We start from the raw sequence: 57,161 nt of genomic DNA on the forward strand, positions 1-57,161 counted from the left end.
TCGTTTCGATCTGAGCGCGTTCGATGATGAGTGGCGGCGACAGTGCGATGATGTCGCCGGTCACGCGGATCAGCAGCCCCTTCTGGAAGCAATCGACGAAGACGTCGTAAGCACGCGTGCCGGGCGCGCCGTCGCGTGGGGCGAGCTCGATCGCGCCGACGAGGCCGAGATTGCGGATGTCGACCACATGCGGCAGTCCCTTCAGCGAATGCAGCGCATTTTCCCAATCGCTCGCCAGCTCGCTGGCACGTGTCAACAGGCCTTCCTCCTCGTAGACTTCCATCGTTGCAAGACCAGCGGCGCAGGCGACCGGATGCCCCGAATAGGTATAGCCATGGAAGAGCTCGATCTGGTTTTCCGGGCCGGTCATGAGGCCATCATAGACCTTGCGGCTGGCGAAGACCGCACCCATTGGGATGGTACCGTTGGTGATGCCCTTGGCCGTCGTCACGAGGTCGGGAACGACACCGAAATAGTCTGTTGCGAAGGGCGTGCCCAGGCGGCCGAAGCCGGTGATCACTTCATCGAAGATCAACAGGATGCCGTGTTTGTCGGCGATCGCCCGCAGCCGCTCGAGATAGCCCTTCGGCGGCAGAATGACGCCTGCGGAACCGGACATCGGCTCGACGATAACGGCGGCGATGGTTTCCGCGCCGTGCAGCGCCACCAGCCGCTCGAGATCCTCCGCAAGCTCGATGCCATGCGCCGGCAATCCCTTGCTGAAGGCGTTGCGCTCGACATCAAGCGTGTGGCGCATGTGGTCGGCCGGGATCTGCGGGAAAACGCGGCGGTTGTTGACAAGGCCGCCGACGGAAATGCCGCCGAAGCCGACACCATGATAGCCCTTTTCGCGGCCGATGATGCGGGTGCGGGTGCCCTGCCCGATCGCACGCTGATAGGCGATGGCGATCTTGAGCGCGGTATCGACGGATTCGGAGCCAGAGCCGGTGAAGAATATGCGGTCGAGCCCGGCCTTCGGGCCGCCTGGCGCGTGTGCGGCAAGCTTTGCGGCGAAGTCGAAGGCGATCGGGTGTCCCATCTGGAAGGTGGGGGCGAAATCCATCGTCGAAAGCTGACGCTCGACTGCCTGGGTGATCTTCTTCCGGCCGTGGCCGGCGTTCACGCACCAGAGGCCGGCCGTGCCATCCAGCACCTTGTTGCCGTCAACGTCGGTGTAATACATGCCATCGGCCGCAGCCAGCAGCCGAGGCGACGCCTTGAACTGGCGATTTGCCGTGAACGGCATCCAGAAATTGTCGAGAACCGGGGTGTTGGTGTGGGTGATCTTGTCCATCGTCGCCTCCGTTGCGCTGCCACTGACATCATTGATTTTCCTGCGCCGAACAAGTCCTTTTCTGTGCTGATTTAAGCTATTGATATTACTGATGCGATGTGTAGAGTTTTCAATATTTCGAACACCTGAAACGCGGGATCACAATGTCCGTCGATATCGGCAATCGGCTTCGCCATTTGCGTCTGGCGCGCAGCCTTTCGCAGCGCGAGCTTGCCAAACGCGCCGGCGTGACCAATTCGACGATTTCGCTGATCGAATCGAATTCGGCCAATCCGTCGGTCGGTGCACTCAAACGGATTCTCGACGGCATCCCGATCGGCCTTGCCGAATTCTTCGCTTTCGAGCCGGAGGCGCCAAAGAAAGCCTTCTATGCAGCCGAGGAACTGGTCGAGATCGGCAAGGGTCCGATTTCCTATCGACAGATCGGCGAGAACCTGTTCGGTCGCAGCCTTCAGATCCTGAAGGAGTGCTATCAGCCGGGAGCCGATACCGGCAAGGTGCTGCTTGTGCATGAAGGAGAAGAAGGCGGCATCGTTTTGTCCGGTCGCCTCGAAGTTACCGTCGACGACGAACGGCGCATTCTCGGACCTGGAGACGCCTACTATTTCGAAAGCCGCCGCCCGCATCGTTTCCGCTGCGTCGGCCCGGTTCCTTGCGAGGTCATCAGCGCCTGCACGCCACCAAGCTTCTGATTACTTTTGAGCTATTCGCCTTAGTCCTAAGGATTTCGACGGAAGTAGATGCTGGCAATGCTCATCACGCAAACGCATAGCGGCGAAGCCGCGGGTTATGTCCTTAAGCTCGCTCAGATTGGCCGGCGGGAGAAAAGCCGGCTTCGCTCAGGATTTGCTGCCCACGCGCCGACAGTAGAAAATCCCTTAAATGTCTCGTTTCCATGTCCGCATCTCTGCGAATTACCACGCCATATTCGATGAGCGGCTGAAATTCGCCGGGAATCTCGACGACGCTGAACGATGGATCCTGCTCCAGCAGGCGCGCGTTCGAATAGTAGCTCATCATGAGATCGACCTCCCCGTCGGTTATCAGATAACCGGCACCCTTCCCCGGTGGCGCCGGCGGCGAATTGCGGCCGCCGACCAACTGGCGCGCCTGGGATTTCATGCTCTCGCCCTTCCCCGGATAGCGGGCTTCGGCGAGATCAAACACCTCGAAGGCATAGTCGCCGCCCGGATCGTCGCCCGGCGTCGATGTGCCGATCCTCACGGCGGGGGCGGACAGAACTGAGAGAAAATTCTCTGTTGTCAGGCCAAGATCGGCCCGGGCAAGCACGCACAGCCGGTTTCGGGCGAAGCATATGGGATCTTCCGTCAAACCGGCGGCAGCAAGGCGCTGCGGATGTGCCATATTGGCGGAAGCGAAAAGATCGAATCTTGCGCCCGCCTCGATCTGCTCGCGCAACAATCCTGCCGGTCCGAGCGTCAGCGAAACGGCAATGCCGGTTTCCTGACCAAAAACTCCGATGATCGCCGGGAAAGCATGGCGCAGACTGCCGGCGGACAGGACATGAACTGCATCATTCACGGGCGATTTCCTTTCCTATTCCTTTGCCTGAACAGCGGTACGAAAGCCGTTTCCATGAGTTCGCCACTTCCGAGCACCGTCGAACGGACCGGAACACCATAGAGCGCTTCAAGGTTGGCCTCGGTCATCACGTCGTCGGTGGAGCCGAAGACCGCCTTCGCCTGATCGAGCATGAGCAGGACTTTGTCGGCAACGGCCACGGCGTGGTTTGGCTGATGCGTCGTGAAGGCAACGGCCAACCCCTCGCGATCGGCGAGCATGGCGAGCAACGAAAGCACCACGTCCTGGTTCTTGAGATCAAGCGCCGAAGCTGGTTCGTCAAGCAGCAATACTGCGTTCTCACCGGCGAGCGCCCGGGCTATCAGCACGAGTTGACGCTCGCCGCCGGAGAGCGCCTCGATATTGCACCGCGCATAGTCGGCCATGCCGGTGGCATCCAGTGCCACCATCGCCTTCTCGACATCGGCCTTGCGCGGCGTCTGGAAGAGGCCGATGTGGCGAGCGCGGCCCATCAGCACCACATCCAGCACCGAATAGGGAAATGAGCCGGAAAATTCCTGCGGCACGAAACCGGTCCGCTCGTTCCGCTGAATGCGGCCTGACGTCGGCTTTTGAAGCCCGGCCAGCACGCGCAGCAAGGTCGATTTGCCGCGACCGTTCGGCCCCAGGATAGTAACGATCTCCCCAGCGCTCAGCTCAAAGTCGAGATCGCGAAATTGCCAGCGCTCGCCGTCGTAGGACTGGCTCGCCCCAATTATTTGCAGCCTGACCGGATCAGAAGCCACGCGCGCCTCTCTGGGTCTGCCACAACACAAGAGCGAAGACGGGCGTACCGATCAGCGCCGTGAGAATCCCGAGCGGAATTTCCGAACCTGTCGCGGTCCGCGCAACGGTGTCAATGATCAACAGATAAAGCCCGCCGATCAGCAGAGAAGCCGGCATCATCACACGATGATCCGGGCCAACAAGCATGCGCGCCATATGCGGCACGACAAGCCCGACCCAGCCGATGATGCCGCTGACGGCAACCTGCGCCGCGACGATGCAGGAGACGAGTATCAGGATCAGCCAGCGCAGCGGCTCGACATTAACGCCGAGCGCACGGGCATCCTCGTCGCCGATCGACAGCAAGTTGACGCGCCAGCGCAGACCCAGCAACAGCAGGCCACAAATCACGACCGGACCGATAACCAGCGAGAATTTCTCCCAGTTGGCCGTAGCAAAGCTGCCGAGCAGCCAGAAGACCATGGCCGGCAGCTTATCCTCGGTGTCGGCGAGATATTGGACAAGACTTACCAGCGCCCCGAAGAAGCCGCTGACGACGACGCCTGCAAGCACCAGCGCCAGGATGTTGCGGCGGGCGACGATGCCGTTCAACGCATAGACGATGATGAGAGCGGACAGCCCGAAGGCAAAGGCTGAGCCGAGCAGGCCATAACGCGAGAAACTTAATAGGATGGCAAGCGTGCCACCGAAAGCGGCCCCGGAGGAAACGCCGACGACCTGCGGCCCGACCAGAGGATTCCGGAACACCCCCTGCAGCGTCGCCCCAGACAGAGCGAGGCCCGCGCCCGTCAACAGCGCCAGCAGGATGCGCGGCATGCGCACCGTGAAGACGACATTGGCCTCAGTCGCCGTTACGGGCACTGCAGGTGCCGAGATCGGCGACCAGAGAATTTCGACGACCCGCAGGAATGGAATGTCGTAACGCCCGATCCCGAGCGAGACGACCGCAGCGACCGAAAGCAGGACCGCCAACACAGCGATAACAGCCTGTAGCGCCCGCCGCGGGAAAGCGCCGGCGCTCATTGCGCCGCGCGATAATCGGTGCGGTAGAATTCCTTGTAGTAGGCATCCGCTTCCTTCTGCATGTCGATATCCTTGAAGCGCTCGGGATAAAGCTCCCTCGCCATCCAGAGTTCGCCGAGCGCCATGGCCTCCGGCATCGGATAGCCCCATGCCTTGGCATATTCCGGCATCAAATAGATACGGCCATTCTTGACGGCATCGATGGTCTGCCAGGAGGCAGCCTTCTTGATGTCACCAACGACGGCGGGATAGCGCTCCTGAACGAAGATGACGGCCGGATCCCATTTCAGCACGTCTTCCATCGTCACCTGCTTGAAGCCGCTGATCGAATTGGCCACGTTGCGGGCACCGGCGCGCTCCATCATCAGGCCGGTATATTTACCGCGGCCGTAAGTCGTAAGGTCGGGATTGGCCATATAGACCGGCACGCGCTTGTCTTCCGAAATATCGGCAAGGCGGTCGGCAACGAGCTTGCGGGTCTTCTTGGTGACCGCAATCATCTCCTCGCCCTTGTCCTTGCGACCGAGAACATCGGCGATGAGCCGCACGCCGGTCGCAAAGCCGGAATCGATCGCAGCCGGCTCATCCTTGACAGAGGGATTGAGCTTGACGGCTTCTTCCGGCGGGACATCAAGAAGCGAGATCGCCACGACGGGAAGGCCGGCATCCTCGATCTGCTTCACCATATCGGCTGGTGCATAATTGGTCACGAAGACCACGTCCGGCTTCAATTTCAAGAGCTCTTCGATATTGACCTTCGTCAGGCCGCCCGGCATCGGCAGATTGGGCAGTTGCGGCGCCAGCCGTACATAATTGGCGCCCAGCTGCTTCTTCCATTCGTCGAGAACGCCGACCACCTTGTCCATCGCATCGAGCTGAACCGCGATATTGAGCGTCTGATGCTGCAGGATGACGATCCGGTTGACTGTGTCCGGAATATGCACCTGACGGCCGATCTGGTCGGTGACGATACGGTCGGCCCAGGCGGGAGCGGAAAACAGCAAGCTAGCGAAAAGGAGGGAAATTTTCGCAATGAAAAGCAGATGGCGACGGCGCATGGAATTCTCCTGAAAGGGTGCCAATCGCTATCATTATATTTCTGCGTATACAACGGTCCTGTCGCGCAGAAGTACACTCTCGCTCCGACGGTACATCGGGGGCGAAGCCTCAGAAATATTTCAACTTTCTGAAATAGCGCAGCATGCCACTCTCGGAACGACAAAGGCGCGAGGTGAACCCCGCGCCTTATTGGAAGTCGTTGAAATTCAGCGGCAAATCACCGCGTTTCAAGTATCCGCATCAACCGGCCGCGATAGCTATCGAGAATGACTGCCAGCACGATGACGGCACCGATGACGATCGGCTTGATGTTGTCGTCAGCACCGAGCAGCTGCAGCCCCGTGGACAGCACCTGCAGAATGCAGGCACCCACCAGCGTGCCGACGATCGATCCCTTGCCGCCCGAAAGGCTGGTTCCGCCGATAATGACTGCGGCGATGGCATTCAGTTCATAGCCGATACCAGCGACAGGGCTGCCGACATTGAGGCGCAGCAGATAGACCATGGCTGCAATGCCCGCCGTCAGCCCGGAAATCGTGAAGACCGCGATCTTGATCTTTTTTGGCTCGTGCCCCGACAGTCGGACCGCCTCCTCATTGGTGCCGACCGCGAAGACGAAGCGGCCGAACACCGTGTAGCGCAGCACAAACCAACCGATGAGGACGACGACGACCGCAATCAAGAAGATCGATGGGAGTATATCCCAGAAGATCAGGTTGCCGAAATCGACGAAAGGCTGCGGCAGGCCGGTGATGGTCGAATTGTCGCTGACAACACGCGCAAGACCGCTTGCAACGTTCAGCATGCCGAGCGTGACGATGAAGGACGGAAGCTTCCACTTCTCGCACACCCAGCCATTGATCGCGCCAAGGACGGCGCCCGTGCCCATGGAGGCGAGCGACGCCAGAATGATCGCCTGCCATGGAGAAAGCCTGGGATCGACCATGATCGTCGCGCCGATAACAGTGCAAAGGGCAAGCAGCGAGCCGACGGAGAGATCGATGCCGCCGACGAGGATGACGAAGGTCATCCCCGAGGCAAGCACGGTGTTGATGGCGATCTGTACGAAGATCTTCAGAAAATTCTCCGGAGTCGCGAAATATGGCGCGGTGGCCGAGAAGAATATCAGGATCAGAACGAGGGCGATCGTAACGCCCGCCTCCTTCATCGAGATTCGAATGAGCTTGTCCCAGAAGCTGCTCTCTTTCGCCTCGGTCGTTTGTTCAATGTTGCCGGACACGACTGTACTCCTTGTAAGCGAGTGAGAGGATCCTGCTCTCTTCGAATTGGTCCCGAGCTATTTCTCCGGCGATCTTGCCGTCCGACAGAACGATGATGCGGTGGCATATGCCGATGAGTTCCGGCAGGTCTGAAGAGACGACCAGAACGCCCTTCCCTTCGGCGGCGAATTTCCACAGAAGATCGTAGATTTCGGCCTTTGCCCCCACATCGATGCCGCGGGTCGGCTCATCGAAAATCAGCACCTTCGGGCCGCGGAACAGCCATTTGGCAATGACCACCTTTTGCTGATTACCACCGGAAAACGTCCTGACTATCTGATGAATGGAGGGCGTTTTTATTCGCAACTCCCGTACAAGACGCTGCGAATAATCATCCTCTATCTCTCGACTGATCAGACCGTTACGGGAGACCTTGCCGAGATCGGTTATCGTGGTGTTTTCGGCGCAGCTCATGTCGAGCATCAGGCCCTGCATCTTGCGATCTTCTGTCGCCAGGCACAGCCCGGCGGCAACCGCGTCCTTCGGAGAGCCGATCTCGACCCGTTCGCCATTGATGCGAATTTCCCCGGCAGCCTTCGTATCGGCACCGAATATGGCGCGAACCGCTTCCGTCCGGCCGCTGCCGACCAGGCCGGCAATGCCGACGATTTCGCCTTTGGCGACGGAAAATGACAGCTCCGGGCTGTTGCGCGTGACCTTCAGGCCGGAAACCCCGAGCGCTTCGCCGGATAGGACGCTGTCACCGCGAAACGCACCATGATCCGAGAGTGTCCGCCCGACCATCAGTTCGACGATTTGCGGGATGCCCAACCCTGCAAGCGGCCGCGTGATGACATGCTGGCCATCGCGAAGGACAGTCACATCGTCACCGACTTCGAAGATCTCTTCCAGCCTGTGGGAGATGTAGAGCGTCGTGACGCCACGCGCTTTCAGCCGCTTCAGAATTTCGAAGAGGCGATCGACTTCCTTGGAGGTCAAGGTCGCCGTCGGCTCATCAAGAACGAGAAGTTTGCTTTCGTAGCAGAGCGCCTTGGCGATCTCGAGCAGCTGAAGCTGCGCAACGCTCAAGCGGCTCGCCAGCGTCGTCGGCGCCACATCGAGGCCAACCTCGGCCAGGAGTTCAGCCGCCCTGCCGTTCATTTCCTTGTAGTTCACCAGGCCGTATCGGCGAGGGAGATGCTCGAAGAGCAGATTTTCGGCAACCGTGAGATTGGAAAGAGGATGCAGTTCCTGATGGATGACACGAATGCCTGCCTTGAACGCCTCCAGCGGCGAGGATGGATCGTAACGCTGGCCATCAAACAGGATGTGGCCGTCGTCCGGCCTGAAAACACCCCCGAGCAAATTGATCAGGGTGGACTTTCCGGCACCGTTCTCACCAAGCAGAATATGTCCCTTGCCGCGACCGATCTGCATGGAGACATTCCTGAGCGCCACGACGCCCGGGAAGCGCTTGCCTATTCCGTCCAGCTTCAGGATGAAATTATCGTCAGTGCCTGACACGTCCACCTCATGCATGTTCTATTTCGAATGGGAGATGGTCACCCTTCCGCGCTGCGTGCACCGGGACGGTTCGGAAACGGCCTGTCCGGAGCAACGAGCAGAGGAAGCGGTCGGTAATGGATTGCGCCGGTCAGAAACCGGCGCCACCCTTGGCCTCAAAGCCGATAGTGTAGACTATTTGACGTCCTTGGTGGTGACGAGCTTGATGTCAGTCTTGACCCAGCCGCTGAATTTCTCACCGCCAAGTTCGCGAAGTCCGTACTTGATGCCCATGACAGCCATTTCCGCGCCGTACTGCTCGACGGTGGCGAGCATCTTGCCATCCTTGATCAGCGGCTTGACCGGCGGAATGTTATCGAAACCGACAACCTTGATCTTGCCGCTCTGTCCGGACGCATCCAGCGCCTTGACGACGCCGAGGGCCATGGAGTCATTGGCAGCCATAACACCCTGAATATTTTTATACTTCGTCAGGAAATTCGTCATGACGGTGTTGGCTTCTTCCGTCTCCCAATGCGCGGTCTTGCTGTCGAGAAGCTCAAGCTTGCCGCTCTTGATGGAGTCCACGAAGCCTTCCTTGCGCTCCTTGGCGTTGTCGGCCTCCGGATTGCCTTCGAGGATCACGACTTTTGCACCTGGCCCCAGATCCTTGGCAAGCGCGTCGCCTGCAAGCTTGGCGCCTTCCTTGTTGTCAGGCCCGAAGAAGGCGAGATCGATACCGGCTGCCTTCTTCGCGTCGGCATCGAGCGGCACGTCGATGTTGATGACCTTGACGCCGGCCTTCACGGCCTTTGCAAGCGGGGTGGCCATAGCCTTGGAATCGGCCGGCGCGACGACGATGATGTCGTATTTCTGCGTCACGAAATTCTCGACGGCATCGACCTGCGCGGCAAAGTCACGCTCGTCCTTCATGCCGACGGCCTTGAAGTCGAACTTGTCCTTGTTCTCAGCCGCATATTTGTCGGCGCCGGCCTTCATCTGCTTGAAGAACTCATTGGACAAGGATTTCATGATCAAGCCGACCTTGGGCTTGCCGGCAGCAAAGGCGGGCGACACGCCGCAGGACAATGCAAGCACCAACGTGCCTGCGAGACCGAGCTTCAACGCAGCGCGACGCGGCGCATTGAACAAGACGGATTCATGCTTAGTGGAATTGGACATTTCTTTCCTCCCGAACGGCTCTGGGCTCAGCTCCACCTGAGTTGTCGGCGACAATGAACCGTTTCCAACATCTATTGGGTAGCAATGCCTCCGAAAATTGTCAAGGCGCCATAAACCGGCCTAAAAACAGCATGGATTGCAATTTTTATCATATGCTGCAGTATGTACATTGAACCGTTTCCAAAGGGCATCCCGCTGTTTCCGTTGCATGAGCGCGGCGGCAGGCAAATTTAGGATGCGGCGCTTTGATGAAGGCGCTAGAGACCGCTATCTGCAAGCCCGGCTCAGACGCCTTTTGCGGCGGCTGAAGACGAAGATGAAGGACATGTGTTGCCGTTATGCCAAAGGTCGGGATTCGAGACGTTGCCAAGCTCGCCGGAGTGTCTACCGGGACCGTTTCGAGAGTCTTGAATGACCATCCCTCCGTCACGCAGGAAGTGAGAGCGCGTGTCAGCGGCATCATAAAGGACCTCGGCTATTTGCCCGATCCGTCCGCAAGAAGCATGCGCAGCAAGGTCAGCCGCCTCATAGGCATCGTCATTCCGGATCTGACCAATCCCTTCTTCTCGGAACTAGTCCAATCTGCCGAGCAGGCCGCTGCAAAGCACGGTTACAACATCATCGTCATGACGTCCTTCGATCATGCCGCAAAGGAGGCGGACCGGATCGGGCAGCTGACAAGCCGGAAGGTCGATGGCATCATCCTGGTGCCGAGCAACGATTTCCATACACTGAAGCTGCCGAAGGGACTGCCGATCGTCGTCGTCGATCGCCTGATGCCCGGATATTCCGGGATCGCTTCGGATCATCGCAGCGGGGTTAGGCTTGGCATCGACTATCTTTTGAAGCTTGGTCATCGCCGCATCGGCTTCATTTCAGGCCCTCAGCATTCCGTTCCCGCCAATGATCGCCTCAAGGGCTATCTCGACGCAATGAAGCAGGCGGGAGAAGGCGGACGATTGGCGGAGCCGCCGCTGATCGCCGAGGCGGGCTTCGACTATGAAAGCGGCCGCTCGGCCGGAAATTATCTTCTCGCGCGTGCCCGCAACGAGCGCCCGACCGCCATCTTCGCAAGCTCGGACCAGCAGGCGATCGGCTGCATGAGGGCGGCCTATGATCTGGGTATCCCAGTACCCGCGGCCCTTTCCATCCTGGGCTTCGACGGCATTCCGCTCTCCAGCATGACGATACCGCGCCTGACGACCGTGAAGCAGCCGATCCAGAAGATTGCGGCAGCAGCAGTGGAGGTTCTCTTGAATGAACAACCCGTACCGAGCGTCGATGACCCTGTGCTGTTCGCCTGCGAGTTGTCCGAAGGCGAGACGACGGCGGCGCCACAGCCCGACTAAGGTTGCGCCATTGAAATAGGGCAACCCGATCGCAATCTGGCATGTGATACTCAATCTTGAAGGCGTTTTGTCGTGACAGCAAGATCTATTCCGCGCTCACATATCCAGACAGCCCGTCTCCTGCTCCGGCCGACATCGGAAACAGACGCAAACCGGGCAGTGGAAATCCAGAGCGATTGGAATGTGGCACGCATGCTGAGCAACGCCACCTATCCTCCTGATCTAAAGGATATAGCAGACTGGTTTTCCAGCCATGGGCGAGAATGGGATGAAGGCACAGCCTATCGTTTCGCCATCGAGCGGGAAGGAAGAATGATCGGGATCGTCGATGTCGACTGCATTGTCGGTAGCGAGGGCAGCCTTGGCTATTGGCTGGAAAGATCGGCCTGGGGCAAGGGCTACGCCTTCGAGGCAGCGCAAGCGCTGATCGGCTTCGTCTTCTCGAAAGTCAGTCTTTCCAACCTGGTATCCGGTCATGCATCCGACAACCCTGCATCGGGCCGCGTGCTGACAAAGCTGGGCTTCACGCAAATTGACAGCAGAGAACTTTTCTCGCGGGCACGCCGCGAGACCATAGTCCAGTGCTGTTATACGCTTGCACGCTAGGTGCCGCGACGCGACCAGCTCTCGACTTCCGAGGTAGAGCGCAAGCCGCATCCTTGCTCAATCAGACTCTCGTTACAGCTCGATTTCGTAGACCTGTTCATGCGTCGCAACGAAAGCCTTGCCTTCGGGCGTCACCCAGCCGCGGAACATCCCCGGCGTATTGTATGGCGCAACGGCGACACCCTGAGCGTCCACCGCGATCAGCCCCGCGCCTATCTGATATAGCGCCAGATCATGGTTGATCAGCGTATCCGTCGCCGTCTCGATGTCCTGCCGCAGATAGGCGATGCGAGACGCCACCTCGTGCCCGACGACATAGCGGATGAAGAACTCGCCCTTGCCCGTGCCTGAAACCGCGCAGACGCCATCGCGTGCATAGGTGCCCGCACCGATAACCGGGCTGTCCCCCACGCGCCCGTCAGGCTTGTTGGTGTAACCGCCTGTCGAGGTCGCGGCGGCGAGATGGCCGTTCGCGTCGAGCGCTACGGCTCCGACCGTGCCGTGCTTCTCGTTCTCCGTCGCTTCCGTGCCGGCGGCAGCATGGCGCTTCATGGCTTCCAGCGCGTCAACCCGCTTCTGCGTGGTGAAATAGGATTGCGGCTCGACCTGTAGACCCTTGGCTTCGGCAAAACGGTCGGCTGCAGGGCCGGTCATGTAGACGGCACGGCCATCTTCCATCAGCGCGCGGGCAGCCTTGATCGGATTGCGGATCGCGCAAGAGGCACTGATGGCGCCGGCCTCCAGCGTTGCCCCATCCATGATCGATGCATCGAGTTCGTGCACGCCGTTCTCGTTAAGTGCGGCGCCGTGGCCGGCGTTGAAATGCGGGCTGTCTTCCATCACCACGACAGCGGTTTCGACCGCATCGATCGCGCTGGCACCGGCCTTCAGCCGCGCATAGCCCGCGCGCAGGGCGGCGGCCAGATCACGGCGCGCACCTTCCCATTCCTCCGGCGTCATGCTGTCTTCCGGCATGACACCGCAACCACCATGAATAGCCAGTGCAATTTTCGTCATTTTCCACTCCGATCCGGTGCCGGGATACCCTGCCCGTTGATCACCGCTCTCACGAATGATGCCCGACCTTGGAGATCGGACGTCGCGATTTAGTTGAAGGCGATATCGCCGATGACCCTTACTCTTACGCGGCGCGCACCGCCAGGCAGATAAGCGATTGGAATGTCCTCGACTTCGAGCGTCTTCAGGCTGGCGCGGCTGGCGCCGGAAGCAACGGCAGCGTTCTGAGCCTCCGCCTCCGCCTTGGCGAGAGCTTCGTCGCGGCTCAACCCCGAGAACACCTGGTCGACTTCGCCCGAAACCTGCGCCATCGCAGCGCCAAGCGCATTGGCAACCCCGGCATTCTCGACGCGAAGAACCTCTGAAGCACCTGCGATCTTATCGGGGATCAGGAAAGCGCCGCCGCCGACGGCGATCAGTTGCACATCCTCCGCCGAAGTCTTCATCTGGTCGAAGCTGTCTGTCACCATGTCGCGGATGCGTCCGAGGCTTGCCTTCACGAAGGCCGGGTCGAGATCGCGAACGCGATCCTTGTCTCCCATCTCGATCAGACCGGCGGCGACGGCGACGTCAGACGTCGTCAGCGTATTGCCGCCGAAGACGCGTGCCTCCGTCAGGATGCGATAGCCAACCGAACGCGGTCCGATCTTTCCCGTTTCTGGATCAATTATCGTTCCGCCGCCAAGGGCGATCGGCAGGAGATCGGGCATGCGGAACAGCGTGCGCACGCCGCCGATATGGACGATGTTATTGGCCTCGCGCGGGAAGCCGCCGACGAGGCAGCCGATGTCCGATGTCGTGCCGCCGACATCGACGACCATGGCATCGCTCAAGCCTGTCAGAAATGCCGCACCGCGCATCGAGTTCGTCGGGCCGGAGGCAAAACTGTGAACCGGATTGGCCGCGGCGACATCTGCAAGCGCTACAGTTCCGTCGTTTTGCGTCAGATAAAAGGGAGCGGCAATGCCTGCTTCGCGCAGCGCATCCGAGAACGCCTGCACCGTGGTCCTGCCGAGCGACTGCAGTGCCGCATTGAGAAGCGCGACATTTTCGCGCTCGAGCAGGCCGATCCGTCCAAGCGTGTGCGACAGCGTGATCCTTGCATCGGGGATCACCGAACGGACAATCTCAGCGGCCTTGACCTCGCATTCGGTCGTCAGCGGTGAGAAGGTTGCCGATATCGCGATCGACGTGATGCCGGCATCGCGGATCTTCATCGCGGCTTCGCGGATCTCGTCGGGGATCATCGGAACGAGCGGACTGCCATCATACTCATGGCCGCCATGGACCATGAAGATCAACGGATCCACAGCCGCGCGCAAATCGTCCGGCCAATCGCACATCGGCGGCAGGGACGCGCCGGTCGGCAGCGCAATGCGGATCGCCGCCACCCTTTCCAGCCGCGCCCGCTCGACGACGGCGTTGGTAAAATGCGTGGTGCCGATCATCACAGCGTCGATCGGCCGGCCGGATGCGCCGGCATGGCCGGCCACATGGCTCAAGGCGGCCTTCACGCCGGACATAACGTCCTGCGTCGTGGGAACCTTGATGGAAGCGATGATCTTCTCACCGTCGATCAGAACGGCATCCGTATTGGTGCCGCCAACGTCAATACCGATGCGTTTCATGCGAATACCGATCTGAAATCAATGTCATAGCCGAAAGCGCGGGGGCCGACGGCGGCGATCCCCGCCGGAGAGGTCAAGAGCTCAGGCGCGGGCAAGGCCACGACGGTCACGCGTTGGCCGTAGCGCACGGATTCCGTGCCGATCGCGCTGCCGGAGATCGTGTCGAGGAGGCAAAGAAGATCCGGCGTCATCGCCACCGGCTCGCCATCGCGGAAGGCGACCGCCCATTCATTCTGGAAGGCCAGCTCCATGCGAGCGCCCTTGTCGGCGTCGATGCCTTCGATCACGGTTCGCCCGCGCAGGAAGCCGCCGGTGGTTTCGCGCGCCACGTCTGTCACCTTGCCGCGGAACAATTGCTTTCCGCCCTCGTGGTCGAGAACCGCCTTGACCGGATCGTCATGACGTGCACGCGCCTCGATGACGGTGCGGCCGAGTTCCGTCGCCTTGGTGATGGTATAGTGAATGCCCCAGTCCTTCACCTCGCGGCCGGTGCGCGGCGCCTTGCAGGTGGCGGCTGTCGAGCCTACTTCGGTGCAGACCTTGCGCGAAATTCGCTCCATCCACTTCCAAGAGGCGGCCTTGGTGACGATGACCTCGTTGTCGCGCACGTCGACGAGAGAAAGCGGATACATCGGCAGATTGCCGATGGCGAATGAGGTCATCTGCGCTTCGGGATAGGCACGCCCCATCGCATCGGCGTTGACGACCGGCCGACCCAGCATCGCAGCGGCAAGGAAGGACGACAGCGCATTCGAGCCGCCAATCTCGACGCTCATGATCGCGCGGAACGGCTTGCCGAGATAATCCTCCATGACCTCGACGGCCCGCGCAAGATGCACGGGATCGCTCAGACGCTCCTGCCCCACCAGCGGCGCGCCCATTTTCGAGACGACGGCAACCATGTCGTCATCGTCGAGCGCCATCGGATCCATCACCTGAACGCGACGGCCTTCAGCATAGAGCCTGCGAAGGTTGAGGGTCGAGATATAGGGATTGCCACCGCCGCCGGTTCCCAGGATCCAGGCTCCCGTTGCGAGCGGCTCGATATTTTCTTCGGAAAATTCCTGAAACATGTTTCACCTTCGGCAATAGCAGTCCCGACCCCGTGCGGGGCCGGGTTTATTTCATGTGCAGGCGAAGATCAGTTCGCCTTGCAGTCCCAATGGAAATTCGAGAAGTTCAGATCCCAGCTCTGCATGGGAATGAACGCGTAGCCCTGTAGGCACTTGTTCGCCGCATAGCGCCGGTTCGGCGATACCGCCCATACGTCGGGCTGCAGCTCGGCAAGCTTTACCTGCAGCTCCTTGTAGGTCGCGTTCTGCCCCTTGATGTCGGTGGTCGCCCTCACCTTGTCGATCAGGGCATCGACCTCGGGATTCTGCAGCCATTCCATCGACATCCAGGTGCCGGAAGCCTTGGAGTGATACTGGTTGTAGAATATCGCGTCGGGCGACGGATAGTTGGGAGAAATGTTGACCTGCGTCGAAGCCGGGGTGGTTTCCGGTTTGGACGAGAGTTCGACGATGCGGTTCCAGGGCTCGGGTTTGATATCGAGCGTGATGCCGATCTGCTCGAGATTGGCCTGCATCAGCAGCGCCACTTCCGACTCGAAGGCGAGCGAGGCGACATAGCTGTTGACCAGCGTGATCTTCTGGCCCGCATATTTCGACTTGGCGAGTTCCTCCTTCGCCTTCTCGATGTCGAAGACGCCGGGCTGGACATCCTCGTTATGGGCGTCCTTGAAGACGGTCGAAAGCGGGCCGGTCATGTCAAAGCCCGGATAGATCGCCTCCTGGATGGTTTTATAATCGGTGGCATAGGCGATCGCGCGCCGCACATGCACGTCGTCGGTCGGGTAGACCTTGCTGTTCAGCTTGATGACGAAGCCGCCGGCCGTCGTCGACTGGAGCAGCTTGTAGCTCGGCATTTTGCCAATCATTTCATAGGTATCATTGCCGAGGCCATGCGAGGAGAGGCCGAGTTCGCCCTTTTCGGCAAGCGCCTTGACAGTAGCGTCGTCGCTCGTCTGGACGAAGCGCACTTCGTCGATCGGCGTTCCCTTGGTCCAGCCGAGGAAATAATCGGGATTGCGCGCGATTACCATGTCGGCGGAACGATTGTAGCTAACGAGCTTGTAAGGCCCCGAACCGGCAGAATGCTCGCCCACATAGGCTTCGCCCCATTTGTCGTCCGGCTTGGAGTTGGCTTCGATGAGCTTCTCGTTCAGCGCCATCATCAGCGGCGTTACGGCCATGAACGGCGAGAACTGGCGATCAAGCTTGACGACGACGGTCTTTTCGTCCGGTGCGGTGACGTTTTCGGGCTTCACGAGGCCGACGACGAGATTGGATGGGCCCTTGTTGATGCCGATCAGGCGCTGGATAGACCAGACGAAGTCGGAGGCTTTGACGGGCTTGCCGTCCTGGAACTTGGCATCGTCGCGAAGATGGAACGTGTAGGTCAGGCCGTCCTGGGAGATGTCCCAGGATTTTGCCAGATGGGGCACGATCTCGCCCGTGGGACTGACGGTCGTCAGAGCGTCATACATGTTCACGATGGCCATGTAGCCGGTGTAGTCGGTGACCTTCGCCGGATCGAGCGAGCTGAAAATCTGCATCGTGTTGACCGCGATCGACACCTTGTCGGTCGCCGATGCCGCGACCGAAGTCAACGGTAATGCCACGGCACTGGCAAGCAGAAGCGCCGAAAGACGCAAACTTTTGGAACCCATCTTCATTCAAGTTCTCCTCTTTAATGCGGGAACTGCCCCGCTTATGGTTAGGCTGCCCTTTGCCCCCGGGCCGGCAGCGGGGAATAGGTGATGTCCGGGTAGCCGAAGGCTGCCGGGCCGACGACATCGAGCGCACGCGCGCTGCGCAGCAGCTCGTGGCAGGGAATGGCGACAACGGCGACGCGCTGGCCGTAGCGCAGCATTTCGGTGGTGATCGGATAGCCTGTATCGACATCGAGCAGCACGATCAGGTCCGGCACGCAGACTTCGATCACGCCATCGCGGCGGAAGACCAGGAACTCGTTCTGGATCGCCACGTTCGCCGTCTGGCCGCTGCAGTCGTCGAAGCCGGCAAGCTCCATATCGCCGACGACGAAACCGCCGCGCAAATGGCGCTTCAGGTCGGTAATCTTGCCGTTGAAGACACGCCGCCCGCCTTCCAGTGCACAAACGGCGGCAATCGGATCTTCCTGCGCCTTGCGCGCGCGGATCACCGCCTCACCGAGCGCGATCGCCTTGGTGAAGCTCTTCGGGATGCCGTACTGGTGGACGTAATGGGCCTGCATCGGCGCCGTCGCCAACATCGCACCACCACCCTGCGCGACCACGCAGGCGCGCGCCATGCGCTCATGCCAGACTTCCGATACGGCATGGCTGAAGATCACCGCATTGCCATGCAGGTCGCACATGACAGAAGGCGTGGAGCTATGGCCGTAGATCGAGAAGGTCGTCATCTGCATTTCGGGGAAGGCCCGGCCCATGCCGTCGCAATCGAGGATCGGCAGGCCGCCGAGAGCCGCCGTGACGAGCGGGTTCATCGCGTTCGCGCCGCCGATCTCCTCGCAGACGATGGCATCGATTGGCGTGCGGATAAGCTCTTCCATCGCCCGTAGGCAGCGCAATCCTTCGCGCCCCTCGCGGATGCGCTCAACGCCGACAACCGGTGCGCCGATGCCGCCGATCGACATGCAAAGCGCATCCGGCTCGATGGCGTCGGTCGCGAGAACCTTCATCTCGTAGCCAGCCTTCATGGCTTCGAGGACGAGGAGCTTGCCCTGATAGGGGTTGCCGCCGCCGCCGGTGCCGAGAATGCCTGCTCCGATTTCAAGGGCATCGAGATCCTCGGGCGTCAGCCGGCGCAGAGCGGCATCATCGTATTTCTGCTTGCGCGTCTCAGGCATGATGGCCTCCCATTTCACCGACGACTTTGACGTGAATGCGCGTGGCGTTGCCTGGCAGGTAGGCAAGCGGCGTGTCCTCGCGCTCGATAACTTCAAGGGTTTCGGCAAGCGCCCCGGCGGCGATCGCCTTTTCGCGCGCTTCGGCTTCAGCCTCGGCGAGCGCGCTCTCGCGGGTGCGGCCATCGACAAGCGAAAAGACGCGATCCGTCTCGCCGCTGATCTGGGCAATGGCGGCACCCACCGCGTTTGCGACGGCAAAATTCTCGGGCATGATCACCTCGAGATCGCCGATGCGATCAGGCATCAGGATCGAGCCGCCACCGACCGCGATGACCGGCACCGGCGTCGAGGAAATGCGGCTCCGCTCGACGCAAGCCTCCAGCATGGCGTTGATCTTAGCCACTGCGGCATCAATTAGTCTCTTGTCGAGTTTGCTGACGAGCGCGCTGTCACCGATTTCGGCCTTGCCGGCTGCTACAGCAATGTCGGTTGCCGTGAGTGTCGTGCCGCCGAAGCACATGGCTTCTTGGCGCACGCGATAGCCGACCGACTTAGGTCCGACGGTGATAGCCATATCGCCGTTGACGACGAGCGAACCGCCACCCAGGCCGATCGAGAAAACGTCGGGCATGCGGAAATTCGTGCGAACTCCGCCGATGTCCACTGTCGTGGAAGCCTGACGCGGAAAGCCGTGAGAGAGAGAGCCGACGTCCGAGGTCGTGCCGCCAACATCGACGACAACGGCGTCCTTCAGCCCGGTCAGGAACGCGGCGCCGCGCATGGAATTGGTCGGACCGGAGGCAAAGGTCAGCACCGGAAAGGCGCGCACGACATCGGCTGCCATCAACGTGCCGTCGTTCTGCGTGATGTAGAACGGGCACGGGATGCCGGCCGCGACAAGTGCCTTGCCGAAGGCAGCGACCGTACGATCCGCAAGCGACAGCAGGCTCGCATTCATGATCGCGGCACTTTCGCGTGCCAAAAGTCCGTGACGGCCGATGTCCTTCGACATGACGACTGGCAAGCCCGGGCAATGCTGCTGCAGGATTTCCTTGGCTCGCAGCTCCATGGCATCGTTGATGCCGCTGAAGACGCAGGTCACGGCTGCGGCCTTCAGGCCCTTTGCCCGGATTTCGCCGGCGATGCGCACGATGGCATCCTCGTCGAGCGGCGATAGCTCACGCCCGTCGAACTCGTAACCACCTTTGACCTGATAGCCGTGATTGCCGACGATCTCGCGCAGATCATCGGGCCAGTCCACCATGGGCGGCAGGCCGGCGCCCGACGGCAGGCTCAGGCGGATGGCTGCAACCTCATCCATATGGCGGCGCTCGATCACCGCATTGGTGAAATGCGTCGTGCCGATCATCACGGCTGCAATGCGGGTACGATCGATGCCGGAGGCCTCGATGACCTTCTCCAGTGCCTCGATCACGCCCGAGGTCACATCCTCGGTCGTCGAGGCCTTGACCCCCGCCAGAACAGTCTTTCCCTCCAGGACGACAGCATCCGTATTGGTGCCGCCGACGTCAATTCCAACGCGATACACGTTAGGCTCCTCTTCGATCAGTCTGTGGTTTTGACAAGGAAGCGCGTGCGCTCTTCCTCGCTCACGGTAGGCTTCAGGCGCTCTTCTTCGTCGGTGACGACGGGGATCGCGGCGATCAGCGCGCGTGTGTAGGGGTGATTGGGTGCGGCAAAGACTTCGGGAGTCGGTCCTTCCTCGACGATCTCGCCGCGCAGCATGATGGCGATGCGCGAGCAGAAATTGCGCATCAGCGACAGGTCATGCGAGATCATCAGATAGGTGAGACCAAGTTCCTCGCGCAGCTGCAACAGCAGTTCGATCACGGTTTTCTGCACGGAGACGTCAAGCGCTGCCGTCGGCTCGTCCAGGATCAGGATCTTCGGCTCTGCGGCCAGCGCGCGGGCAATCGCCACGCGCTGCTTCTGGCCGCCCGAAAGCTCGTGCGGATATTTTGCCAGATAGGATTGCGGCAGGCGCACGAGATCCATGAGCTGCTTCATCCTTGCCTCGCGGGCCGGCCCATCCATGCCGATGGATTTCAAAGGCAGAGCAAGCGTTTGCTGAACGTTGCGCTTGGGATTAAGCGACGTGCCGGGGTTCTGGTAGACGATTTGCGTCAGCCGCTTGCCGCGGCCAGGAGCCGGCGCATCGATGGTGACGCTGCCCGACGTCGGGCGCGACAGATCCATGATGATGCGTGCGACCGACGTCTTGCCCGAGCCGGACTCGCCGGCCAGCCCGAAGATTTCGCCCTGGCGCAGGGTCAGGTTCACGTCGCGAACGGCGTGGAAACCGGGTTTCCTGCCATAGACCTTGTTCAGGCCCTCAACCTTGACGATCGGCGCGCGGTCGCTCTGCGGCAGATCGGTGACGCGCTCGCCATAAAGCGGAGGCACGGCATCAAGGAGCGCTTTGGTATAGGCCTTATGCGGATTGGTGAGGATCTCGCCGCAGGGACCTGCCTCGACGATATCGCCGTGATGCATGACCACAACCCGGTCCGCGACTTTGCGCACGACGCCGAGATTGTGGGTGATCATGAGAAGAGCCATGTTCTCCTCGACCACCAGCTGGTTGATCAGATTGAGGATCTCGTCCTGCGTCGTCACGTCGAGCGCCGTGCCTGGTTCATCGGCGATCAAGAGCTTCGGCTGATGAAGCAACGCAAGCCCGATCAGGACGCGCTGGCGCATGCCGCCCGAAAGTTCGGACGGATAGGCGTTCATCACACGCTCGGCGTCGGCAAGCTGCACGCGGCGCAAGACGGCGGCGATCCGCGTCCGACGCTCGGCCTTCGACGAGCGAACGCCGTCGCGCTTGTCTGCAAAACGCATGACGTCATCGAGATGCGTGCCGATCTTGAAGACCGGATTGAAGGAGGAGAGCGGGTCCTGCATGATGAGGGAAAAGGCCGTGCCCTTCAGCGTCTCGCGTTCCCTTCGCTGCATTTTCAGGACGTCACGCCCCGCGACGCAGATTATGCCGGAACCGATCGTGGCATTCCTCGGCAAGGTGCCGATGATCGCCTTTGCCGTTACGGACTTGCCCGATCCCGTCTCGCCGATCAGCGCGACACGCTCTCCGGCGGCAACAGTGAGGGAGACTTCACGGAGCACCTGCCGGGTGCGGCCATAAGTGGTGAACGAGACATTCAGAGCCTCGATCTTGAGAAGCGGCTCGGTCATGGCTTAGCTCTCCACATCAAACATGTCGCGCAAGCCATCACCCAGAAGATTGAAACCAAGCGTCACGTAGAAGACCGCAGCACCGGGGCAGACGACTTCCCACCAATAGCTGGGCATGAACTGGCGCCCATCGGCGACCATTGAACCGAGGTCGGGAATGGGTGGCTTCACGCCGAAGCCGAGGAAGCTGAGGGTTGCGCCGAACAGGATGACAAAAGCGGCATCCAAGGTTGTCTTGACGGAAATAACCGCAACGCAATTCGGTAGGATCTCGCGGAAGAGGATGTGCACCGGTCCGGCGCCGGCAAGGCGAGCCGCTTCGATGTAGTCTTCGGAGGCGATTGACTTGGAAACGGCATAGATCAGCCGGGCATGCCACGTCCACCACAGCAGCGTAATTGCGATCATCGCGTTCATCAGGTTCGGCTCGAGCAGGTTTGATACGGCAAGCGCCATGACCAGCGGCGGCATCGCCAGCATGACGTTGGTGAGGCCAGTGATGATCTTCTCGATCCAGCCACCGAAGTAACCGGCGATTAGACCCAGGACCGTGCCGATCGGTACGGAAATGCCGAGCACGCCGATAACCAGAAGCAGGGAGACGCGCATGCCGAAAACGGTGCGGGAAAATATATCCCGGCCGACCTTGTCAGTGCCGAACCAATGAGTGGCGTCAGGCGCAACATGCCGTGCACGGAAATCGACCACGGCGCCGACGTGCTTCGGATAGGGAGTGAGCCACGGCGCAAAGACCGCCAGCACGACGACGGAAATCAGGATCAGCGTGCCGATCACCGCAGCCGGATTGCGGCTGAAGCGATACCACATCATGTAACCCGTGCTCAGGGCGCGGTCAGAGGCATCAAGCATCTTCATATCGGCCATCAGCGTGCCTCCTTGCGGCGCTGGCGCGGGTCGATGATCGAGATCAGGACGTCCACGACCAGGTTCGCAACGATGAAAAACAGGCCGGCGACCAGCACCACGGCAGTCACGGCATTGAGGTCTTTTTGCAGGATGGCGTTCAGCCCGTAGGAGGCAAAGCCGCCCCAGGCGAACACCATCTCGATGACGAAGGCATTGCCGATCAGCGATGCGAATTCGAGCCCCATGATCGTCAGCGGCGCAATCGACGACAGCTTGAGGAGATAGCGGAAGATGATGACCCGCTCCGGCACACCGAAGCTTTGTAGGGTCAGAACATGATCCTTGCGCTGGTTCTCCAGCATTGAGGAGCGGGTGATACGGGTAATCTGCCCGATGCCGGCCATGGCGAGAGCGAACGCCGGCAGGACGAGATGCTGCAGCGCGTCGACGAATACATCCAGACGCCCAGCCAGCACGCCATCGATCAGCAGGAAGCCGGTCGGGCCAGGCTGGAAACCCAGAGAATGATCGAGGCGACCGATGATCGGCCAATTCGGCAGACAGCGCGCCGCCAGCAGCTGCAGGCTGATCGCAAACAGGAAACTCGGAATGGTGACGCCGGTCAGCGACAGGATGCGACCGATATGGTCGAGGGCTCGGTCGCGGAAATGCGCCGTTATGACCCCGAGAGGAATCGCTACCACGAACATGAAGATCACGGAGACGAGGACCAGCTCGACAGTGGCCGGCACCGTCTGCTCCAGATCGGTCGTGACCGGACGCTGCGAGACCAACGACATGCCGAGATCCCCGCGCAGCGCCTTGCCGACGTAATCGATGTATTGCACCGGAAGCGGCTTATCGAGACCCATCTGCCCGCGCAGCGCATCGACCTGTTCCTGCGTTGCCGCCGGGCCGAGAGCCATGCGCGCGGGATCTCCCGGCACCACGCGCGCCAACGCAAAAATCATGATGGAGAGCGCGATCATGACCAGCACGAAAGTGCCAAGCCGCGTCAGGATCGCGACCAACGGATGTTGCTGCATCGACGGGAGGTTCCTTGTTCGCCAGCTAACTGACAGACAACAATCCCCATCTGCAGACGATGGACAACTGGTCAAAAGTATAGTTTTTCTGCTTTATGGTATAGGTTATTTATCCATCGGAGCTTACAAAGCCACATGGATATGCCGATCCCCCGACACCGTCTTTGCCGCCGCATTGCTGACCAACGAGCCGGCGTCGTCTTTCTGCGAGCCCCTGCCGGGGCGGGAAAGACCGTGACCCTGTCGATGACCGCCGAGGCGATGGGCAAGCATGTTTGCAGCCTGCAGCAGCCGCGCATGAGCGATGTCGAGGATGGCTGGCTTTTCTGGGATATACCGATTTCGGCAAGATCGGCGCGGCTGTCCGCGCAACTGCTGGAAAGCATCGACGTGCTGGTCGTTGCCTGCCGTCCTGACCAGCGCATCAGCGGACTGGCGCGGCTCATTCTGCATCACGGCTCCGTGACGATCGATGCGGACGAATTGACCTTCTCGACGGAAGAATTGCGTGGCTTGCCTCCCGAAGAGGTGAGCCGCCTTCTCGAACACTATGCCGGCTGGCCGGCCTTCCTACCGTTGACCCACTCAGAAGCTCCGCGCCTGGCTATCGATTATTTGCGCGAGAATTTTCTCGCGCACCTCTCACCCGCGCAAACGGCCACCCTTTCGATCTGGCTCGAAGCACCGATGCCGACAACAGACCAAGACTGGACTGGGCTGCTGCCGCCCCTTCTCATCAATGAGCCGAACAGGCACGTCGAGTTGCGGCAGCTTCTCACCATCGCCGTCCGAGAGCGTCTGGCGACCTTCGAAAACACAGTGGCCGTGATTGAAGTCGCATCCGCTTTCGAAAAGGCGGGACGAGCCATTGCTGCGATGACCTTGCTTCTAGACCATGGACACGAGGCGCATGCGGCACAGATCCTCGAACGCGCCCGCGGCCTGGAGCTGATCTACAGAAACAGTCTTGACGCCTTTCGCGACATCATCATGCGCTTTTCCCACGAGATGATCGCGACCAACGAGATCGTGCTCTTTGCTCTTGCCCGCATGCTTTTGAAGCTGGGAGAGCTGCAGCGCGTCCGCCACCTCGTCGGCAAGCACCTGGGCTCGGACTATCTGGACCCGCTCAAGGTCTTGCTGCGCGGCTCGCGGTTCTCCTTTGCGGCGCGAACCTTCAGGTTGAACCTCATGATTTCAGAGGACCTGATGCCGACCGATGCCATGATCACCCGCCTCGGGGAATTCATGGCCGACTACCCGATGGGCGACCATGGCAAGTGGGCAGCCTACTACAACGCCCTGCTGGAATTCGAAATCCGCCGTCGAAACTTCCGGGAGGCGGAGGCAGCCGCCGCGCGGGCGCTGATTTATCTTGGCCACATGGGCGGTCAGCCGCTGCTCGAATTCTTCATCCATCTACATCAGGCCGTATTGCGCCTGATGAGCGGCGACGCTCTGTTTGCGCGCCGCGCCGCGCAAGAGGCACGACAGAAACTGGAACAGGTTCCGCACGCAGCCGAGGCGGAATTCCGCATGCTGCGGCTGGCGGAAGCCTGCATCGCCTATGAAGCCGGTCAGCCACGCGATCTGCTCCAATTCGTTCAAAACGAGTTCGACGGCTTCGCAGCCTCGGAAATCTGGCCGAGCCTGATGCAGTTTGCTCTTCACTATGCGTCTCAGGTACTGGGAGATCACTTTCCGATGGTGATCCGGCCAGGCTTCCTTGACGGGCTGTGGATCCATCTGTCCGAAGGCCTGCAGTTCCATGCCATGATGGAAATCCGCACCGCCATCGCCTATCAGAATGCCAATCGATGGGGCGATGCTGCTGCCACGCTTTCAGCGGTCCGCATGCGGATCGGCCGCAACTGGGTCGAAAGCGCCCATGAAGAACTGACGAGACTAATGAGGCGCGACGAGATTTCCTACGTCATGGCCTGGCTGCGCGATGCCGTCCGCCTCCCGACGCCCCGCCCCTATCTCTCCCGCCAGATCGACGCACTGATCGCCAACCCGAAGGTGACGAACCGCGAAAAGGTCGCTCTGCAACTATGGCAGAGCTATGCCGCGTACCAGCGTCGCGACAAGGCGGCAACCCGCGCCCACCTTCTGTCCGCACTCGAAGCGTCGACTCGCCTCGGATGCAACGGCGTGCTCTCCGAAGAGCGGATCTTTCTCTCGCCGCTTCTTAAAGATGAGCGCATTCGCGGCTTCATCGAGACATCTTCCGATGTTCGCGCCGCGCTCTCACTCTTTGCTGCTTCCGTAAATTCGCCGCAGGCTCGGGCGCTGCAAGGCGGACTTTCGCAGCGCGAGACGCAGATGATGCAATTGATTGCCAGCGGCATGTCCAACAAGCGCATCGCTCACACGCTCAGCATCTCCGAGGTGACCGTGAAGTTTCACCTCGGAAATCTGTTTCGCAAGCTCGGTTGCCGGCGCCGGGCCGAAGCGATCCGGGCTGCGACCGCGCTTGGCTGGCTTTGAGCGCCGAAAGAACGAGCCGGTCGTCTATGACAACGGCCCTTCGGCCGATGGCTCGCCTTGTGCACTCTTGGGCGGAACGTTGCCGTTCTGCTCGGCGCGATCGCGATGAAGCGCCGCGCGCGCCAGCAGCATGAAGGTGATCGGCGTCGTCACCGTCACGAAGATGCCGATCAGTAGCTCATGGATGACGAGAGACTGCGTTGACGTCGAGAAGAAGATCATCGAGGCCACCATGATCGCGCCGATGCCACCGCTTGTTCCCAATGTCGGAGCGTGAATGCGCTCGTAGAACGTTCCCATCTTCAGAAAACCGATGGCGCCGACGAGGGTCAGAAAGGCGCCGACGACGAGCAATCCGCCGATTGGGATAGCGGCCCAAAGCGGCACGTTTTCGAATGGGGTACTCATTCGATCACCTCCCCGCGCATCAGGAATTTCGCCAGGGCGACGGTCGCCACAAAGCCGAGCATGCCAATGACGAGAGCCGCCTCGAAATAGACGACCCGTCCGGTACCGATCCCGAAGGTGAGCAGCAGCAGCATCGCGTTCACATACAGAGTATCGAGCGCGATGATGCGATCCTGGGCACGAGGGCCGCGAAACATGCGAATGGAGGAGATCGCCATCGCAGCCACAATCATCAGCTGCGCTGCTGCGACAGATATTTGAATGATCATCGCGCTCATGCGAATATCTCCATCAACAAGCTTTCATATCGGTTGGCGACGGTTTCGCGCCATTGCGCCTCGTTCTCAAGATCCAGCACATGGAGCAGCACGGTGTTGTCGTTCGAATCATATTCGAGCCATGCGGATCCGGGCGTGCTGGTGAGGATAACAGCCAGAAGCGCCAGCGAGATCTGATCCCGAACCCTGAGCTCCAGGGTCACGAAGCCGGGCGTCGTGTTTCGCGAGCGGCCGCGCAGGATGATCCAGGCCACTTGCGCATTCGATTTCAGGACGTCGAAAACGACACGAAAGAACAGCTTCGGCAGGAGATACCACTTTCGCAGTTTCGGCTTTTCGGGGCGCAGCGACGCCATCGCCCAGGAGGCAAAGACAGCGACAATGACGCCGAGGATGAATTGGCCGAGCGTAAAGTCATTCAACAGCAGCCAAAGCAGGACCAAGATGAGCGTCAGCAGCGGATAGGGAAACATCACGAACCTCCCGCCTTGCTCGACAGGGTCGCCGCATTGCGAACCGCATCGACATAGATGCGGGGATCGCTGAGCGTTCGGATGGTCACTTCCATATATTGCATGACCGGGCCGGCCCAAATGGTCAGCGCCAGCGTCAAGGCAAGGAGGCCCATGACAGGCAATATCTCGATTACGAGCACGCGCGGAACCGTGCCTTCGAGCGAGCTCCAGAATGTGCGTATGCCGGCCCGCGTCATGGAAATCAGGGCGGCGATGCCCGAAAGGATCACCAGCAGGATCAGCGCCCAGACGGCCGCACTCGGCGGCACGCCGATCGCGCCTGTGCCCATCATGGCCGACAGCATGGCGAACTTGGCAACGAAGCCCGAAAGCGGAGGCAGGCCGGCGAGCAGGATTGCGCAGGCGGCAAAGCAGATGCCGAGCATGGCCATGGTGCCTGGCATAGTGACCCCCTCACCTTCCTCGGCCTCCTTTTCCTCGGCATCACCATAGGCTTCCATAGTGACGGCGAGAACGCTGGCGCCTGCGTCCTGCCCACGCTCGACAAGCTCGATCAGCATGAAAAAGGCGCTGATCGTCAGCGTGGAACTGACAAGATACATCAAAGCGCCGGCGGAGATCGAACCGTCATTGATGCCGATCACCATGAGCAAGGTTCCCGAGGATACAAGTACGGAAAAGCCCGCCAATCGGCCGAGCGCCTGCGATGCCAGCACTCCTATGATACCGAAAATCAGCGTCGCCATGCCGCCATAGAGAAGCATGGTCGCGCCGAAGCCGGCGGACGGTCCTACGCTGAAAAGAAGCATGGTCAGCCGCAGGATGACATAGATGCCGAGTTTGCTCAGAATGGCGAAAATGCCGGCAACAGGTGCGGAAGCGGCACTATAGGCCGTGGGCAGCCAGAAGCAGAGCGGCCACATGCCGGCTTTGATCAGGAAGGCGATGCCAAGCACACCTGCGCCTGCCTGCATGAGCATGCGGCGATCGGCGGCCATTTCGGGAATGCGCACAGCCAGATCGGCCATATTCAGCGTTCCCGTCGTGCCGTAGATCAGGCTGACGCCGATAAGGAAGAGCAGCGCGGCGGCGAGATTGACAGCGATGTAATGCAGGCCCGCCTTGACGCGAAGCGGACCGGAACCATGAAGCAGGAGACCATAGGAAGCAGCCAGCATCACCTCGAAGAAGACGAAGAGATTGAAGAGGTCGCCGGTCAGGAAGGCACCGTTCACGCCCATGAGCAGCAGTTGGAACATCGTGTGGAAATGGGCGCCCACCGCATGCCAGCGCGCCAGCGAGAAGATCAATGCTGCAACGGCAACGACGGAAGTCAGCAGAAGCATGAGCGCCGAGAGACTATCGAGCACCAATACGATGCCGAAGGGGGCGCTCCAGTTTCCGAGGAGATAGGCGCGCTCCTGACCGGCCGATCCACCTTCGGTACGGAAGAGCGCAAGCGCAACGCCGACCAGCAAGAGCGTCGCAGCAAGGCTGACAAGCGCCTTTAACGTGCGCTCGCGTTCATCGATGAACAGCAGAATAGCAGCCGCAACCAGTGGCAGCAGGATAGGAACAATGATGAGATGGTGCGACCAACCTGTCATTTCCGGTCGCTCCTTCCATCGACATGATCGGTGCCGGTCAGCCCGCGCGAGGCAAGCAGCACCACGAGGAACAAGGCAGTCGTCGCAAAGCCGATAACGATCGCCGTCAGCACCAGAGCCTGCGGCACCGGATCGGCAAGCGTCGCTGTCGCAGTGCCATCCGCCAGCAGCGGCGGCATATTCGACTTCACGCCACCGACGCCGAAGATGAAGAGATTGACGGCATAGGACAGCAACGACAGCCCGATAATGACCTGATAGGTGCGTGGACGCAGGATCAGCCAGACGCCGCAAGCTGTCATCACACCGATTGCAACGGACAAGATGAGTTCCATCAATCCCCCTTTGCCTTTTCCGCCTCGATGGCGCGGAGGCGATTGATACGGATCGACTGGTGCGCAAGCGCGACGAGGATCAGAACCGTGGAGCCGACGACAAGCAGGAAGACGCCGAGATCGAAGAGCAGTGCGCTCGCAGCCGGCACTTTCCCGATCAGCGGCACATCCAGATATTGGAAATGCGACGTGAGGAAGGGATAGCCGAAGAACCAGGCACCGGCACCGGTCGCGGTCGCCACGAGAAGGCCAGCTCCCATCCAGCGCAACGGCAGGATACGGATGCGATCCTCTGCCCAGCGCGTGCCGCCGGCCAGATATTGCAGCAGGAAGGCGATCGACAACGTCAGGCCGGCCGAGAAGCCGCCGCCTGGAGCGTCATGCCCGCGCATGAAGATATAGACCGACAAGGCGATGACGAAGGGGAACATCCACTGCATGATCACGGACGGCACGAGCAGATAGTCGCGCACCGTATCGCCGGCCGAGCGCTCCGGCCGTTCCTCGTCGAAACGGTTCTGGATCTGCTGCTGCTCCGGCATCTCCATGCTATCAGGCGCCGGACGGAAACGACGCAGAAGCGCATAGACCGTCAGCGCCACGACCCCGAGAACGGCGATTTCACCCAAGGTGTCGAAGCCACGGAAATCGACCAGGATCACGTTGACGACATTGCGACCGCCGCCCTTCGAATAGGCGTTTTCGAGGAAGTAGTTCGCAATCGCGTCAGGCACCGGAGTGGTCATGACGGCATAGGAGATGAACATCATGCCGACACCGCAGATGACGGCCAAAGCGAGGTCGCGGAAACGACGGAAACGCGCGCGAAGATCGACCGTATCGTCGATCCCCTCGGTCCGCTTCGGCAGCCAGCGCAGCCCCAGCAGAATGAGAACCGTGGTGACGATCTCCACGAGGAGCTGAGTGATGGCGAGATCGGGCGCGGAGAGCCAAATGAACGTCAAGCAGACGATGAGCCCCACTCCGCCCAACATCACCAGGGCCGCGAGCCGGTGATATTTGGCGAAGAAGGCGGTACCGATGGCCAGGCAGATACCAATGGCCCAGATCGCCGCAAAGATTGGATCGGCGCCCGAAAAGGCAAAACGCCTCGCCTCGAAGCCGGACAGATAGAGCGGCAGCAGGCCGGCCGCAAAACCGGTTACGACCACCCAGCGAAGCTGCGGCTGCAGCTTGCGCGTCCCGATCCGCTTTTCCGCCGTTCTCGCCCAATGCCAGGAAACTTCGACCAGAACGCGCTCAAAGATGCGCTGGCCTTTCAGGCGGCGGAAAAAGGGAGGCCCATCCTCGCAGCGCGACAGATAATCCTTGAAGACGAAATAGAAGAGGGTGCCGCCGACCAAGGCGATCACGCTCATGACGAGCGGCAGATTGACGCCATGCCAAAGCGAAAGGCTGTACTCAGGCGTATCGGCAAGCAAGACGCTTGCGACGGCCGTATGCAGGAAAGGCGCAATCGAGACAGCCGGCACGATACCGACGATCAGACACACCACCACGAGAAGCTCGATCGGGAAACGCATCCAGCGCGGCGGCTCGTGCGGCTTGGCGATCGGCAGATCCGTCGGTGCGGGGCCGAAGAAAACCGTTTGAATGAAGCGCAAGGAATAGGCGACGCTGAAAGCACTCGCCAGGGTCGCCACATAGGGCAGGATCCGGTCGAGAATGGAATCGGCATGCGTCTCGATGGCTTCCGCGAAGAACATCTCCTTCGATAGGAACCCGTTCAGCAAGGGAACGCCGGCCATGGCCGCGCTCGCGACGATCGCCAGCGCGCCCGTGAATGGGAGATGGCGGAACAAACCGCTCAGGCGGCGCATGTCACGCGTGCCGGTTTCATGATCGATGATGCCGGCGGCCATGAACAGCGATGCCTTGAAGGTCGCATGGTTCAGCATATGGAAGATGGCGGCGACCGTGGCGAGCGGACTGCCGAGACTGAGCAGCGTGGTGATGAGACCGAGATGGCTGATCGTCGAATAGGCGAGCAGCCCCTTGAGGTCCTGCTGGAACATCGCAAAATAAGCACCCAGCAGCAGGGTCGTGATGCCCGCCGCGCCGACGAGATAGAACCATTCGTCCGTACCCGCCAGAACGGGCCAGAAGCGTGCCAGCAGGAATACGCCGGCTTTGACCAGCGTTGCCGAATGCAGATAGGCCGAAACGGGCGTCGGCGCCGACATGGCGTTCGGCAGCCAGAAATGGAAAGGGAACTGCGCGCTCTTCGTCAGCGCCCCCAGAAGGATCAGCACCAATGCCAGCGTATAGAGCGGGTGGTTGCGGATGAGGTCGCCGGACGCCAGGATCTTGTCCAGATCATAGCTTCCGACAATATGGCCAAGCAGGATCAGCCCGATCAGCAGGCAGAAGCCGCCGATCCCGGTAATCGTCAGCGCCATTCGCGCGCCGTCACGGGCGGCGGCGCTATTGTGCCAATAGCTGATGAGCAGGAACGAGAAGATGCTCGTCAGCTCCCAGAATATCGAGAGCAGGATGACATTGCCCGACAGCACGATGCCGAGCATCGCCCCCATGAAGGCAAGCAGAAAAGAGAAGAAACGCGGAACCGGATCTTCTTCCGACATGTAGTATCGGGCGTAGACGATGACGAGAAAGCCGACCGCCGTAATGACGACCGAAAAGAGCCAGGAGAAACCATCCATTCTCAGGCTGAAATCAAGCCCGAGCTGCGGCAGCCACTCGATGCTGACACGCACCACGCCCCCATCCATGACGGCAGGATAGGAACTGACCGAGATCAACAGCGCCAGAAAGGTGACCGATCCAGCGATCCAGGCTGGCGTGCGCCGCGATTGCGTGCGCAACAGGCAAACGGAGAGAAGACTTCCGATAAACGGCAGAGCCAAAAGTGCTAGAATAAGAATGGGCCCGCTGGTTATCCCAAAACGTCGTTCCTTCCTTCAGCCGGATCACCACAGCCGCCTTAGGGGCGAACGCCTCTAGCAAACCGGCGTAATATGGCCTATATGATAGATATTGACCAATATGGGCAGTTTGGAACTGCGCGTCAAGGTAAGATGGCGATGATTTTAACACCCGCGCTCTGTCGAGCGGCCCGAGGCTTTCTCGACTGGACTCAGATGGACCTCGCCGACCGCTCCGGTGTATCGCGCAGCACGATCCGCGACTATGAGGGCGATCGCCACAGCCTGCATCGGGCAACGGAAGCACAGCTGCGACTGGCTCTCGAAAACGGAGGAATCGCCTTCTTCCGCGTCGAGGGGCATGAAATCGGTATCTGTCTTAAAACTCCTAGCACAGATGCGCCCGCGCCGGCACATACAGAGAGTGGTGAGATCCTGCCGGTTTCGGGCGAACAAGGCCACGCGACAGGCAAACGGGGACAATGAAGCTTGGCTGGCCCATAGGCAGCGGCTGGCGGCTACGATCTGCCATGGTTCGGCCTTTTCCAATGGCCGAACCTGTCGCCGCTCGACAAGTCTTTGGAGAAAAAGCCACCGAGATTCCGGAGCATTGCACCTATTGCCTATATGCGGTCGTCGGCCTGCACATCCTTGCAGCCCTCTGGCACCATCTCTTACGCAGAGATGAGGTATTGCGGCGGATGCTATAGCGGACACTTGCCGTGGGTCACGGAAGCCAGTCAATACGCTGAAGCGACTACCGCATATTGAGACGCGACAGTGTAAGGCGCGACTGCTCGCTTAACGTCTCGTTTTTGCCACCCCGATAGTAGCTGAGGGCAATGACGGCGCCGTAAAGCGCCCACCCCTCGGCCCTCAGCCAATCGGCATCGCTCACCTCGCAGGCGATGCGAAAGGCTTCGCGAGCGGACGGATCGACCCAGGACCATGCCGCCGCATAATCTGCCGCTGGATCGCCGACGGCACAGAGGCCCCAGTCGATCACCCCGATCAGTCGCCCATCTCTAGCTATCAGATTATCCGCCTTGAGATCGCCGTGCAGCCAGACCGGCGGTCCCTGATACACAGTCGCGCAGGCTCGTTGCCAGAGCTGTCTCGCCGCGGGAGCATCGATCTCATCCGCCAGAATGTCGATCGCCGGCAGCGTGATTGAAGAGAGGAGCTCGAGCACCACGCCGCGACGATGATTGAGTTCACCTGCGAGCGGCGCACCTCTGGTGTCCACGCGATGAAGGGCCTTGAGAAAATCCGCAAGCGCAAGTGCCGCTGCGGTCGGATCTACAATGTTAGCTGGAGAGGCGATGTCTCCTTCCATCCAGTTGAAAATACCGAAGTCGCAGTTCAAGCCGAATCCCGCCCTTCCTCGAAAACGCAGTCTCGGCACTTCGAGCGGCAGATCTGCAAAACGAGGTAGCCAATCCAGCTCTTTGTCGATGAGATGTTTGGCAGCCTCGCGTCGCGGAAGGCGCAACAGCAATGTCTCGCCTATGCGATAAATCGCGTTATCGGTACCTGACGACGCCAGACGCCGAACCGGAAGATCCACCCATTGCGGCGTCATCTCAGCCAGTAACTGCCGGATCACAGCCTCTTCCTGCCCGATATCATCCTGATCAGACAACCCAAATATCCTGTCTTGTTACCGCACGATTCTCGACAGCAATGGTCAGACGGTTCCAGGTCGGCGTCAACCGATCAAGCCCTTTGTCCATCCATCCCCTACCAGAGGCGCCAGTGAGTAAAGCCAGGTTTCGGATCGAACTGGAAGCCGATCGCCTGCCAAAATGCAGCCGCGTCGGCGTTGTCGGTGTTCACGGTCACGATGGTCCCGCTCGGCAGCGCCCGCCCCAGGATCGCTGTCGCCAACTCGCTACCGAGACCGTGACGCCGATATGGGGGCCGAATATAGAAGCGGCGCATGCGCATGGCGGATGGTGTGTCGGGATCAACCGTCATCCCGCCGATCCCCGCCAGATCGCCATTCACCCTGATGGCCAGCAGAATTTCATGTACGTCGCCGAAGCGCTGCTCGCCGCTCTGCCACTCGGCATATAACCGCTCCAGGAAGCGCTTGCCCTCGGCAGCCGCCGCCCGACGCGGCACGTCGAAATCGAGCGGAAGATGCTCCCTCAACTCCTCCAGTTCGAAACCACACAAGGCTTGCATCCTCACTGTCCCATGACTTTGGCTCAACGGTTTGACCGTAACGACGTTCGAGACTGCGCGGTCCGCGGCGGCAATATTCGATATGTTGTGAGCAGCAGAATTGACGCTGCAGGTCATTTCACTGCGGTTCGCCGATCTCCACAGCGTGACCATCCGGATCGTAGAAACGAAACACGCGCTGTCCCCATTCCTGTCTTTCGACAGGATGGATGAGTTCGACATGCGGAGCCACTTTTTCGAAGGCTGCATCCACATCGTCGTGTTCGAAATAAAGCAGGACGTTTCGACGCCCATAAGGCTCCGGTATTTCGGAACTCGTTCTCCAAACCGTCTGCTCGAGTGACTTTCCGTCATGAATTGCAAATCCGGTTTCAAAGAGCACGAAATTCCCAAAATCGCTCAGGATTTCAAGGCCCATGACATCTCGATAAAACGCTTTTGAGCGCTCGATATCGCCGACGAAGGGGATTGGATTCACGAAACGCATTTCCAAAACCAATTCTGCTGTCGAGGATGGGCCAGGAAAGAAATGCCTTTCCAAATCACTTCGGAAAAGTGCATCTCCAATCATCACACCGTTTCCAAATACAGGGCCGATGTCAATTCTTCGGACAGTACGATCTTGTCGCGAACCACCAGGAGGGCCGATCGATGACAGATAATGCGCGCACCATGATTGTCATGGATGCCGGAATTTCACGCTTCCAACTGCGGGCGGGCGCCTTGATCCGCTCCAACGGTCACCTCCTCATTCACCGCGCGGTCGGCGACGCGTTCTGGTCCCTGCCCGGCGGCCGGGTGGAGTTTCACGAGGCGGGTGCCGAAACACTGGCGCGCGAGATAGAGGAAGAGATCGGCTGTCGGGCAGCGATCGGACCACTGCGCTTCATCATCGAGAACTTCTTCGAATTCGTGGGACGGCGTGTTCACGAGGTCGGGTTCTATTATGAGGCGGAGCTGTCCCAGCCGCTACCCTTCCATGAGACCGAAATCGTGCATCGGGTCAAGGACGGCAGTGCCGACCTCGAATTTCGCTGGACGCTGCCAACGCGGGCCGCCCTGACGCAAGTCGACCTGCAGCCCGCGCCCTTGCAAACTCTTATCGAAACCATGCCCGCCGGCGTCCAGCACCTTGTCCGCCGCAACATGGCCTGACTATCGGAACAGTTGACCGCGACGTGCAGACTGGCTTGATTGCAACGTAGCGAGCGGTCGGTTTCGTCAAACCGTGCTCCACTCGACCCGATAATCCGGCACAAGGCGGTTGTGCGCATTCGCGAGCTCGGCCAACATATCAAAGAGCTCGATACCGAAGCCTCGCCGGAAATGCATGAGGACATCTGTCACTATGGCGGCAGCGGGCATTCCCTCAGCACCAGCAATCGTGATTATCTGCGGCATGTCCCGCCGCATTGATAAGGATTGAACGCATGACCACGATCTTCGACGCTCCGGAGGAGTTCGCCGCGACGGCGCTTGCGGGCTTTGCCGCGCTCCATGGCCGCTTCGTCCGCCTCGTAAAGGGTGGCGTTGTCCGCTCGACATCGGTGCCGGAAGGCAAGGTCGCCGTCATCGTCGGTGGCGGCTCGGGTCACTATCCGGCCTTTGCCGGCTATGTCGGGCCGGGCCTTGCCGATGCGGCCGTCGCCGGCGATGTCTTCGCTTCCCCTTCGACGGCAGCCGTTGCCCGAGTGTGCCGAAAGGCGCATCGCGGTGGAGGCATCCTGCTCGGCTTCGGCAACTATGCCGGCGATGTTTTAAATTTCGGCGTGGCAGCCGAGCGGCTGCGGGCCGAAGGTATCGATGTGCGCATCGTGGCGGTGACAGACGATGTCGCCAGCGCTCCCGCCGAGACCATGGCGAAGCGCCGCGGCGTTGCCGGCGACCTCGTGGTCTTCAAGATTGCCGGCGCTGCGGCGGAAGCCGGACTTTCGCTTGATGAAGTCGAGCGCCTGGCGCGGCATGCAAACGCCCGCACAGTCTCCTTCGGCGTGGCCTTCGACGGCTGCACCCTGCCCGGGTCTGCCGGCCCGCTCTTCACCGTACCGCGCGGCCAGATGGCCCTCGGCCTCGGTATCCACGGCGAACCCGGCATCAGCGAAGAAACGATCGTCAGTGCCAGCGATCTCGCAACACTATTGACGCAAAGGCTTCTGCCGGAACGTCCAAAGGATGCACGGAAGGTCGGCGTCATCCTCAACGGCCTCGGCGCCACGAAATACGAAGAGCTCTTCGTACTTTGGACGGCCATCTCGGCGCGATTGGAACAAGCGGGCCTGGAAATCGTCGCCCCCGAGGCCGGCGAGTTCGTTACCAGCCTGGATATGCAGGGCTGCTCGCTGACGCTCATCTTCCTCGACGACGAGCTCGAGCGCTACTGGACCGCGGCCTGCGACACCCCGGTCTTGCGCCGCGGCGCGGCGATTGCCACCACGCCAGCTGCGGATGTTCTGGTTGATGAGGACGGACTGGCGACCTATCCGCCAGCCGATGCCGAAGGCCAGCGCGGCGGCGCTTGCATCGCCCGCATCTTCGCAGAGATTTCCGTGCTGCTCCATGAGGCCGAAGAGGAACTCGGCCGGATCGACGCTCGCGCCGGCGATGGCGATCACGGTCAAGGCATGGCCCGGGGCGCCGCAGCGGCTTTGGAAGCCGCCAAGGCCGCAAGCACCGCTGGCGCAGGTACGGCGAGCGTGCTGGCGGCGGCAGGCGATGCCTGGGCCGACCGCGCCGGCGGCACGTCGGGCGCGATCTGGGGACTTCTCCTGCAATCCTGGAGCAGTGCGCTCAGCGATGACGGTGCCCTCGACGGCCGCGCTGTCGTCAAGGGTGCCCGCCAGGCGCTCGATAGCGTGATGCGATTGGGCGGCGCGAAGATCGGCGACAAGACGCTGGTCGATGCATTCTCTCCTTTCGTGGATGCGTTGGAAAAGGGCTTCGCCGAAAACGGATCTTTGGCCACCGCCTGGGGACATGCCGCATCGGCGTCCAAGCTTGCGGCGGATGCGACGACGCAGCTTACGCCCAAGCTTGGGCGCGCCCGCCCGCTTGCAGAGCGAAGCCTCGGCCATCCCGACGCCGGCGCCGTTTCGCTTGCGATGATAGCGGGCCGCGTTGCCACCCTGCTTACTTAGCCGAGTAGCAAGCCCGGAAGCTCAACCTCTGCGCAAACCATCGTTCTGGCGATCGCGCGAGGGTAGCCCCTGCATGGAAATCGCAAATCGCCCCTGAGGCGACATGCACGTTGAATGAGGCCCATGAACGTCCTGTCGCGATCACCTCCATCAAGGGTAGCGGCGGCAAAAAACCATTCCAAGAGACGGGCAATCTTTGAGACGATCTTCTTTGCTTTGGCAAATAATGAGCCCTAGCCTCAGCCTAATCATCAGGACGTTTTTGCCTTGCCTGACGGAGCCGCGAGGCCGGATGCGCCTTTCGCGCACATAACGACCTCATCGTCGCCTCGGAACAGGCGGCAAAGGCAATTTGAAAGAGGAAATATCTCATTGACCGTTCACACGACGCCCGTCGAAGCATCGCTGCCGACCTTGGATCTCTCCCGCTTCCATGCCTCGCCGGACGAGCGGCAAGCCTTTATCAGCGAATTGCGCAGCGTGCTCCACGATCATGGCTTCTTCTATTTGACCAGCCATGGCGTCGATCCGAAGCTGATCGAGGATGTGGTGGCGACGGCGAAGCGTTTCTTTTCGCTTCCTCTTGAAGAGAAGCTCAAAATCGAAATGGTGAAATCGCCGCATTTCCGCGGCTACAACAGGGCCGGCCAGGAACGGACGCGCGGCGAGCAGGACTGGCGCGAACAGCTCGATATCAACACCGAGGACGCACCTGCCGAGATCGGCCCGGACACGCCCGCATGGCGACGGCTGCAGGGCCCTAACCAGTGGCCCGAAGCCTTGCCGGAACTCAAGCCCTTGCTGCTCGCCTACCAGGCGGAAGTCACGCGGATCGGCATCGATGTGCTGAAGGCCATCGCCGTGGCCCTCGGTCAGCCGGAAAACGTCTTTGCCGACATATATCAGCCTCAGCCGTCGCAGCTTCTGAAGATCATCCGCTATCCGGGCCGGGACGTCGCCGAAACCGACCAGGGGGTCGGTGCCCACAAGGATGGCGGCTTCGTAACTGTGCTGCTTCAGGACACGACGCCCGGCCTGCGTGTGCGTACCGAAGACGGCGTTTGGATCGAAGCGCCGCCGGTTCCCGGCACTTTCGTCATTAACACCGGCGAATTGCTCGAGCTTGCGACGAACGGCTTCGTGCGGGCGGACGTGCATGATGTGATCGCGCCGCCTGCAGGCGTCGAGCGGTTTTCCGTTGCTTTCTTCCTTGGTTCCCGCCCGGACGCGACGATCCCCTTTATCGAGCTGCCGGAGGATCTGAAACGTGCCGAGCGCGGCATTTCAGTCGATCCCCTTAATCCGATCTTCCGCGAAGTCGGCCAGAACCAGCTCAAGAGCCGGCTGCGATCGCATCCGGATGTCGCGCGTGCCCACTATGCCGAGCTTCTGGCCTCGGAATAGCCGGCATCGACGGCAGGCCGATAATCGACGCGCCGGTATCAAAGCCGGCGCTATCATTCGATAATGAAAGTCGAATCCAAAGAGACTATCTCGGCGAACCGAGATCCCGGATATCAGTGCTGGCTATCGGGGACGATAACGCGCATGCCGTCAGTGGCGGCACTCATCAGGAGCTGACAGCTGAGGCGGCTGTTGGCCTTCGGTTCCATCACGAACTCGATCATGTCAGCCTCTTCCTCCGAAGGCGGAGGCAGGAGATCGAGATGGCGCTGATCGATGTAGCAGTGGCAGGTGCCGCAGGCCAAAGCTCCCCCGCATTGCGCCACGATGCCATCGATACCGTTTCTGACGGCGACAGCCATCAGCGTCTGGCCATTTTCCGCACTCACACGCGTCTCCCGACCGGCGGAATCGACGAACACGACTTCACTCATTGCATTCTCCATGCTTTCGATAAACCCGTTCAGGCGGGAATAAGACGGATGTTGAGGCGCTGAGGCCCGCGAACCGACAGCCCGCGCTTGTATGCAGGACGCTCGTCCAGCAATTCGATGGAACGGGTGCGCTGGAGCAGGGTCGAGAAGATGATCTCCATATCCAGCCGGGCAAGATGATTGCCGAGACAGAAATGCGCGCCGCCGCCGAAGGCCAGATGCCGGTTAGGCGTTCGCTCGATATTGAACCGATCGGGCGCTTCGAACTGTTCGGGATCGCGGTTGGCTGCGCCATAAAGCAAGCCGACCTTGGTGCCCTTCGGCAGGCTCTTTCCGGCAATGACCTTGTCTTCAGTCAGATAGCGATGGAAGAACGGCAGCGGCGACTCGAACCGGAACATTTCCTGAATGGCGGTCGGCATGACAGCCGGCGCCTCTCTGAGCTTGCCCAGGGCGTCGGGATACTGCAACAGCGCATGCATTCCGCTGCCGAGCACGTCGATCGTCGAGCCGTGGCCCGCCATCAGGATCAGCATGCAGGTGGAAACGAGCTCGTCTTCGGTCATCTCGCCGCTCGTATAAGCCTCAGTCAGCCGACAGAGAAGGTCTTCGCGCGGATTGCGCACGCGATCGGCAATGAGCTCCTTGAGCAGTTCGTAGAACTCGGTCGTCGCGCGCTCGGCAATGGCTTTGCGCTCGGCACTGCGGTCGACGTCGAAATATTGCACGACCTGTTCAGACCATTTGCGCAGCTGCCCCGCATATTCCTCCGGCACACCCAGCACCGAGCCGATGATATGGCCCGGCACCTGCGAAGCAAGATCCTCGACGAAATCGATCGTTCCGACCTCAAGCAGGCGACCGAGCAAACGGTCGACGAAGTCCTGGATCATCCCGCGCTGACGCGCGACGAGGGCCGGGGTAAATTCGCGAAAGACCTTGCGCCGCAGGCGGTCATGCGTTTCGCCATCCGAATCCAGTAGGCTGAACTGCACGAAGCGCGAATGGTTCGGCATGTCATGCCAGTTCAGACGGACTTTCTCCTCCTCTATCTCCGTGGGCGAGAGAAAGAATTCCATCGAGCGAACCAGCGTCTTGTCAGCGGCGGCAGCGGCGACATCCTGATAACGCGACAGCAGCCATATGTCGAAATGCTCGTAGTAGACCGGGTCAGGGCTGGCGCGCAGCTCGCTATAGGATGCATAGGGATCGTCTGCGAATGCCTGTGAGAGCGGATCAAATACGGGGCTCGCCGTCATCACCTGGATCTCCTCTATTCCGGTTCAAGAACCGTAGAATAGCCGCTCTCCAGACAGAAAGACATGGATGCAAACCGCAGCCATATGGATAAAACTCTCATCCTCGGATACAGTCCAATCATCATGACCGACGATGCAGCCCCGGCGGAAATCCGCACTCTCGATGAAGTCCATTTCCAAACGCCGGGCCGCCTATCTCGCGCTTTGCCCTATACGCTTCTTGCCGCCGGACGGCGGATCTGCACGCCCACGGAAGCGCCGATCGCCCACCGCTTCAACCAGCACACGCTGATCCTCACTCTCAGCGGGAAAGGCGTGCTTGATATCAACGGGCGACCAAATCTGCTGCCGGAGGGAACCGTAGCATGGCTCGATTCATCGATGCTCTATTCGCATGGCTGCGAGCTGCGTTGCTCCTACTGGTCCTATCTCTGGCTCGGCTTCGTCGGGCACGGACTGGACACCTTGTTCGACAGCCTTGAGGTGGGCGTGAATCCGGTCTTTGAAACGGCAACCCAACACGATCTGCAGCCGCTGTTCGAGAATATTCTGAGCGAAGTGGAAGGAAGCAGCTTTCAGGCCGACAGCCGATGTTTTGCCTTACTCGCCCAGCTGATTTCGGCGCTGATATCCGAGCGCGCCGATGGCGGCGATCTCAGCAGCGCGGTGCAGCGGTTGCAGCGCGTCGTGGAAATGGTACGGGCGGATCTCTCGCATTCCTGGAACGTGGCGGAACTTGCCGATGCGGCCAATCTGAGCCAAGCGCAGCTGTTTCGCCGCTTCCGCCAGAGAATGGGGACGACGCCGCTCGACTGGCTGCGCCACGAACGTGTCAATGCCGCCAAACGGCTGCTCGTGGTCACTGAAGATCAGATCGGAAGGATAGCTGCCAGATGCGGCTATCCCGACCCTTTCCATTTCGCGCGCGACTTCAAGAAGCTAGCTGGCGTTACGCCCAGCGAATTCCGACAACAGGGGCAGAGCGCAAGAAAGCGGGAGCCCCGATAGTGCTTAGTGCCCCCATTCGCCCCCTTGCTTCATCAGCTTGCATGATACCGCAAAGCCCGCCGTATACCATGATATTGCTTGAATCATTAGGCTGGGCATCCCTCCCGAGGACAGAAGAGTGATCACTGAACAAAGCGTCCTGCGTATATCCATCATCGTGACATTCGTTCTTGCGGCGGCCGGCATCGTCTTCGGGCTTTTGTCCGGTTCATATGCCATCGTTTTCGACGGCGTCTATGCCCTGACGGATGCGATCATGACGATCGTCGCGCTGATCGTTTCCAATCTGATTATTGCCGCGGCAACGAATAGCGCAAACACCGGCAGGTTCATCAAACATTTCACCATGGGCTTCTGGCATCTGGAACCCATGGTCCTCGGCCTCAACGGCATCCTGCTGACCGGCGCCGCCATCTATGCGCTGATCAACGCCATCGGCAGCATCATGGCGGGCGGCAGGCACCTCTCCTTCGATCACGCCATCGTCTATGCGGTGCTGACGATGATCATTGCCTTTCTCATGGCAGCTTATGCCAGAAGAGCGAACAAGACGCTCGGCTCCAATTTCATCGCGCTTGACGCGAAAGCCTGGATCATGACCGGCAGCCTCAGCGCGGCCCTGCTCCTCGCCTTCATCTTCGGCTTCGCCATTCAAGGAACGACGCTGCAATGGATGTCGCCCTATGTCGACCCGGTGGCGCTCGCCATCGTATGCCTCGTCGTCATCCCCATGCCGCTCGGAACGATCAAGCAGGCATTCGCGGACATATTGCTCGTGACGCCGGCAGCCCTGAAGGAACATGTCGACCGCGTCGCCGCTGACGTCGTTCATCGCTACAAATTCGACTATTACCGCTCTTATGTCGCCCGCGTCGGGCGCGGCAAACAGATCGAGCTCTATTTCATCGTCCCGAAGGATGGGCCGGCGAAAAAGCTGGAGGAATGGGATCAGATCCGCGACGAGATCGGCGAAGCGATCGGCGGTGAAAGCCCGGATCGCTGGCTGACGATCGCCTTCACAACCGACCCCGAATGGGCAGATTAATTTGGAAGAAACGCGAGCGTGCCGAGGTCGCGATGAAGGATGTCAGGGCGCTATCGCGATCAAGCGGTCCCAATAAGCAAGCACCGGATCGCTAATTCAGCGACACCCCTTTGCCTGCCGCCTGAACACTGCTGTTAGGCATTTCCCGCGTCGGCACCTGAGGCGCTCGCCTGTCTCACAGGCTCCTGCCGTTCGAAACGGCGCGTGAAGCCTTGCACATAGGAGGTCAAGGGCTTTTCGATAAATCTGAAGAGCGCGAGTGCAAATATAGCGGCGGCGATGGCTCCACAGGCAACAAAAAGACCGAGAGGAAGCTGATCGCCGACGAACTTCGCCCAGATGGCGCGCAGCGGCCGCAGGATGAAAGGGTGAGAAAGATAGAGACTGTAGGAGGCGTCCCCGAGCGCGACGCCCCACAAGACCAGCCTGTTGGAAGGCAGCGCAGGCCCGATTGCGGCACCGAGGACGAACAACGCGGCCGGCAAGCCACTCCTCAGGAACTGTGGCAGGGCTGCGTCATCCCAGGCGGAGGAAAAGTGCACGAAACCGAGGAGCCCGACAGCCATCAATGCGAGTGCCGCCCCACCGCCGATGCGCCGCCCGCTGCGAAAGATCAGCGCCACATAGACGCCGAACAGGAATTCGAGAATGATGGGGCTCATCCAGAAAGCCAGCTGTACCTGCTGCGGATCGACCAGGTTGCCGATGAGCGCCAAACCTATCATCAGTGCCGACAGCCAGAAAATCCCGAGCCGGATCGGCAGGATAAGCGCCAACGCAAAGAACACGTAGAACAGCATCTCGTAGTTCAGGGTCCAGCCGAGAGCGAGTACGGGCCTGATTTCATCCACACCACGGCCGGAGGGAATGAAGAAGTACGATGCCAACACATGCGAGATGCCGCCGATCGGAACATTGAGCAGCGAAGGTGCAATGGCGGCACCGAGCAGCAGGACGCTGGTCAACAGCCAGTAAAGCGGGATGACCCGCGCGCACCGACGCAGGAAGAAGCGCAGCGGCGCACCGCTCCTGCCGAATTCGGCAGCGGCGGTATGGGTCATGATAAATCCCGACAGGACGAAGAATATGTCGACACCGAAGCCGAGATTCCATGTGGATCCATCGAGGGGCACGCGCCCTGCCACGTCAGCCAGACTTGCAGTCTCATGCATGGCATGGGCAGCCACAACGGCAAAGGCCGCGAGCGCACGCAAAACCTGAAGATTGGGAATCTTTCCGGATGACGTTCCGGCCTTGATGCCGGCAGCCGGACCACCGGGTATTGTTCGATAAGGCTCCACCAGAAATCCCAGTATCTATTCCCTCGGATCCCTATTACGTACGCCCTACGATATAACAACTTGTCGCCGAGCGTATAAATTGGCGGCTTTGCTTTGAAGTATAGTTATCCCCCCGTTAATCCTTCAGAGGTGGGGCAGATTGTTGACCAGAGGCTGTTAGATCTTGCCAAGTGCGGAGCAGGATATTCCGCCCTTAAGTAACAGCAAGGATTACATGCGCCTGAATTTTGGCAGCAACCTCGCCGCCGCCATGTCTCTCTGCGAGCGCCGCTTCGACATAGTCGGTCGCAGCCACCAGCTTCCCCGCTTCCCGGGCCTCGATTTCGTTGCGAAGAAGAGTTCCCTGACAATAGGCAAGAGCCGGAAGGCGCGGCGAGGACGCACGGCTCTCTTCGGCTCTCTTTTCGATCACGACATCAGAGAAACCGGCGCGCTCGAGATCACTACGGATCACTTCCACATCGTGGTAGCCGTGCGGCGTGCGCGCCAGAAAACGCGGCGGGTCGTTTGGAAAAATCCTGGCGAGCGCGTTCGTCACGTCATCCGCAAATATATTCTCCTCTATGCGATCCCACACATTGAACAGGAAATGTCCTCCCGGCTTCAGGACGCGCTTTGCTTCGCGATAGGCAGCCGTACGATCGGGAAAGAACATCGCGCCGAATTGGCAAAAAACGAGATCAAAGGCCGCATTTTCAAACGGCAGCGCCAGAGCATCCGCTTGCCACCATGTGATACGGCTGTCTGGGTGTTGCCGCGAAGCCGCATAGTCGAGCATCGGCTGATTGAGGTCGGTGACGACATAGCTTGCGCTGGGAGACAGTTTGGGCGCCAATGCGCGGGTGACGACCCCGGTGCCTGCGGCAATCTCCAAGACGGCTGTCGGCGCTAGGGAGCCTGCACGCCGCGCAATGTCCGCGGCGTAAGGCTCGAAAATCAGCGGCACCATGTAGCGGTCGTAGTCTTCCGGTATCGAGCCGGCGAATACCTTGTCCGTCTCCAGCATCACCACCATCCCCCGCACGCCTGAGAGATTATTATGTTAGCACGTCAGAACGGAAACATCATTCCTAACGTCTCAGAAGCAGGTGCGCGGCGTGGATCTGTTCAGATCACATCGCCACGCGCGAGCACATCCAGAAGCTGGCTGGTATTGTCGATGGAAAACTGCACACGTTCACCTGGCCATATAGATTCGGAATAGGAGATCGGCGTGCCCTTGAGGTCCACATCCACCTTCCTGAGCGCGACCACCGGCTGCGATGCCGACTGACATAGCTGCTTTGCCTCCTCATTTGTCGGCAAGCGAACGATGATATCCGTGCGCAGGCGGATATAATCGGGGATGCCGTACTCAGCCAGAATAAGTGTCACGCTTCGCCCGCTGCGTCGTGCCTCATCGAAACCTGGGAAGCGGCGCACGGGAAAGTAGGCGTGCGAATAGTTTATCGGCTCTTCGTCAGCGAAGCCGCGCCTGACAATGTGATAGACCGGCTCGCCGTGGGGAAGCCGCAAGGCTTCGGCAATGAGCTCCGAGGCAGGAACCACCTCCTCGTGGATGGCTTGTCCAAGCGGCTCCCTGCCCTGATCGAGCAGATTCTGGGAAAACCGTGTGCGTTCGGACAGGCGGTAGTCGAGGCGGCTATCTCTCACGAAGGTTCCACGGCCCTGCTCCACCAACACGAGCCCTCGGCTCTCGAGCCGTGAAATCGCACGCCGGATGGTATGGCGGCCAACACCGAACCGCTCCATAAGATCCGCCTCCGTCGGAAGCTGCGCCTTGGGTGACAGGCGGCCGGTCAAAATATCTTCTGCGATATCGCTCTCGACCTGTTGCCATTGCCCATGCAGCAATTTTCTTTCCATGCCCGCTCATCCGAGTTTATTGATGTCATTCGAATGTCATATATCGGCTCCAGCATTGCTTTTCAATCTCCGTCTCATGACCGGTGCCCGCTAGATGGCTGCAGAAGTGAAATTCGCCTCTGATCTTTTACCGTTAGGCCATCAGATCTTCATACGCATGTCACCTGCCGTCACTAGATAAATATTCGGATGTTTTATTAATCATTCGAATATTGAGGATATAATGGTAGCGCTTAATCGTCGGCAATTCATCGCGGGCACGACCGCAGTCATCGGCACATCGATCGCAATGACCGGCAAGGCTCGATCCGCCGACGCGGCGATCGAAATATCGAGCACATGGGGCGCCGACAAGCCCTTCCAGAAGGTCGTCGATGCCTTCAACGCAAAGAATCTCGGCGTAACCGTTACCAACCGGTTCGACGGCGACTACGAGGCCGTCACCGCCAAGGCCGTCGCCAGCATCGCCGCAGGCCGCCCTCCGGCCATGATGGTCACCGGCTGGAAGTTCGGCTATTTCGCCAAGCGCACGCTCGGCGCCCGCGATCTGCGCGAGATCAATGCCGCAAAGGCAGAAGCAATTCTCGCCAATTTCCGTTCGTCCGTACTGCCGCTCGTCACCGTCGATGGCGCAGTCATCGGCCTTCCTTGGGCGATGTCGACGCCGATCACCTATATCAACAGCGAAATATGGAAGGCCGCGGGTCTCGATCCCAACCTGCCGGAAACGCCGGATACAAAGTGGCTCTACGAGAGCGCACGCAAGCTCGATGCCGCGCTCAAAGGGAAGCATCCGACCTACCGTTCGCCGATCTCGCTTTCCAACAACGAATGGACGAGCCAGTCCTTCATCCAGAATGCCGGCGGCTTCATCATCAATCCCGATGGCAAGCTGTCCCTGAATAGCCCGGAAGCAATTGCCGGCATGAGCGAATATTGCGCTCCCGCCCATGAGGGCCTTTGGCTGCCCGTCAGCGACAAGGAGCAGGTCGCTGCGTTCCAGTCGGGCGCGCTGGCCATTTGCACGACGAGCTCGACATTGGCCATCACCTTCCCGTTCGGAGCCGCGAAGGCCATCACGACGAAGTTCCCCGGCCTCCCCGGACATCCGCGCAAGATGAATAGCGGCGGCAATTTCCTCGCCGTCTACACGCGTAACAAGGAACAGGCGGAAGCTTCGCTCGTCTTCCTCGAATTCTGCGCTTCGAAGGAAGGGCAGGCACTGTGGTCCCAGACCGGCTATCTCAACACGTCGCAGCACGACATTCCGCTGATCAACGAATTCATGAAGCCCGCAGCCGCGCAACTGGCGGACGGTTTGACCGCGGAAACGATCTGGCCGGGCAAGCGCGGTCTCGAGGGTCAGGCCGTATGGCGCAAGTGGGTTTCGCGCATGCTGCTCAAGGAAACGACGGTTGCCGACGGCATCAAGGGCGCTCACGGCGAGCTTGCAGGACTGATTTCGGCATAGGCCTGGTATCATGCCATTTCGTTTCAAATCGCTGGCCCCCTATTTGTTCGTGGGGCCGGCCGTGCTTGCCGTGGCGATATTTCTCTACGGTCCGCTCGTAGCCTCGATGTTGCTGTCGGTGGTCGACTGGAATCTGCTGTCGGCAGATATTCGCTTTGTCGGCGTCGACAACTACGCATCCATTTTCGACAATCCCGACTTCCGCATGGCTGCCTGGAACACGCTGCTCTACTGCGTCGTCCTCATCCCGGCCGAGATCGTCATCCCGCTGATCTTTGCCGTCATGCTGCATTCGGTACGCAAGAATCCCCTGCAGGGGCTTTATCGCGGCAGCCTGTTCCTGCCGACGATCGTCGCCTATTCCGTTGCAGGTGTTGCCTGGTCCTGGCTGTTCAACCCCGTCAACGGTCTCTTCAACGAAGTTCTCGGATATTTCGGCTTTCCGCCGTCGCGCTGGCACACGGATCCGAACCTTGCGTTGTTTTGCGTCAGCCTGGTGACCTTCTGGAAGACCTTCGGCCTCAATATGCTTCTTTGGCTGGCAGCGCTGGCAAATCTGCCGAAACAATTGCGTGAGGCGTCACAGCTCGACGGCGCTGGCTCCACACGACATTTCTTCAGCATCAGCCTGCCGCTGATGACGCCAACTGCCTTCTTCATCAGCGTTACGACCTTCTTCCATGTCCTCGACGACATCGTCGGCATCATCGATGTCCTGACCCACGGTGGACCGGCAGGCAGAAGCTCGAGCCTTCTGTATTTCCTGTGGCAACAAGGCCTGCTGTTCTTCCAGTTCGGGCCGGCAAGCGCCGTCGCCGTCATCATCATCGTCCTCGTGCTCGCCATCACATGGCTGCAGTTCCGCGTCAGCGAAAAGCGGGTGCATTACAGATGAACGGTATCGGTCATAAGTTTCACAGGTTGCTGCTGCACTTCGTGCTCATGGCAATCTGCATCGTCACCGTATTTCCGCTTGTCTGGATGGTGTCCGCAGCCTTCACGCCCAATGACATGATCATGGCCAAGTCCGTGCGCCTTTGGCCCGAAAATCCGACGCTGTCGAATTTCACCATAGCCGCAAGCCGCCATCCCATCTGGATGTGGCTGTGGAATTCCGTCCTCACGGCAACCCTTATCACCGTCGGAAAGCTTGTTCTCGCGATCCCGGCGGGATTCGCCTTCGGGCGGCTGGAGTTCAAGGGGAGACAGACACTGTTCTGGTTCGTCATCGCCACCATGTCCTTTCCGAACGTGCTGGCGATCCTCCCGACCTATATCGCCGTGGTAAAGCTCCAAGCCTTCAATACCTATGGCGCAATGATCATCCCGTCGATTCCCTATATCGGTTTCTACGTCTTCTACATGTGTCAGGCCTTCCGGTCGCTGCCCGGCTCGATGTTCGAGGCGGCACGGATCGACGGAAGCGGCCTGTGGCGGCAGTTCATCGAAATCGGCGTTCCGAACGTCATCCCGGCAATCGCGGCCCTTTCGGTGATTTCCTTCATGGGCGCCTGGAACATCTATCTCTGGGGCCAGCTTGTGCTGGACGACGCCTTCAAGAAGACGCTGACGACAGGCATTGCCGTCTTTGCCGATCTCGAAGGAGCTGAGCGAGCCTGGGGTCCATTGATGGCGACAAGCCTGTTGTCGACCGTCCCCGTTCTCTTGATCTTCCTGCTGGCGCAGCGTTTCATCGTGGACGCACTGGCACCAGGCATTGACGACAGATAGGCAAAGCATGCCCCGAGTCATCGTAATCGGATCGGTAAATCACGATCGTATATGGCAACTGGATGCCCCGTTGGTTCGGGGCGGCCGGATGCAGTTTTCATCCAGAATAACCCGGCTTGGCGGCGGAGCTTATTATACCGGCCAGCAGCTTCTGGAATTGGGAGCCGACGTCGCCGTCGTTTCGCGGCTGATGCTGGACGAGCAAGGACAGGCGGCGCTCAAGTCGCTATCCGAAGCCGGTTTCGACACCGAATACATAGTGATGGCAACGGGAGAAACCGCGCCGCTGGAAATTTTCCTGGAGCCGAACGGCGAGCGGACGATCATCGCTCCCGCGGGGCGGTCGTATCCTTTAACGGCCGCGGGGAAGTTGTCGAGCGCAGGCGTCTATATCAATGCCCTTGCTCTTGACGACGACCTGGTCGATCAGATCGATGCCCAGCCGCTCGTTGTCTCGCAATTTCCGCTCAAGCCCGCGACGCCTCGCCCGGCAGACTATGTCATCTCCTCTCGTGACGACGTTTCCGACGATCTCGCGCTCGCCTGGCAGCGCGCGCGCCAGATCGCCGGCTCACGCCTGAAGATGCTCGTACTCACCGACGGGCCGCGCCCGATCACACTGTTCGACGGTTCGGACGCCGTAGAGGTCGAACCGGCGGCGAGGATCGATACGGCAAATACGATCGGCGCGGGCGACCGCTTCGCGGGCGCTTTTCTGTTCGCTTTGCTGCAAGGGCAGACGCCGGCGGCAGCCGTATGGGACGCAAGCCGCATCACGGCCGAATGGTTACGCCAGCGCGACGACTGAGCGCTTCGCGCGGGTCGAGGAATCTCGCCTCTCAAAGCAAAACGTGATGGACAATTCATTCGGATGACTATAGTAGTCGTCCGAATGTTTCCGGTGAGCTACCACCGACCTAAGCGACCCCTAAGTGCCAAGGAAAAGATGATGACTGAGGAGAAGACTGGTGATCCGGTCGGCGCATTCTATGCCCATGCGCAGGCTCTGGAGATTCTCGCTGCGAGCCGTCCGGCAAGCATAAAGGCCGCCGCCGAACAGTTGCTCGACACGCTTGGCGGCGTCGACGTTGTCGTCAACCGCACTGGCCTTGTGATGCTTCCGTTGACGGATACGGTCCAAGGCACCGCCTTTCATCTGGGCGAAGTGCTGGTGTCCGAAGCGCATATCCGCGTGCCGGAACGCTCCGCCGAAGGCTACGGCGCCGTCATTGGCCGCGATCTCGAGCATGCCATGGCAATGGCGATCATCGATGCGGCCATCGCCAGCAATCATCGGGCCGACATCATCCTTGAGCTTCTGAACGCCGAACGCGACCGCCAGCAGGAAGAAGACCGCCAGTTGCTGCGAAAAGTCGAAGCGACCCGCGTGCAGATGGAGACATTCTGACCATGGCACATTCCCTCGTACCGACCGCGGACGATACTCGCACCAACGCCACGTTCGAAGATCTGATGTGGGCTCTGAGCCGACCCGGCCAGCCGCGCGACATGTCGGGAGAAGGCTTCTGGGGTCTCGCGGAGAGCCTGCTCGATCGTGAATGCAGCTTCCATTGCGAAGACGACGCCTCTTTGAGCGTCTTGCTGGCCGCAACTGGCGCCCGCCCGACGCCGCTTACCGAGGCGGATTATGTCTTCGCGGCAATCGACGCCCCCGCAAAAGTCAAAGCCCTCGCCTCGCTGCGCATAGGCAGCCTCGCCTATCCGGACGATGCAGCGACCTTGTTTGTCCCCGCACGATTTGGCGCCGGACAGCGACTGCGTCTTTCCGGTCCCGGTATCAAGGACAGCGTCACGATCGATATCGATGGCGTCGATCCTGCCTTCTGGCAGATGCGTGCGAAAGCGATCCGCTATCCGCTCGGCTGGGATCTCTATCTGGTCGATGGCAAGCGTCTGCTCGGCATTCCCCGTTCAACGAAAATCGAGGTGCTGTGATGGCTTATGTAGCAACCCGCGGCGGCGAATATGCCATCGAGCAGGCGGAGAGACTTTTCCGCAGCGATCTCGGTCCGATTACCCGCGGGCGCGTCGAAGCCGTCCGCACCGGTCTCCCTTATCTCATCGACCGCGTCATGGGCGAGGCATCGCTCTATGAGCCCGATCTCGCCGCGCTGGCGCTGGCTCAAGCAGGCGGCGATCTCTACGAAGCGATCCTTCTGCTGCGCGCCTATCGTACCACGCAGCCTCGTATCGCGGTCGCCGAACCAGTTGGCCAGACAGATCTCTTCACCGTTCGCCGCATCTCGGCCGCCTTCAAGGACATCCCGGGCGGCCAGATCCTCGGCCCCACGCTCGACTACTCGCACCGCTTGCTGCAGGTCGACGTGTTGAAGGGCGAAGACTATGTGCCGGAACCGGTTATTCCGGCAGCAAAACCGGCTCCAGCGACCCAACCGTCTCTAACCAGCTGGCAGAAAGCGCAAGGCCTCATTCCCGAGCATCCAGCCCAATCCGTCGCGCCCGACGACATTCCCGATTTGACGCGCGAGCCGCTGCTCTTCCCCGCGACCAGAGCACACAAGCTGCAGAGCCTCGCGCGCTCCGACACCGGGGGAACCCTGGCGCTCGGCTATGCCACCATGCGCGGCTACAGTTCCGTGCATCCGACGGTCAACGAACTGCGTCTGGCCGAAGCACCGGTCCGGATGAGTCACCCCTGCGGCACCGTCTTCAGCGCCGGCCGCGTCCGTGTCAGCCAGACCGAAGTCATATCAAAGGCGAGAGAGCTGGAGCTGGGTTTCTCCGCCACCTTCGGTTGGAACGAGGTGAAGGTGATTGCGGCTGCGACGCTCGATCTCGCCTCCACCCAGCCCAATCCGCATCCAGCCGCCAACGAGGAATTCGTCCTCTATCACACCGAGCCGGTCGAAAGCTCGGGGTTCTGCATCCACTTCAAGCTTCCGCACTATGTCACGTTCCAGTCGAGCCTGGATGCGCTGCGCCGGGTCAAGGCGGACAGGAGTGCTGCCACCACAAAACCCGCCGATGATGAGAAGCTTGCCGCCCGGCAAGAGGAGGTCGCACTGTGAAACTTCAGGAACTCACGAAGCCTTGGGTGGCTTTCAACTACGGCTTTCTCGACGAATCCGCCAAGCGCGAAATCCGCCGCCGCATTCTGAAGGCGATTGCGGTGCCGGGCTACCAGGTGCCTTATGCCAGCCGCGAAGTGCCAATTGCCCGCGGTTGGGGAACGGGCGGCCTGCAGGTGACGCTGACACTTCTCAAGCCGACCTCCGTCGTCAAGGTCATCGACCAGGGCTCCGACGATTCAGTCAATGCCAGCAGCATCCGCAAATTCGTCGGGCGCGTCGGCGGGGCAGTCGAGACGGAAGACACCTTGGCTGCGACTATCGTCCAATCCCGCCACCGCATTCCGGAGGAAAAGCTGCGCGAAGACCAGATCCTCGTGCTGCAGGTTCCGGACCCGGAGCCGTTGCGCGCCGTCCAGCCGGACCTGTCCGTCGCCCGCGAAATGCATGGTGATGCCGATTACGGGCAACTATGGCTCGTGCTCTACGAACAGCTCGTCAAATCGGGGCGTATCATGCAGGGATCGAGCTATCCGAGCATGGTCAACGGCCGCCACGTCATGACGCCGTCGCCTATACCGCGCTGGGACGTGCCCAAGCTCAATCAGGCCGACCATCTGACGATCCTGTCCGCCGGTCGAGAGAAGCGCATCTTTGCCGTGCCGCCCTATACGAGCGTCGAACCGCTGGTCTTCGACGACGTCCCGTATCGCGTCGAGGATCACCAGGACAAGACCTGCTACCGCAGCAACGTCACGGGCTTCTTCATGAACGAACTTCCGCAGGACGACGGCTCTTCGCAATACGAACTGTCCGACAGCCACTTCGGCGTCAAGCACATCCGCAAATCGGAAGCCGAAGCAGTCGAGATCGGCGAAACCTGGTACAACAATGGAAAGATGGACTGATGGTCACGCTCGATCCCATTCAATCGGCAACGCCGACACGCCAGCCACCGCGACTGATGATGGCGCAACCCATCCTGACGATGCGCGGCATTGCGCGCAATTATGGTGACGTGACGGCGCTCGGTGGCGTCGACGTTACCGTCTATCCGGGCGAAGTTCTCGGCATCGTCGGGGAATCCGGCTCCGGCAAGTCGACGCTTCTGAGGATGATGAACCTCGAGGATACGCCGGATACCGGCACCTACAATCTCGCCCTTCCCGGCCACGAGGGCCGCAACTTCTTCACGCTCGATCGCTTCGAGCGGCGGATGCTGAGGGCACATCACATCGGCATCGTTTACCAGAACCCGCATCTTGGCTTGCTGATGAACCACACCAGCAGCGGCAACGTCGCCGAACGCCTGCTGATTGCCGGCAATCGCAACTTCGCAGAACTGCGTGACCGGGCGCGTCAGTCGCTTAACGCATCCGAGTTCCCGATCGAGCGCATGGATGCCAGGCCGAACGAGCTATCCGGCGGCATGCAGCAACGCGTGCAGCTCGCCAAAGCGATTGCGCTCGAACCAGCCGTGCTGCTGCTCGACGAGCCGACGACGGGCCTCGATGTCAGTGTTCAGGCGCTCGTCCTCGATACGCTGAAGCGGCTGCAACGCGAGCGTTCCATCACCATGGTGTTGGTATCGCATGATCTTGGTGTCATCCGCACGATGGCCGACAGGGTTATCGTCATGCGGCGCGGTATGGTGGTGGAACAGGGTCTTACCGACCAGATCTTCCAGGATCCGCAACACGCCTATACGCAGCAGCTCGTTCACGCCAAGCTTTGAAGGAAGGGCGAAAGATGAATATCCAGGTTTCCGCCCGGCAGGCTCCGGCCACGGTGCTGCGCGTCGAGGGCCTTTCGAAGCAGTTCGAAATGCATCACCTCAAGCGCACGCTATTTGCCTTCGAGAATATCGATTTCGAGCTGAACGCAGGTGAATTCATTCTGCTGAAGGGCGAGAACGGCGCGGGCAAATCAACATTGCTGCGCACGCTCTATCGCTCCTACCTGCCGCGCGCCGGCCACGTCTACTATTACACGCAGGAAGGCGTCATCGATCTGGCGACCGCGGCCGATGTCGATATCGCCGTGCTGCGACGCCGGGAAATCGGCTTCGTCACGCAGTTTCTCAACGCGCGTCCGCGCGTTGCGGCTGAAGAGATCGTCGCCGAGCCGCTGAGGCTTGCCGGCACAGCGCATTCTGACGCTTTGACCGAAGCCCGGCGCTGGCTCGATGCCTTCGGTGTGAAGAAGCAGCTTTGGTCAGCCTATCCCTCGACCTTCTCCGGCGGAGAACAGCAGAAGGTCAATCTGGCCCGCGCGCTCATCCTGCCGCAGCGCCTGCTGCTGCTCGACGAGCCGACGGCATCGCTCGATCATGCCGCCCGCCGCGCGCTGGTTGAACGGCTGGCGCAGCTCAAGGCATCCGGCGTTGCGATGATCGGTGTCTTTCACCATCCAGAAGATGTAAGGGCATTGATCGACCGGGAATTGCATCTGGAAGCCATCAAGATCAAGGACGAGCAGGACGATGTGGCTGAGTAATTTTGAAATTGTATTGCAGGATCATGTTATCGAGCGCGGCGCCGTCAGGATCGAGGATGGGTTGATCGCTGATATCAGCGAGAGACCGGTCGAAGGTGCAGAGATAGATGGCCATGGCCGGCTTCTGCTTCCCGGTTTTGTCGACATGCATGGCGATATGATCGAGAAAGACGTCGAGCCTCGCGTCAATGTCCGCATGCCGATCGAACTTGGCGTCTACGATCTCGACAAGAAGCTTGCCGCCTGCGGCGTGACGACGGCCTATGCGGCGGTTGCGTTCACGCCCGCCACCTATGGCCATGTCCGCTCCGTGGAGCATACCCGAGCGATGATCGAAACGCTCGCATCGATGCGAGACGAGCTCTTGATCGACCACCGTGTCCACGGCCGCTTCGAAGTGACCTTCCTGCCGGCCTTGAAAGAGGCGAAGGCTCTGATCGACGCTGGTGCACTCCACCTGATTTCACTCATGGATCACACGCCAGGCCAGGGGCAGTACCGGGATATCGAGTTGCACATCGCTAATACCGCCAAAGCAAGGAAAATCAGCGAGACCAAGGCGGCGGAGCTCGTCAAGCAGCGTATGGCTGCCCGTAGCGAACACGGCGACAGCATAGATATCATCAACGGGCTGGCGGAGCTCGCACGAGAGAGCGACGTGGTGCTTGCTTCCCATGATGACGACACCATCGAGAAGGTCACGCTTCTGCATGGCCTTGGCGCCGCAATCAGCGAGTTTCCGATCAATGTCGCGACAGCAGCCGAGGCCAAGCGGCTGGGATTGGCGACGGCCATGGGCGCTCCGAATGCCCTGCGAGGATTGTCCTACTCCGGCAATCTTTCAGCGCGCGAGGCCTATGAGGCGGGCGTGCTGGATATCCTCGCGAGCGATTACCATCCATCAGCCATCCTTCCGGCCGTTATCGCTCTGGCGGAAATCGGCAAGGGCGGCCTCGCCGCCTCCGTTGCCTTGGCCAGCGCCAATCCCGCAAAGGCGCTCGGTCTCAACGACCGCGGCCAGATCGCCGAAGGGCTGCGCGCAGATCTCGTGATTGCCGAGCGGGGCCGGGTGCCGCGGCTGCGCAGCACGATCCGCGGCGGTAATATAGTCTGGTCCGACGGCTCGATAAGAGGCTTTTGAGCTCATCAGCGCAACTCGTCTCGAGAATGGCCCTCAATACTGTGCGTCGCAAGGCGCACTTCATTCGGGGCCATGCCGGCAAGGTGCCTCTGAACGGATGATGGAAGGTTTGCCCCGGACAGCAGACCCGGATGTTTTGCGCTCAACACAACCCAGGGAAGATTGTGAGCAGCAGCAACATCCAAAAGCGGCAGAACAATATCGGTCTTAACCAATTTTTTACGTTTAAATTGAAGAAAAGGCGCCCCTAATGTAAATAAGGCTAGGTAAATTATATCTCTGCCGGATCGCCACTTGAATACTGATATACTATCTCAAACTATGGCACTTACCGAGGACTATGCGGGGAAAATTCTTCCTGTCGCAATGATTTTGCTTGCCGCGGAATTTATTTTCCCGAAATCCAAATACACGTATATGTCGCATGTCCGCGGCGCTGTCTTCTGCGTCGCCAACATTGTTATCACGAAGGTCAGCCTCACGCTCTTTTACAGGCTATGGGAAAAAATCGGCATAAGACCGCTATTCCATATCGACCTTAGGTTTCTATCGGAGTTCTCCAGCTTTTGGCTGCCGCAGGCCCTGGGCGGGATCGTGGCGTCCCTGATCGTGCTGCAAGCCAGCGAATTCTTCTATTACTGGTTTCATCGGCTTCAACACAGCAACAAATTCTTCTGGCGTTTCCATGCAGAGCATCATTCGCTGGAAGAGATGAGCGCGTTTAACAGCAACCATCACTTCAGCGAGGAAATATTCCGGATCCCCTTCCTGATCATCCCCGTCTCGCTGCTGTTCAGCTTCGAGCAGGGATATGTCCCGTGGATCTGGGTATTCCTCGTCCGCTGGCAAGGCTACTTCGAGCACAGCTCGACGCGCCTGCACCTCGGCTGGATCCGCTATCTGTTTCCCGACAACCGCTATCATCGCGTTCATCATTCGGTCGAGCGGCAACACTTCAACAAGAATTTCGGCAGCGGATCCGCAATCTGGGACATATTGTTCGGCACGGCATATTACCCGAAGGCGAATGAATGGCCTGACGTCGGCCTGCCGAACAAGCGCGAGCCGCAGAATTTCAGAGAATTTCTGCTTCGCCCCTTCCAGCGCGGCAAGATACAACTGCATCCCGTACCGGCAGGGAAAGAAGCCAACTTCAAGCCTGCGGCCGAGTAATCCTTAGCTCGGGCGTTCATGCGATAGGGCAGCGCGCTTAAAAAGTCAGGGCCGCTCCCCAGCGGCGAGCCGACGTTCGATATCATCGATGACAGGCAGCAGATCGGCGACCGTGTCGACGATATAGTGGGCTCCGTGCTTGCTGAGTGCGCCGGATGCATGCTCCCGCACTTTCGCCAGTGCGTCCGGTGCCATGGTGGCGACCTCCTGCGGCGTCAGACCAGCCTCGTTGCCGCTCAATGCGACGCCGACCGTCCAGCAGCCGGCTGCAATACCTTCTTCGATGCCCACACCGGTATCGTCCACCTTGACCACCGCATGCGCCGGCCAGACGTCGAGGTCGAGAAAGCATTTGTACATGTTCATCGGCGTCGGCCGGCCATGCGGCAGGTCGCCGGCGCAGACGAGATTGTCGACCTGATAGCCCTGCTCCTTCGCAAGCGGCAGGACGCGCTCCATGATCGACCGGGTGTAGCCCGTCGTCGAGCCGATCTTCATGCCGCGCTGGCGCAGCGATGCCACGACGTCTGTCGTGCCGGGCACCAGATCGGCGAATTTGTGCACTACCTCCTCGTTCATCGGAACGAAGACCTCATAGACGGCGTCGACATCCGCCGCCATCGGCGCGTTGCCGTGACGCGCAGCCCATAGCTCGCGAATGCGCGGCTGTTTCAGCATAGCGTCGATATGATCCCATTTCGGCCGGCCCATCGG

55 protein-coding genes and 1 pseudogene (2 of these 56 running past the window's edge) are annotated in these 57,161 nt (G+C 60.2%); 23 read left to right on the plus strand and 33 right to left on the minus strand.

What is annotated here, in order from left to right:
* Nucleotides 1–1,294 carry the 5' portion of an omega-aminotransferase AptA gene (gene aptA, locus GA0061102_RS05070; RefSeq protein ID WP_092844627.1) on the minus strand. Its footprint begins 41 nt before the window's first position, so only the first 1,294 of its 1,335 coding nucleotides appear in the window; its start codon is at nt 1,292–1,294; the stop codon falls past the left edge of the window.
* Nucleotides 1,295–1,437: 143 nt separating this feature from the next.
* Between aptA and GA0061102_RS05075 the strand changes: the two genes are divergently transcribed.
* Complete coding sequence (locus GA0061102_RS05075; protein WP_092844629.1) at nt 1,438–1,986, plus strand: cupin domain-containing protein; 549 nt, start codon at nt 1,438–1,440, stop codon at nt 1,984–1,986.
* Between the two features lie 103 nt (nt 1,987–2,089).
* Here GA0061102_RS05075 and GA0061102_RS05080 read toward each other — a convergent pair whose 3' ends face one another.
* The 7 genes from GA0061102_RS05080 to GA0061102_RS05110 all read right to left on the minus strand — a co-directional run bounded on the left by GA0061102_RS05080 (nt 2,090) and on the right by GA0061102_RS05110 (nt 9,609).
* The gene (locus GA0061102_RS05080; protein WP_092844631.1) at nt 2,090–2,836 is read right to left on the minus strand and encodes a molybdate ABC transporter substrate-binding protein; all 747 of its coding nucleotides are present in this window, start codon (nt 2,834–2,836) and stop codon (nt 2,090–2,092) included.
* Entirely contained in the window at nt 2,833–3,621 is a 789-nt protein-coding gene (locus GA0061102_RS05085) for an ABC transporter ATP-binding protein (RefSeq protein ID WP_167667905.1), read from the minus strand. Before GA0061102_RS05085 ends, GA0061102_RS05080 begins: the two co-directional genes overlap by 4 nt.
* The gene (locus tag GA0061102_RS05090) at nt 3,611–4,645 is read right to left on the minus strand and encodes a FecCD family ABC transporter permease (RefSeq protein ID WP_092844633.1); all 1,035 of its coding nucleotides are present in this window, start codon (nt 4,643–4,645) and stop codon (nt 3,611–3,613) included. Before GA0061102_RS05090 ends, GA0061102_RS05085 begins: the two co-directional genes overlap by 11 nt.
* Entirely contained in the window at nt 4,642–5,703 is a 1,062-nt protein-coding gene (locus GA0061102_RS05095; protein ID WP_092844635.1) for an ABC transporter substrate-binding protein, read from the minus strand. Before GA0061102_RS05095 ends, GA0061102_RS05090 begins: the two co-directional genes overlap by 4 nt.
* Before the next feature lie 218 nt (nt 5,704–5,921).
* Nucleotides 5,922–6,944, minus strand: coding sequence for an ABC transporter permease (locus tag GA0061102_RS05100; protein ID WP_092844637.1), 1,023 nt, complete (start codon nt 6,942–6,944; stop codon nt 5,922–5,924).
* A complete protein-coding gene (locus tag GA0061102_RS05105; protein WP_092844639.1) occupies nt 6,928–8,463 on the minus strand; it encodes a sugar ABC transporter ATP-binding protein in 1,536 nt (511 codons plus the stop codon). The genes GA0061102_RS05100 and GA0061102_RS05105 overlap by 17 nt, the downstream gene beginning before the upstream one ends.
* Nucleotides 8,464–8,622: 159 nt before the next feature.
* Nucleotides 8,623–9,609, minus strand: a complete 987-nt coding sequence (locus tag GA0061102_RS05110) for a sugar ABC transporter substrate-binding protein (protein WP_092844641.1) — start codon at nt 9,607–9,609, stop codon at nt 8,623–8,625.
* 338 nt (nt 9,610–9,947) lie between these two features.
* On the opposite strand from GA0061102_RS05110, the gene GA0061102_RS05115 reads away from it, so the two are divergent.
* Both GA0061102_RS05115 and GA0061102_RS05120 read left to right on the plus strand, forming a co-directional pair.
* Entirely contained in the window at nt 9,948–10,958 is a 1,011-nt protein-coding gene (locus GA0061102_RS05115) for a LacI family DNA-binding transcriptional regulator (protein ID WP_092844643.1), read from the plus strand.
* Nucleotides 10,959–11,030: 72 nt separating this feature from the next.
* The gene (locus GA0061102_RS05120) at nt 11,031–11,564 is read left to right on the plus strand and encodes a GNAT family N-acetyltransferase (protein WP_092844645.1); all 534 of its coding nucleotides are present in this window, start codon (nt 11,031–11,033) and stop codon (nt 11,562–11,564) included.
* A gap of 72 nt (nt 11,565–11,636) precedes the next feature.
* On the opposite strand, the gene GA0061102_RS05125 is transcribed toward GA0061102_RS05120, so the two are convergent.
* From GA0061102_RS05125 to GA0061102_RS05165, 9 genes are all read right to left on the minus strand, one after another.
* Nucleotides 11,637–12,581 carry an isoaspartyl peptidase/L-asparaginase family protein gene (locus GA0061102_RS05125; protein ID WP_092844648.1) on the minus strand — a complete coding sequence of 315 codons (945 nt, stop codon included), beginning with the start codon at nt 12,579–12,581 and terminating at the stop codon, nt 11,637–11,639.
* 89 nt (nt 12,582–12,670) lie between these two features.
* A complete protein-coding gene (locus GA0061102_RS05130; RefSeq protein WP_092844650.1) occupies nt 12,671–14,209 on the minus strand; it encodes a hydantoinase/oxoprolinase N-terminal domain-containing protein in 1,539 nt (512 codons plus the stop codon).
* A complete protein-coding gene (locus GA0061102_RS05135; RefSeq protein WP_092844652.1) occupies nt 14,206–15,282 on the minus strand; it encodes an S-methyl thiohydantoin desulfurase family protein in 1,077 nt (358 codons plus the stop codon). The genes GA0061102_RS05130 and GA0061102_RS05135 overlap by 4 nt, the downstream gene beginning before the upstream one ends.
* Before the next feature lie 68 nt (nt 15,283–15,350).
* Nucleotides 15,351–16,946 carry an ABC transporter substrate-binding protein gene (locus GA0061102_RS05140; RefSeq protein WP_092844654.1) on the minus strand — a complete coding sequence of 532 codons (1,596 nt, stop codon included), beginning with the start codon at nt 16,944–16,946 and terminating at the stop codon, nt 15,351–15,353.
* A 41-nt stretch (nt 16,947–16,987) separates the two neighbouring features.
* The gene (locus GA0061102_RS05145) at nt 16,988–18,121 is read right to left on the minus strand and encodes an S-methyl thiohydantoin desulfurase family protein (RefSeq protein ID WP_092844656.1); all 1,134 of its coding nucleotides are present in this window, start codon (nt 18,119–18,121) and stop codon (nt 16,988–16,990) included.
* Nucleotides 18,114–19,670, minus strand: a complete 1,557-nt coding sequence (locus GA0061102_RS05150; protein WP_092844658.1) for a hydantoinase/oxoprolinase N-terminal domain-containing protein — start codon at nt 19,668–19,670, stop codon at nt 18,114–18,116. Before GA0061102_RS05150 ends, GA0061102_RS05145 begins: the two co-directional genes overlap by 8 nt.
* A 17-nt stretch (nt 19,671–19,687) precedes the next feature.
* Nucleotides 19,688–21,334, minus strand: coding sequence for an ATP-binding cassette domain-containing protein (locus GA0061102_RS05155; RefSeq protein ID WP_092844660.1), 1,647 nt, complete (start codon nt 21,332–21,334; stop codon nt 19,688–19,690).
* A 3-nt stretch (nt 21,335–21,337) separates the two neighbouring features.
* Complete coding sequence (locus GA0061102_RS05160) at nt 21,338–22,219, minus strand: ABC transporter permease (protein WP_092844662.1); 882 nt, start codon at nt 22,217–22,219, stop codon at nt 21,338–21,340.
* Nucleotides 22,219–23,247 (minus strand): ABC transporter permease, encoded by a 1,029-nt coding sequence (locus GA0061102_RS05165; RefSeq protein WP_092844664.1) that lies wholly within the window; start codon nt 23,245–23,247, stop codon nt 22,219–22,221. Before GA0061102_RS05165 ends, GA0061102_RS05160 begins: the two co-directional genes overlap by 1 nt.
* Before the next feature lie 135 nt (nt 23,248–23,382).
* Here GA0061102_RS05165 and GA0061102_RS05170 point away from each other — a divergent pair, with 135 nt between their 5' ends.
* On the plus strand, nt 23,383–25,737 hold the full coding sequence (locus tag GA0061102_RS05170) for a helix-turn-helix transcriptional regulator (RefSeq protein WP_092844666.1): 2,355 nt from the start codon (nt 23,383–23,385) through the stop codon (nt 25,735–25,737).
* A 24-nt stretch (nt 25,738–25,761) separates the two neighbouring features.
* Here GA0061102_RS05170 and mnhG read toward each other — a convergent pair whose 3' ends face one another.
* Genes mnhG through GA0061102_RS05200 form a run of 6 tightly spaced genes read right to left on the minus strand, consistent with a single transcriptional unit; the run spans nt 25,762 to nt 31,762 of the window.
* Nucleotides 25,762–26,145, minus strand: coding sequence for a monovalent cation/H(+) antiporter subunit G (gene mnhG, locus GA0061102_RS05175; RefSeq protein ID WP_092844668.1), 384 nt, complete (start codon nt 26,143–26,145; stop codon nt 25,762–25,764).
* Nucleotides 26,142–26,423 carry a K+/H+ antiporter subunit F gene (locus GA0061102_RS05180; protein WP_092844670.1) on the minus strand — a complete coding sequence of 94 codons (282 nt, stop codon included), beginning with the start codon at nt 26,421–26,423 and terminating at the stop codon, nt 26,142–26,144. The genes mnhG and GA0061102_RS05180 overlap by 4 nt, the downstream gene beginning before the upstream one ends.
* Entirely contained in the window at nt 26,420–26,896 is a 477-nt protein-coding gene (locus GA0061102_RS05185; protein ID WP_092844672.1) for a Na+/H+ antiporter subunit E, read from the minus strand. The genes GA0061102_RS05180 and GA0061102_RS05185 overlap by 4 nt, the downstream gene beginning before the upstream one ends.
* Nucleotides 26,896–28,506, minus strand: a complete 1,611-nt coding sequence (locus GA0061102_RS05190) for a monovalent cation/H+ antiporter subunit D (RefSeq protein ID WP_092844674.1) — start codon at nt 28,504–28,506, stop codon at nt 26,896–26,898. The genes GA0061102_RS05185 and GA0061102_RS05190 overlap by 1 nt, the downstream gene beginning before the upstream one ends.
* A complete protein-coding gene (locus GA0061102_RS05195) occupies nt 28,503–28,841 on the minus strand; it encodes a Na+/H+ antiporter subunit C (RefSeq protein WP_092844676.1) in 339 nt (112 codons plus the stop codon). The genes GA0061102_RS05190 and GA0061102_RS05195 overlap by 4 nt, the downstream gene beginning before the upstream one ends.
* The gene (locus GA0061102_RS05200; RefSeq protein ID WP_167667913.1) at nt 28,841–31,762 is read right to left on the minus strand and encodes a monovalent cation/H+ antiporter subunit A; all 2,922 of its coding nucleotides are present in this window, start codon (nt 31,760–31,762) and stop codon (nt 28,841–28,843) included. Before GA0061102_RS05200 ends, GA0061102_RS05195 begins: the two co-directional genes overlap by 1 nt.
* Before the next feature lie 78 nt (nt 31,763–31,840).
* Between GA0061102_RS05200 and GA0061102_RS05205 the strand changes: the two are divergent.
* Nucleotides 31,841–32,134 (plus strand): annotated as a pseudogene (locus GA0061102_RS05205) (helix-turn-helix domain-containing protein); the annotation flags it as partial.
* 161 nt (nt 32,135–32,295) lie between these two features.
* Nucleotides 32,296–32,457 (plus strand): cytochrome b/b6 domain-containing protein, encoded by a 162-nt coding sequence (locus tag GA0061102_RS34020; protein WP_425348513.1) that lies wholly within the window; start codon nt 32,296–32,298, stop codon nt 32,455–32,457.
* A 47-nt stretch (nt 32,458–32,504) separates the two neighbouring features.
* Here GA0061102_RS34020 and GA0061102_RS05215 read toward each other — a convergent pair whose 3' ends face one another.
* The 3 genes from GA0061102_RS05215 to GA0061102_RS05225 all read right to left on the minus strand — a co-directional run bounded on the left by GA0061102_RS05215 (nt 32,505) and on the right by GA0061102_RS05225 (nt 34,421).
* Nucleotides 32,505–33,389, minus strand: a complete 885-nt coding sequence (locus GA0061102_RS05215) for an aminoglycoside phosphotransferase family protein (RefSeq protein WP_092844684.1) — start codon at nt 33,387–33,389, stop codon at nt 32,505–32,507.
* A 98-nt stretch (nt 33,390–33,487) separates the two neighbouring features.
* Entirely contained in the window at nt 33,488–34,051 is a 564-nt protein-coding gene (locus GA0061102_RS05220; RefSeq protein ID WP_159432144.1) for a GNAT family N-acetyltransferase, read from the minus strand.
* Nucleotide 34,052: 1 nt separating this feature from the next.
* Nucleotides 34,053–34,421: a VOC family protein gene (locus GA0061102_RS05225; RefSeq protein WP_092844795.1), complete on the minus strand. Its 369-nt coding sequence runs from the start codon at nt 34,419–34,421 to the stop codon at nt 34,053–34,055.
* A 164-nt stretch (nt 34,422–34,585) separates the two neighbouring features.
* Between GA0061102_RS05225 and GA0061102_RS05230 the strand changes: the two genes are divergently transcribed.
* On the plus strand, nt 34,586–35,089 hold the full coding sequence (locus tag GA0061102_RS05230) for an NUDIX hydrolase (RefSeq protein WP_092844688.1): 504 nt from the start codon (nt 34,586–34,588) through the stop codon (nt 35,087–35,089).
* A gap of 66 nt (nt 35,090–35,155) precedes the next feature.
* On the opposite strand, the gene GA0061102_RS05235 is transcribed toward GA0061102_RS05230, so the two are convergent.
* Nucleotides 35,156–35,335, minus strand: coding sequence for a hypothetical protein (locus GA0061102_RS05235; RefSeq protein WP_139115031.1), 180 nt, complete (start codon nt 35,333–35,335; stop codon nt 35,156–35,158).
* 29 nt (nt 35,336–35,364) lie between these two features.
* On the opposite strand from GA0061102_RS05235, the gene GA0061102_RS05240 reads away from it, so the two are divergent.
* Nucleotides 35,365–37,068, plus strand: coding sequence for a dihydroxyacetone kinase family protein (locus GA0061102_RS05240; RefSeq protein WP_092844692.1), 1,704 nt, complete (start codon nt 35,365–35,367; stop codon nt 37,066–37,068).
* Between the two features lie 372 nt (nt 37,069–37,440).
* Complete coding sequence (locus GA0061102_RS05245) at nt 37,441–38,472, plus strand: isopenicillin N synthase family dioxygenase (RefSeq protein ID WP_092844694.1); 1,032 nt, start codon at nt 37,441–37,443, stop codon at nt 38,470–38,472.
* A 113-nt stretch (nt 38,473–38,585) separates the two neighbouring features.
* Here the strand turns inward: GA0061102_RS05245 and GA0061102_RS05250 are convergent, their stop codons facing one another.
* Nucleotides 38,586–38,906 (minus strand): 2Fe-2S iron-sulfur cluster-binding protein, encoded by a 321-nt coding sequence (locus GA0061102_RS05250; RefSeq protein ID WP_092844696.1) that lies wholly within the window; start codon nt 38,904–38,906, stop codon nt 38,586–38,588.
* 29 nt (nt 38,907–38,935) lie between these two features.
* Nucleotides 38,936–40,165 carry a cytochrome P450 gene (locus GA0061102_RS05255; RefSeq protein WP_092844698.1) on the minus strand — a complete coding sequence of 410 codons (1,230 nt, stop codon included), beginning with the start codon at nt 40,163–40,165 and terminating at the stop codon, nt 38,936–38,938.
* Between the two features lie 123 nt (nt 40,166–40,288).
* Here GA0061102_RS05255 and GA0061102_RS05260 point away from each other — a divergent pair, with 123 nt between their 5' ends.
* A complete protein-coding gene (locus GA0061102_RS05260; RefSeq protein ID WP_245297923.1) occupies nt 40,289–41,173 on the plus strand; it encodes a helix-turn-helix transcriptional regulator in 885 nt (294 codons plus the stop codon).
* 118 nt (nt 41,174–41,291) lie between these two features.
* Nucleotides 41,292–42,218: a cation diffusion facilitator family transporter gene (locus GA0061102_RS05265; protein WP_092844702.1), complete on the plus strand. Its 927-nt coding sequence runs from the start codon at nt 41,292–41,294 to the stop codon at nt 42,216–42,218.
* A gap of 134 nt (nt 42,219–42,352) precedes the next feature.
* On the opposite strand, the gene GA0061102_RS05270 is transcribed toward GA0061102_RS05265, so the two are convergent.
* The 3 genes from GA0061102_RS05270 to phnF form a co-directional block, all read right to left on the minus strand.
* The gene (locus GA0061102_RS05270; protein WP_092844704.1) at nt 42,353–43,519 is read right to left on the minus strand and encodes an acyltransferase family protein; all 1,167 of its coding nucleotides are present in this window, start codon (nt 43,517–43,519) and stop codon (nt 42,353–42,355) included.
* Between the two features lie 193 nt (nt 43,520–43,712).
* Nucleotides 43,713–44,525 (minus strand): class I SAM-dependent methyltransferase, encoded by an 813-nt coding sequence (locus GA0061102_RS05275; RefSeq protein ID WP_092844797.1) that lies wholly within the window; start codon nt 44,523–44,525, stop codon nt 43,713–43,715.
* A gap of 101 nt (nt 44,526–44,626) precedes the next feature.
* Complete coding sequence (gene phnF / locus GA0061102_RS05280) at nt 44,627–45,373, minus strand: phosphonate metabolism transcriptional regulator PhnF (protein ID WP_245297924.1); 747 nt, start codon at nt 45,371–45,373, stop codon at nt 44,627–44,629.
* A 235-nt stretch (nt 45,374–45,608) separates the two neighbouring features.
* Here phnF and GA0061102_RS05285 point away from each other — a divergent pair, with 235 nt between their 5' ends.
* The 12 genes from GA0061102_RS05285 (at nt 45,609) to GA0061102_RS05340 (ending at nt 56,447) form a co-directional block, all read left to right on the plus strand.
* Complete coding sequence (locus GA0061102_RS05285) at nt 45,609–46,856, plus strand: extracellular solute-binding protein (protein WP_092844708.1); 1,248 nt, start codon at nt 45,609–45,611, stop codon at nt 46,854–46,856.
* A gap of 10 nt (nt 46,857–46,866) precedes the next feature.
* Nucleotides 46,867–47,751 carry a carbohydrate ABC transporter permease gene (locus tag GA0061102_RS33405; protein ID WP_092844710.1) on the plus strand — a complete coding sequence of 295 codons (885 nt, stop codon included), beginning with the start codon at nt 46,867–46,869 and terminating at the stop codon, nt 47,749–47,751.
* A complete protein-coding gene (locus tag GA0061102_RS05295; RefSeq protein ID WP_245297925.1) occupies nt 47,748–48,587 on the plus strand; it encodes a carbohydrate ABC transporter permease in 840 nt (279 codons plus the stop codon). The genes GA0061102_RS33405 and GA0061102_RS05295 overlap by 4 nt, the downstream gene beginning before the upstream one ends.
* A gap of 88 nt (nt 48,588–48,675) precedes the next feature.
* Entirely contained in the window at nt 48,676–49,395 is a 720-nt protein-coding gene (locus GA0061102_RS05300) for a PfkB family carbohydrate kinase (RefSeq protein WP_092844714.1), read from the plus strand.
* Between the two features lie 141 nt (nt 49,396–49,536).
* Nucleotides 49,537–49,995: a phosphonate C-P lyase system protein PhnG gene (gene phnG / locus GA0061102_RS05305; protein ID WP_092844716.1), complete on the plus strand. Its 459-nt coding sequence runs from the start codon at nt 49,537–49,539 to the stop codon at nt 49,993–49,995.
* Nucleotides 49,996–49,997: 2 nt separating this feature from the next.
* On the plus strand, nt 49,998–50,543 hold the full coding sequence (phnH, locus tag GA0061102_RS05310) for a phosphonate C-P lyase system protein PhnH (protein ID WP_092844718.1): 546 nt from the start codon (nt 49,998–50,000) through the stop codon (nt 50,541–50,543).
* Nucleotides 50,543–51,637 carry a carbon-phosphorus lyase complex subunit PhnI gene (locus tag GA0061102_RS05315; RefSeq protein ID WP_092844720.1) on the plus strand — a complete coding sequence of 365 codons (1,095 nt, stop codon included), beginning with the start codon at nt 50,543–50,545 and terminating at the stop codon, nt 51,635–51,637. Before phnH ends, GA0061102_RS05315 begins: the two co-directional genes overlap by 1 nt.
* The gene (locus GA0061102_RS05320) at nt 51,634–52,545 is read left to right on the plus strand and encodes an alpha-D-ribose 1-methylphosphonate 5-phosphate C-P-lyase PhnJ (protein ID WP_092844722.1); all 912 of its coding nucleotides are present in this window, start codon (nt 51,634–51,636) and stop codon (nt 52,543–52,545) included. The genes GA0061102_RS05315 and GA0061102_RS05320 overlap by 4 nt, the downstream gene beginning before the upstream one ends.
* Complete coding sequence (locus GA0061102_RS05325) at nt 52,545–53,372, plus strand: ATP-binding cassette domain-containing protein (RefSeq protein WP_092844724.1); 828 nt, start codon at nt 52,545–52,547, stop codon at nt 53,370–53,372. Before GA0061102_RS05320 ends, GA0061102_RS05325 begins: the two co-directional genes overlap by 1 nt.
* Before the next feature lie 14 nt (nt 53,373–53,386).
* Nucleotides 53,387–54,133, plus strand: coding sequence for a phosphonate C-P lyase system protein PhnL (locus tag GA0061102_RS05330; protein ID WP_092844726.1), 747 nt, complete (start codon nt 53,387–53,389; stop codon nt 54,131–54,133).
* Complete coding sequence (locus GA0061102_RS05335; RefSeq protein WP_092844728.1) at nt 54,120–55,274, plus strand: alpha-D-ribose 1-methylphosphonate 5-triphosphate diphosphatase; 1,155 nt, start codon at nt 54,120–54,122, stop codon at nt 55,272–55,274. Before GA0061102_RS05330 ends, GA0061102_RS05335 begins: the two co-directional genes overlap by 14 nt.
* Nucleotides 55,275–55,868: 594 nt before the next feature.
* A complete protein-coding gene (locus GA0061102_RS05340; RefSeq protein WP_245297926.1) occupies nt 55,869–56,447 on the plus strand; it encodes a sterol desaturase family protein in 579 nt (192 codons plus the stop codon).
* A gap of 45 nt (nt 56,448–56,492) precedes the next feature.
* On the opposite strand, the gene phnX is transcribed toward GA0061102_RS05340, so the two are convergent.
* Nucleotides 56,493–57,161 carry the 3' portion of a phosphonoacetaldehyde hydrolase gene (gene phnX, locus GA0061102_RS05345; RefSeq protein WP_092844730.1) on the minus strand. 135 nt of this gene lie beyond the right edge of the window, so the window shows 669 of its 804 coding nt (coding positions 136–804); its start codon lies beyond the right edge, outside the window; it ends in the stop codon at nt 56,493–56,495.

The organism is Martinezella miluonensis (genome assembly GCF_900094545.1).
Classification (GTDB): domain Bacteria; phylum Pseudomonadota; class Alphaproteobacteria; order Rhizobiales; family Rhizobiaceae; genus Rhizobium; species Rhizobium miluonense.

Excerpts from the sequence above, each read along its gene's own strand:
- phnH (WP_092844718.1), top strand. The coding sequence starts at position 49,998 with ATGGCACATTCCCTCGTACCGACCGCGGACGATACTCGCACCAACGCC.
- GA0061102_RS05295 (WP_245297925.1), top strand. The coding sequence starts at position 47,748 with ATGAACGGTATCGGTCATAAGTTTCACAGGTTGCTGCTGCACTTCGTG.
- GA0061102_RS05110 (WP_092844641.1), bottom strand. The coding sequence starts at position 9,609 with ATGTCCAATTCCACTAAGCATGAATCCGTCTTGTTCAATGCGCCGCGT.
- GA0061102_RS05230 (WP_092844688.1), top strand. The coding sequence starts at position 34,586 with ATGACAGATAATGCGCGCACCATGATTGTCATGGATGCCGGAATTTCA.
- GA0061102_RS05155 (WP_092844660.1), bottom strand. The coding sequence starts at position 21,334 with ATGACCGAGCCGCTTCTCAAGATCGAGGCTCTGAATGTCTCGTTCACC.
- GA0061102_RS05095 (WP_092844635.1), bottom strand. The coding sequence starts at position 5,703 with ATGCGCCGTCGCCATCTGCTTTTCATTGCGAAAATTTCCCTCCTTTTC.
- phnG (WP_092844716.1), top strand. The coding sequence starts at position 49,537 with ATGACTGAGGAGAAGACTGGTGATCCGGTCGGCGCATTCTATGCCCAT.
- GA0061102_RS05325 (WP_092844724.1), top strand. The coding sequence starts at position 52,545 with ATGGTCACGCTCGATCCCATTCAATCGGCAACGCCGACACGCCAGCCA.
- GA0061102_RS05090 (WP_092844633.1), bottom strand. The coding sequence starts at position 4,645 with ATGAGCGCCGGCGCTTTCCCGCGGCGGGCGCTACAGGCTGTTATCGCT.
- GA0061102_RS05160 (WP_092844662.1), bottom strand. The coding sequence starts at position 22,219 with ATGGCCGATATGAAGATGCTTGATGCCTCTGACCGCGCCCTGAGCACG.
- GA0061102_RS05145 (WP_092844656.1), bottom strand. The coding sequence starts at position 18,121 with ATGCCTGAGACGCGCAAGCAGAAATACGATGATGCCGCTCTGCGCCGG.
- GA0061102_RS05130 (WP_092844650.1), bottom strand. The coding sequence starts at position 14,209 with ATGAAACGCATCGGTATTGACGTTGGCGGCACCAATACGGATGCCGTT.
- GA0061102_RS05135 (WP_092844652.1), bottom strand. The coding sequence starts at position 15,282 with ATGTTTCAGGAATTTTCCGAAGAAAATATCGAGCCGCTCGCAACGGGA.
- GA0061102_RS05335 (WP_092844728.1), top strand. The coding sequence starts at position 54,120 with ATGTGGCTGAGTAATTTTGAAATTGTATTGCAGGATCATGTTATCGAG.
- GA0061102_RS05260 (WP_245297923.1), top strand. The coding sequence starts at position 40,289 with ATGACCGACGATGCAGCCCCGGCGGAAATCCGCACTCTCGATGAAGTC.
- GA0061102_RS05250 (WP_092844696.1), bottom strand. The coding sequence starts at position 38,906 with ATGAGTGAAGTCGTGTTCGTCGATTCCGCCGGTCGGGAGACGCGTGTG.
- GA0061102_RS05195 (WP_092844676.1), bottom strand. The coding sequence starts at position 28,841 with ATGGAACTCATCTTGTCCGTTGCAATCGGTGTGATGACAGCTTGCGGC.
- GA0061102_RS05300 (WP_092844714.1), top strand. The coding sequence starts at position 48,676 with ATGCAGTTTTCATCCAGAATAACCCGGCTTGGCGGCGGAGCTTATTAT.
- GA0061102_RS05255 (WP_092844698.1), bottom strand. The coding sequence starts at position 40,165 with ATGACGGCGAGCCCCGTATTTGATCCGCTCTCACAGGCATTCGCAGAC.
- GA0061102_RS05170 (WP_092844666.1), top strand. The coding sequence starts at position 23,383 with ATGGATATGCCGATCCCCCGACACCGTCTTTGCCGCCGCATTGCTGAC.
- GA0061102_RS05285 (WP_092844708.1), top strand. The coding sequence starts at position 45,609 with ATGGTAGCGCTTAATCGTCGGCAATTCATCGCGGGCACGACCGCAGTC.
- GA0061102_RS05180 (WP_092844670.1), bottom strand. The coding sequence starts at position 26,423 with ATGAGCGCGATGATCATTCAAATATCTGTCGCAGCAGCGCAGCTGATG.
- GA0061102_RS05115 (WP_092844643.1), top strand. The coding sequence starts at position 9,948 with ATGCCAAAGGTCGGGATTCGAGACGTTGCCAAGCTCGCCGGAGTGTCT.
- GA0061102_RS05330 (WP_092844726.1), top strand. The coding sequence starts at position 53,387 with ATGAATATCCAGGTTTCCGCCCGGCAGGCTCCGGCCACGGTGCTGCGC.
- GA0061102_RS05275 (WP_092844797.1), bottom strand. The coding sequence starts at position 44,525 with ATGCTGGAGACGGACAAGGTATTCGCCGGCTCGATACCGGAAGACTAC.
- GA0061102_RS05140 (WP_092844654.1), bottom strand. The coding sequence starts at position 16,946 with ATGAAGATGGGTTCCAAAAGTTTGCGTCTTTCGGCGCTTCTGCTTGCC.
- GA0061102_RS05225 (WP_092844795.1), bottom strand. The coding sequence starts at position 34,421 with ATGCGTTTCGTGAATCCAATCCCCTTCGTCGGCGATATCGAGCGCTCA.
- GA0061102_RS05165 (WP_092844664.1), bottom strand. The coding sequence starts at position 23,247 with ATGCAGCAACATCCGTTGGTCGCGATCCTGACGCGGCTTGGCACTTTC.
- GA0061102_RS05125 (WP_092844648.1), bottom strand. The coding sequence starts at position 12,581 with ATGACGAAAATTGCACTGGCTATTCATGGTGGTTGCGGTGTCATGCCG.
- GA0061102_RS05075 (WP_092844629.1), top strand. The coding sequence starts at position 1,438 with ATGTCCGTCGATATCGGCAATCGGCTTCGCCATTTGCGTCTGGCGCGC.
- mnhG (WP_092844668.1), bottom strand. The coding sequence starts at position 26,145 with ATGAGTACCCCATTCGAAAACGTGCCGCTTTGGGCCGCTATCCCAATC.
- GA0061102_RS05315 (WP_092844720.1), top strand. The coding sequence starts at position 50,543 with ATGGCTTATGTAGCAACCCGCGGCGGCGAATATGCCATCGAGCAGGCG.
- GA0061102_RS05185 (WP_092844672.1), bottom strand. The coding sequence starts at position 26,896 with ATGTTTCCCTATCCGCTGCTGACGCTCATCTTGGTCCTGCTTTGGCTG.
- GA0061102_RS05240 (WP_092844692.1), top strand. The coding sequence starts at position 35,365 with ATGACCACGATCTTCGACGCTCCGGAGGAGTTCGCCGCGACGGCGCTT.
- GA0061102_RS05220 (WP_159432144.1), bottom strand. The coding sequence starts at position 34,051 with ATGACCTGCAGCGTCAATTCTGCTGCTCACAACATATCGAATATTGCC.
- GA0061102_RS33405 (WP_092844710.1), top strand. The coding sequence starts at position 46,867 with ATGCCATTTCGTTTCAAATCGCTGGCCCCCTATTTGTTCGTGGGGCCG.
- GA0061102_RS05105 (WP_092844639.1), bottom strand. The coding sequence starts at position 8,463 with ATGCATGAGGTGGACGTGTCAGGCACTGACGATAATTTCATCCTGAAG.
- GA0061102_RS34020 (WP_425348513.1), top strand. The coding sequence starts at position 32,296 with ATGGCCGAACCTGTCGCCGCTCGACAAGTCTTTGGAGAAAAAGCCACC.
- GA0061102_RS05190 (WP_092844674.1), bottom strand. The coding sequence starts at position 28,506 with ATGACAGGTTGGTCGCACCATCTCATCATTGTTCCTATCCTGCTGCCA.
- GA0061102_RS05235 (WP_139115031.1), bottom strand. The coding sequence starts at position 35,335 with ATGCCGCAGATAATCACGATTGCTGGTGCTGAGGGAATGCCCGCTGCC.